The sequence below is a fragment of the Rhodopseudomonas sp. P1 genome (assembly GCF_039642825.1).
Lineage (GTDB): Bacteria > Pseudomonadota > Alphaproteobacteria > Rhizobiales > Xanthobacteraceae > Rhodopseudomonas > Rhodopseudomonas palustris_H.
In genome coordinates this window covers 1,933,946-1,991,616 of the sequence record NZ_CP088006.1, presented here as the reverse complement: position 1 = coordinate 1,991,616, position 57,671 = coordinate 1,933,946, and the positions used below count along the sequence as shown (strand labels likewise).

At 65.8% G+C, this 57,671-nt stretch carries 46 protein-coding genes (2 of these 46 running past the window's edge); 20 read left to right on the top strand and 26 right to left on the bottom strand.

Annotation, left to right across the window (positions count from 1 at the left end; translation table 11 throughout):
• The 3 genes from LRC39_RS09200 to LRC39_RS09190 all read left to right on the top strand — a co-directional run.
• Nucleotides 1-15, top strand: the 3' portion of a protein-coding gene (locus tag LRC39_RS09200; protein ID WP_346297034.1) for a hypothetical protein. The gene continues 264 nt to the left of window position 1, outside the view; the window shows 15 of its 279 coding nt (coding positions 265-279); the start codon falls outside the window, past its left edge; the stop codon is at nucleotides 13-15.
• Nucleotides 16-118: 103 nt separating this feature from the next.
• Nucleotides 119-1,477: a TIGR03808 family TAT-translocated repetitive protein gene (locus LRC39_RS09195; RefSeq protein WP_346297033.1), complete on the top strand. Its 1,359-nt coding sequence runs from the start codon at nucleotides 119-121 to the stop codon at nucleotides 1,475-1,477.
• 131 nt (nucleotides 1,478-1,608) lie between these two features.
• Complete coding sequence (locus LRC39_RS09190; RefSeq protein ID WP_107343797.1) at nucleotides 1,609-1,848, top strand: PilZ domain-containing protein; 240 nt, start codon at nucleotides 1,609-1,611, stop codon at nucleotides 1,846-1,848.
• Nucleotides 1,849-1,948: 100 nt separating this feature from the next.
• On the opposite strand, the gene LRC39_RS09185 is transcribed toward LRC39_RS09190, so the two are convergent.
• The 7 genes from LRC39_RS09185 to LRC39_RS09155 form a co-directional block, all read right to left on the bottom strand.
• Nucleotides 1,949-2,392, bottom strand: a complete 444-nt coding sequence (locus LRC39_RS09185) for a four-helix bundle copper-binding protein (protein WP_346297032.1) — start codon at nucleotides 2,390-2,392, stop codon at nucleotides 1,949-1,951.
• 167 nt (nucleotides 2,393-2,559) lie between these two features.
• A complete protein-coding gene (locus LRC39_RS09180) occupies nucleotides 2,560-4,869 on the bottom strand; it encodes a TonB-dependent receptor (RefSeq protein ID WP_346297031.1) in 2,310 nt (769 codons plus the stop codon).
• A 152-nt stretch (nucleotides 4,870-5,021) separates the two neighbouring features.
• On the bottom strand, nucleotides 5,022-5,363 hold the full coding sequence (locus tag LRC39_RS09175) for a hypothetical protein (protein WP_346297030.1): 342 nt from the start codon (nucleotides 5,361-5,363) through the stop codon (nucleotides 5,022-5,024).
• A 315-nt stretch (nucleotides 5,364-5,678) separates the two neighbouring features.
• Nucleotides 5,679-7,745 carry a HAMP domain-containing methyl-accepting chemotaxis protein gene (locus LRC39_RS09170; protein WP_346297029.1) on the bottom strand — a complete coding sequence of 689 codons (2,067 nt, stop codon included), beginning with the start codon at nucleotides 7,743-7,745 and terminating at the stop codon, nucleotides 5,679-5,681.
• Between the two features lie 442 nt (nucleotides 7,746-8,187).
• Complete coding sequence (locus tag LRC39_RS09165) at nucleotides 8,188-8,706, bottom strand: TIGR03809 family protein (RefSeq protein WP_346297028.1); 519 nt, start codon at nucleotides 8,704-8,706, stop codon at nucleotides 8,188-8,190.
• A 476-nt stretch (nucleotides 8,707-9,182) separates the two neighbouring features.
• Complete coding sequence (locus LRC39_RS09160; protein ID WP_346297027.1) at nucleotides 9,183-10,016, bottom strand: hypothetical protein; 834 nt, start codon at nucleotides 10,014-10,016, stop codon at nucleotides 9,183-9,185.
• Nucleotides 10,013-10,582 carry a sigma-70 family RNA polymerase sigma factor gene (locus LRC39_RS09155; protein ID WP_263991243.1) on the bottom strand — a complete coding sequence of 190 codons (570 nt, stop codon included), beginning with the start codon at nucleotides 10,580-10,582 and terminating at the stop codon, nucleotides 10,013-10,015. Before LRC39_RS09155 ends, LRC39_RS09160 begins: the two co-directional genes overlap by 4 nt.
• Before the next feature lie 386 nt (nucleotides 10,583-10,968).
• On the opposite strand from LRC39_RS09155, the gene LRC39_RS09150 reads away from it, so the two are divergent.
• Together LRC39_RS09150 and LRC39_RS09145 are read left to right on the top strand one after the other, a co-directional pair.
• Nucleotides 10,969-12,129: a GGDEF domain-containing protein gene (locus LRC39_RS09150; protein WP_107343790.1), complete on the top strand. Its 1,161-nt coding sequence runs from the start codon at nucleotides 10,969-10,971 to the stop codon at nucleotides 12,127-12,129.
• Between the two features lie 37 nt (nucleotides 12,130-12,166).
• A complete protein-coding gene (locus LRC39_RS09145; protein ID WP_346297026.1) occupies nucleotides 12,167-13,276 on the top strand; it encodes a DUF2336 domain-containing protein in 1,110 nt (369 codons plus the stop codon).
• Nucleotides 13,277-13,295: 19 nt separating this feature from the next.
• On the opposite strand, the gene LRC39_RS09140 is transcribed toward LRC39_RS09145, so the two are convergent.
• From LRC39_RS09140 to LRC39_RS09120, 5 genes are all read right to left on the bottom strand, one after another.
• Nucleotides 13,296-15,515 carry a TonB-dependent receptor family protein gene (locus LRC39_RS09140; RefSeq protein WP_430624939.1) on the bottom strand — a complete coding sequence of 740 codons (2,220 nt, stop codon included), beginning with the start codon at nucleotides 15,513-15,515 and terminating at the stop codon, nucleotides 13,296-13,298.
• 32 nt (nucleotides 15,516-15,547) lie between these two features.
• Nucleotides 15,548-17,773, bottom strand: a complete 2,226-nt coding sequence (locus LRC39_RS09135; protein WP_346297024.1) for a TonB-dependent receptor family protein — start codon at nucleotides 17,771-17,773, stop codon at nucleotides 15,548-15,550.
• 60 nt (nucleotides 17,774-17,833) lie between these two features.
• Entirely contained in the window at nucleotides 17,834-18,178 is a 345-nt protein-coding gene (locus LRC39_RS09130; protein WP_346297023.1) for a DUF2946 family protein, read from the bottom strand.
• Nucleotides 18,179-18,294: 116 nt separating this feature from the next.
• Complete coding sequence (locus tag LRC39_RS09125) at nucleotides 18,295-18,933, bottom strand: DUF1109 domain-containing protein (protein WP_346297488.1); 639 nt, start codon at nucleotides 18,931-18,933, stop codon at nucleotides 18,295-18,297.
• A gap of 2 nt (nucleotides 18,934-18,935) precedes the next feature.
• Nucleotides 18,936-19,481 (bottom strand): sigma-70 family RNA polymerase sigma factor, encoded by a 546-nt coding sequence (locus tag LRC39_RS09120; RefSeq protein ID WP_346297022.1) that lies wholly within the window; start codon nucleotides 19,479-19,481, stop codon nucleotides 18,936-18,938.
• Nucleotides 19,482-19,735: 254 nt separating this feature from the next.
• Here LRC39_RS09120 and LRC39_RS09115 point away from each other — a divergent pair, with 254 nt between their 5' ends.
• The 3 genes from LRC39_RS09115 to LRC39_RS09105 all read left to right on the top strand — a co-directional run bounded on the left by LRC39_RS09115 (nucleotide 19,736) and on the right by LRC39_RS09105 (nucleotide 22,943).
• Nucleotides 19,736-20,461, top strand: coding sequence for a hypothetical protein (locus LRC39_RS09115; RefSeq protein ID WP_346297021.1), 726 nt, complete (start codon nucleotides 19,736-19,738; stop codon nucleotides 20,459-20,461).
• A gap of 85 nt (nucleotides 20,462-20,546) precedes the next feature.
• Nucleotides 20,547-21,326 carry an enoyl-CoA hydratase gene (locus LRC39_RS09110; RefSeq protein WP_107343783.1) on the top strand — a complete coding sequence of 260 codons (780 nt, stop codon included), beginning with the start codon at nucleotides 20,547-20,549 and terminating at the stop codon, nucleotides 21,324-21,326.
• Nucleotides 21,327-21,524: 198 nt separating this feature from the next.
• Entirely contained in the window at nucleotides 21,525-22,943 is a 1,419-nt protein-coding gene (locus LRC39_RS09105) for a TolC family outer membrane protein (protein WP_107354970.1), read from the top strand.
• A 204-nt stretch (nucleotides 22,944-23,147) separates the two neighbouring features.
• Here the strand turns inward: LRC39_RS09105 and LRC39_RS09100 are convergent, their stop codons facing one another.
• The 5 genes from LRC39_RS09100 to LRC39_RS09080 all read right to left on the bottom strand — a co-directional run bounded on the left by LRC39_RS09100 (nucleotide 23,148) and on the right by LRC39_RS09080 (nucleotide 30,811).
• Nucleotides 23,148-23,432, bottom strand: coding sequence for a hypothetical protein (locus LRC39_RS09100; protein WP_346297020.1), 285 nt, complete (start codon nucleotides 23,430-23,432; stop codon nucleotides 23,148-23,150).
• Between the two features lie 241 nt (nucleotides 23,433-23,673).
• On the bottom strand, nucleotides 23,674-26,796 hold the full coding sequence (locus tag LRC39_RS09095; protein WP_346297019.1) for an efflux RND transporter permease subunit: 3,123 nt from the start codon (nucleotides 26,794-26,796) through the stop codon (nucleotides 23,674-23,676).
• Nucleotides 26,797-26,955: 159 nt separating this feature from the next.
• Nucleotides 26,956-28,194: an efflux RND transporter periplasmic adaptor subunit gene (locus LRC39_RS09090; protein ID WP_346297018.1), complete on the bottom strand. Its 1,239-nt coding sequence runs from the start codon at nucleotides 28,192-28,194 to the stop codon at nucleotides 26,956-26,958.
• 218 nt (nucleotides 28,195-28,412) lie between these two features.
• Nucleotides 28,413-29,810, bottom strand: coding sequence for a CoA transferase (locus LRC39_RS09085; RefSeq protein ID WP_346297017.1), 1,398 nt, complete (start codon nucleotides 29,808-29,810; stop codon nucleotides 28,413-28,415).
• 50 nt (nucleotides 29,811-29,860) lie between these two features.
• Nucleotides 29,861-30,811, bottom strand: coding sequence for a LysR family transcriptional regulator (locus LRC39_RS09080; protein WP_346297016.1), 951 nt, complete (start codon nucleotides 30,809-30,811; stop codon nucleotides 29,861-29,863).
• A gap of 80 nt (nucleotides 30,812-30,891) precedes the next feature.
• On the opposite strand from LRC39_RS09080, the gene LRC39_RS09075 reads away from it, so the two are divergent.
• Together LRC39_RS09075 and LRC39_RS09070 are read left to right on the top strand one after the other, a co-directional pair.
• Complete coding sequence (locus tag LRC39_RS09075; protein ID WP_346297015.1) at nucleotides 30,892-31,869, top strand: NAD-dependent epimerase/dehydratase family protein; 978 nt, start codon at nucleotides 30,892-30,894, stop codon at nucleotides 31,867-31,869.
• A gap of 574 nt (nucleotides 31,870-32,443) precedes the next feature.
• Nucleotides 32,444-33,064 (top strand): hypothetical protein, encoded by a 621-nt coding sequence (locus LRC39_RS09070; RefSeq protein ID WP_346297014.1) that lies wholly within the window; start codon nucleotides 32,444-32,446, stop codon nucleotides 33,062-33,064.
• A gap of 84 nt (nucleotides 33,065-33,148) precedes the next feature.
• On the opposite strand, the gene LRC39_RS09065 is transcribed toward LRC39_RS09070, so the two are convergent.
• From LRC39_RS09065 to LRC39_RS09050, 4 genes are all read right to left on the bottom strand, one after another.
• Complete coding sequence (locus LRC39_RS09065) at nucleotides 33,149-34,273, bottom strand: DUF4238 domain-containing protein (RefSeq protein WP_346297013.1); 1,125 nt, start codon at nucleotides 34,271-34,273, stop codon at nucleotides 33,149-33,151.
• 108 nt (nucleotides 34,274-34,381) lie between these two features.
• Nucleotides 34,382-37,966, bottom strand: coding sequence for an error-prone DNA polymerase (locus tag LRC39_RS09060; RefSeq protein ID WP_346297012.1), 3,585 nt, complete (start codon nucleotides 37,964-37,966; stop codon nucleotides 34,382-34,384).
• Nucleotides 37,967-38,106: 140 nt separating this feature from the next.
• Entirely contained in the window at nucleotides 38,107-39,705 is a 1,599-nt protein-coding gene (locus tag LRC39_RS09055) for a Y-family DNA polymerase (RefSeq protein WP_346297011.1), read from the bottom strand.
• Entirely contained in the window at nucleotides 39,593-40,378 is a 786-nt protein-coding gene (locus LRC39_RS09050; protein WP_346297010.1) for an ImuA family protein, read from the bottom strand. Before LRC39_RS09050 ends, LRC39_RS09055 begins: the two co-directional genes overlap by 113 nt.
• 166 nt (nucleotides 40,379-40,544) lie before the next feature.
• Between LRC39_RS09050 and LRC39_RS09045 the strand changes: the two genes are divergently transcribed.
• The 4 genes from LRC39_RS09045 to LRC39_RS09030 all read left to right on the top strand — a co-directional run bounded on the left by LRC39_RS09045 (nucleotide 40,545) and on the right by LRC39_RS09030 (nucleotide 46,448).
• Nucleotides 40,545-41,795 carry a putative DNA modification/repair radical SAM protein gene (locus LRC39_RS09045; protein ID WP_346297009.1) on the top strand — a complete coding sequence of 417 codons (1,251 nt, stop codon included), beginning with the start codon at nucleotides 40,545-40,547 and terminating at the stop codon, nucleotides 41,793-41,795.
• A 290-nt stretch (nucleotides 41,796-42,085) separates the two neighbouring features.
• A complete protein-coding gene (locus LRC39_RS09040) occupies nucleotides 42,086-43,573 on the top strand; it encodes a UdgX family uracil-DNA binding protein (protein ID WP_346297008.1) in 1,488 nt (495 codons plus the stop codon).
• 242 nt (nucleotides 43,574-43,815) lie between these two features.
• Nucleotides 43,816-45,051: an ABC transporter substrate-binding protein gene (locus tag LRC39_RS09035; RefSeq protein WP_346297007.1), complete on the top strand. Its 1,236-nt coding sequence runs from the start codon at nucleotides 43,816-43,818 to the stop codon at nucleotides 45,049-45,051.
• Nucleotides 45,052-45,167: 116 nt separating this feature from the next.
• A complete protein-coding gene (locus tag LRC39_RS09030) occupies nucleotides 45,168-46,448 on the top strand; it encodes a glycerate kinase type-2 family protein (RefSeq protein ID WP_346297006.1) in 1,281 nt (426 codons plus the stop codon).
• 121 nt (nucleotides 46,449-46,569) lie between these two features.
• On the opposite strand, the gene LRC39_RS09025 is transcribed toward LRC39_RS09030, so the two are convergent.
• Nucleotides 46,570-48,144, bottom strand: a complete 1,575-nt coding sequence (locus tag LRC39_RS09025; RefSeq protein ID WP_346297005.1) for an adenylate/guanylate cyclase domain-containing protein — start codon at nucleotides 48,142-48,144, stop codon at nucleotides 46,570-46,572.
• Between the two features lie 123 nt (nucleotides 48,145-48,267).
• Nucleotides 48,268-48,852, bottom strand: a complete 585-nt coding sequence (locus tag LRC39_RS09020; protein ID WP_346297004.1) for a DUF3124 domain-containing protein — start codon at nucleotides 48,850-48,852, stop codon at nucleotides 48,268-48,270.
• Between the two features lie 48 nt (nucleotides 48,853-48,900).
• Between LRC39_RS09020 and LRC39_RS09015 the strand changes: the two genes are divergently transcribed.
• The 3 genes from LRC39_RS09015 to LRC39_RS09005 all read left to right on the top strand — a co-directional run bounded on the left by LRC39_RS09015 (nucleotide 48,901) and on the right by LRC39_RS09005 (nucleotide 52,167).
• Nucleotides 48,901-50,631: a cation:proton antiporter gene (locus LRC39_RS09015; RefSeq protein ID WP_346297003.1), complete on the top strand. Its 1,731-nt coding sequence runs from the start codon at nucleotides 48,901-48,903 to the stop codon at nucleotides 50,629-50,631.
• Nucleotides 50,632-50,760: 129 nt separating this feature from the next.
• Nucleotides 50,761-51,810, top strand: a complete 1,050-nt coding sequence (locus LRC39_RS09010) for a hypothetical protein (protein ID WP_263991223.1) — start codon at nucleotides 50,761-50,763, stop codon at nucleotides 51,808-51,810.
• A gap of 15 nt (nucleotides 51,811-51,825) precedes the next feature.
• Nucleotides 51,826-52,167 carry a hypothetical protein gene (locus tag LRC39_RS09005; RefSeq protein WP_346297002.1) on the top strand — a complete coding sequence of 114 codons (342 nt, stop codon included), beginning with the start codon at nucleotides 51,826-51,828 and terminating at the stop codon, nucleotides 52,165-52,167.
• Nucleotides 52,168-52,179: 12 nt separating this feature from the next.
• On the opposite strand, the gene LRC39_RS09000 is transcribed toward LRC39_RS09005, so the two are convergent.
• Nucleotides 52,180-52,698, bottom strand: coding sequence for a MarR family winged helix-turn-helix transcriptional regulator (locus LRC39_RS09000; RefSeq protein WP_107354951.1), 519 nt, complete (start codon nucleotides 52,696-52,698; stop codon nucleotides 52,180-52,182).
• 165 nt (nucleotides 52,699-52,863) lie between these two features.
• Between LRC39_RS09000 and LRC39_RS08995 the strand changes: the two genes are divergently transcribed.
• Genes LRC39_RS08995 through LRC39_RS08985 form a run of 3 tightly spaced genes read left to right on the top strand, consistent with a single transcriptional unit; the run spans nucleotide 52,864 to nucleotide 56,398 of the window.
• The gene (locus LRC39_RS08995; protein WP_346297001.1) at nucleotides 52,864-53,904 is read left to right on the top strand and encodes a branched-chain amino acid ABC transporter permease; all 1,041 of its coding nucleotides are present in this window, start codon (nucleotides 52,864-52,866) and stop codon (nucleotides 53,902-53,904) included.
• 5 nt (nucleotides 53,905-53,909) lie between these two features.
• Nucleotides 53,910-55,682 carry a branched-chain amino acid ABC transporter ATP-binding protein/permease gene (locus LRC39_RS08990; protein ID WP_346297000.1) on the top strand — a complete coding sequence of 591 codons (1,773 nt, stop codon included), beginning with the start codon at nucleotides 53,910-53,912 and terminating at the stop codon, nucleotides 55,680-55,682.
• Nucleotides 55,679-56,398 (top strand): ABC transporter ATP-binding protein, encoded by a 720-nt coding sequence (locus LRC39_RS08985; RefSeq protein ID WP_263991218.1) that lies wholly within the window; start codon nucleotides 55,679-55,681, stop codon nucleotides 56,396-56,398. The genes LRC39_RS08990 and LRC39_RS08985 overlap by 4 nt, the downstream gene beginning before the upstream one ends.
• On the opposite strand, the gene LRC39_RS08980 is transcribed toward LRC39_RS08985, so the two are convergent.
• Nucleotides 56,336-57,190: a GGDEF domain-containing protein gene (locus LRC39_RS08980; protein WP_346296999.1), complete on the bottom strand. Its 855-nt coding sequence runs from the start codon at nucleotides 57,188-57,190 to the stop codon at nucleotides 56,336-56,338. The genes LRC39_RS08985 and LRC39_RS08980 overlap by 63 nt on opposite strands.
• Before the next feature lie 313 nt (nucleotides 57,191-57,503).
• Nucleotides 57,504-57,671, bottom strand: the 3' portion of a protein-coding gene (locus tag LRC39_RS08975; protein ID WP_107343758.1) for an ABC transporter substrate-binding protein. Its footprint extends 990 nt past the window's final position; 168 of the gene's 1,158 nt are visible here — the last part of the coding sequence; its start codon lies beyond the right edge, outside the window; its stop codon occupies nucleotides 57,504-57,506.

The following is a 57,671-nucleotide window of genomic DNA, read 5'->3' as shown; positions in this document are numbered from 1 at the left end:
CACGCGCAGGGTTAACCCTACCGCGAAACATCATGCCGCCGATCCAAGCCTTGGCCCGCGCCTCGGCGGAATTTGCGTTAGCTGTGAGGATTAGGTTTTCGCCCACAGAGCACGCGCCATGGCCCTGCACCGCCGCGACTTCCTCACGACCCTTGCGACGACCAGCGCACTGGCGCTGACCACGTCTCCGCTCGCTGCGGCCCCGACCTCGCGCCGTGGCCGCGACGCCGCGCTGTCCGGCGTCCGGCCCGATAGCAGTGATGACCAGACCTCGGCCTTGCAGCGGGCGATCGACGATGCCGCCGAACGGCGCGTGCCGCTGGCACTGCCACCCGGCAACTATCGGACCGGCACGCTGCGGCTGCCGTCCGGCGCTCAGCTGTCCGGTGTGCGCGGCGCCACGCGGCTGATCTTCACCGGCGGCCCCTCATTGTTCGACAGCCAGGGCGCCGAAACCGCGACGCTGTCCGGCCTGGTGCTCGACGGGGCCGGAATTCCGCTGCCGAGCCGGCGCGGGCTGGTGCACTGTATCGCTGCGCAAGACCTGCGGATCGAAGACTGCACGATCACCGCCAGCGGTGGCTCGGGCATCTGGCTGGAGGCCAGCTCCGGCGCGATCAGCAACAACACCCTGACCAAGATCGCGGTGACCGGCGTCGTGTCGTTCGACGCCAAGGGGCTGCGGGTCGACGGCAACACCATCATTGATACCAACGACAACGGCATCGAGATTCTGCGCACTTCGCTTGGCGATGACGGCACACTCGTCACCGGCAACCGGATCGAAAACATCAAGGCCGGCCCGGGCGGCTCGGGCCAGTACGGCAACGCCATCAACGCGTTTCGCGCCGGCAACGTGGTGATCAGCGGCAACCGCATCAAGGATTGCGATTACTCCGCGGTGCGCGGCAACTCGGCTTCGAATATTCAGATCACCGGCAACAGCGTGCTGAACGTGCGCGAGGTCGCGCTGTATTCGGAGTTCGCGTTCGAAGGCGCGGTGATCGCCAACAACACCGTGGACGGCGCAGCACTCGGCGTCTCGGTCTGCAACTTCAACGAGGGCGGCCGGCTCAGCACGGTGCACGGCAACATCATCCGCAACCTCAAGCCGAAACGACCGATCGGCACGGCGCCCGACGACGATGCCGGGATCGGCATCTATGTCGAAGCCGACACCGCGGTTTCGGGCAACGTGATCGAGAACGCGCCGTCGTTCGGCATCGTTGCCGGCTGGGGCCGCTATTTGCGCGACGTTGCGATCACCGGAAACGTCGTGCGCAAGAGCTTCATCGGCATCGGCGTTTCGGTGATGGACGGCGCCGGCACCGCGACGATCACCGGCAACGTGATCGCCGAAACTCCGCGCGGCGCGGTGGTTGGCCTCGACCACGCAAGACCAGTGACGCCGGACCTGACGACGCCGGGCGCGACGCGGTTCACCCAGGTCTCGCTCGGCCACAACACCACCCGGTGACGACGCGGCCCGACGGCGTCCTGCGCGCGAACGGCGGCTTTGTACTTTGCTGTACGTAGCTGGCCGCACTGTGGGCGTTTTTTGAGGGACGCGTTCACAGAAATATAAAATTCTCATGCTCAAACGGCCGAATGGATGAGCAGAGAAAAACGCCTCGGCGGCGCGTCCTGAAGGCTGCAACCATCGAGTTCGGCGGCGGCGCGATCGACTGCAGCGTCAGGAATATCTCGGAGGCCGGCGCGGCGCTGGATGTCGTCACGCCCCTATTCATCCCCGACCGCTTCACGCTCTACGTCCCGAGCGATCAGATCAAACGAGCCAGCCGCGTGATCTGGCGAAAAGAGAAACGGATCGGGGTTGCGTTCGATTGATCGAGCGCGGGGACCGGACCTGGCAAGCCAGGCCCGTCAACTCTCCAGCTCGCTTATCGACACCGCCACAAGCACGGCTCGGTGGCGGCGGCAAGCGATCTCACACCGCGCGGCAGGCGTCGGCGCAGGCTTTGCACGCGTCCGCGCAAGCCTTGCAGGTGGCGTGATGATCGGCGTGCTTGCGGCATTCCTTTTCGCAATCCTCGCACACCGCCAGCGCCACCTTGGCCATCTCCGGCAGGTTCGGAGAGCCGAGGGATGCGAGCTTCTGCAGCGTGGCGCACACCGACAGCATCTGGTCGACCGACTTGGCGCAGGCCGCGAGCGAGGTGTCGCCGGCCGCGAACGACTGCAGGCAATGCGCGATGCAGGCCTGCCCGGTCTTGACGCAATCGGACGCGGTTTCGATCAGCTTGGCGTTGGCCGGCGCAGCGCCGGCGGCCGCAGCATGCATGTGGGCGCTATGGTCCTCGGCGGCGAGCGCGGGCGAAGCCACAAAGATCGCGGCCCCCAGAACGGTCAGAAGATTGCGACGGTCGAGCATGATGAAATTCCCCTGCGTGGAGTTCGAATCTCTACTCCACCCGGATGAAAATACAATCACGTCGGCACCAGCCTGACTGTAGTCGATTATTCTCCTTCGTCGTCATACCAGGCTTCCAGGCCGGCGAATGGGGCCGTTCTCTGTATCGGAGGCGGCCCCACGCACCATCAGAACGACACGGTCAGGCGGGTGTTGAACGACCGCCCCATGCCCGGCACGCCATAGCCCCAGATCGGCGACGATCCGCCCATCATCGAGGCCGCGCGGTAGTCGACGAGGTCCGCCCCGCCGAGCGGCAGCGTGTAGAACTTGTCGAAAACATTATCGACGCCGACATCGAGCCGCACGTTCTCCCAGCGATAACCGGTGCGGAGGTTCAGCAGCGCGTAGGCCGACGTCGTGGTCTCGTTGTGCACCTCGCTGACCTGGGTCTTGGCGCCGACCAGTTGCAGCTCGATGCCGTTGACCCAGCCGCCGAGCTCGTGATCGAGCCCGAGCTTCGCGTTGACCGGCATCACGTGATACAAGTTGATGCCATCTGTGCGCTGGCCGTGGACGTAAGCGAACTGCCCGCGCAGCACGCCTCGGCCGTAAGCCGAATTGTCCCACGCCGTCAGCCGACCGTCGAGATTGACGCCGTAGAGTTCGGCGTCGTGGTTGGCGAACTGCAGGAACACGAAGGCGTTGGTCTTGGTCAGGTTCGCCGCATTGCAGGTCGAGCTGCCCGCGATGAAGCAGCGGTTCACGTCGATGTAGTCCTGCACGTAGCTGTAATACGGCGTGACTCGAACCTCCCATAGCTTCTGCGCCGGATCGTGCCACGCCGCGGTGAAGCTCACAGTGTGGGCCTTCTCCGGGTTGAGGTCAACGTTGCCGACGTAGCCGTTGCCATCGCCGAACCAGCCGATCATCTTCATCGCCATCGCGGTGTTCGACCAGGTGTAGCGCTCGTACAAATTCGGCGAGCGGGTCTTGCGGGCGAAGCCGAGTTCGAACTGACTGATCGCGTTGGGCTCGTAGCGGATCAGTGCCGAGCCGTCGAAATTGACGTCGGTGCGATCGCGGTCACGGCCATTGAAGCGTGCCGCGTCGGCAGCGTACATCGCGCTGTAGCCCTGGACGTTGCCGGTGCCCATCCACACCACGTCGTTGCGCAGACCGAACAGCGTGGTCCATTCCCGGTTCCAGTGCCGCTCCCACTCGACGAAGGTGCCGAGCCGGGTGCGGCGACCGTCGTTGATGTTGATGAAGGTGTTTGGCGACATCATCATCCCGGAGCCCGGCACCGGATCCCACCAGTCGTCGAGCCGATACGCGTGGGTCTCGTTGCCGATGCGGATCAGATCGTGGTCGGAGGCGATCACCGACGCCTTGATATTATAGCCGAGGTCGGTGCCGCGGGTGTCCATCGGCATGTTGCTGATCTTGTCGGGCGCGATGAAGCCCATGGTGTGCCGGATGCGGTGATAGAACGCCGAGGTCTCCAGCTTTCCCCAGTCGAACACGCCGTCGTAGCGGCCGTTGACGAACATCGACCGGTTGGAGACCATGTCCATGTACTGGTTGACGTAGCCCTGATACGGGATGAACTGGCCGCCGACCTGCAGGGTGAACAGATTGCCGACGCTCTGCCGCGAAATGCTGACGGCGTGGTTCTGCACCTCCCACAGCGTCGACTTCACCGTCATGCCGTTGCCGGCCTTGTAGTTGCCGGAGCGGGCCCAGCCGCCGGTGTAGGTGACGCTGGTGTCCTGATTGGCGATCGTCGCGCGCGCATCGACGCCGTAGGCGTTGCCGTTGCTGCGATAGAAGCCGGAGACCGTCGCTGTGGTCAGCAGGCTCGGCCCGGTCGCAAACTGCGGCGGGGCGGTGGTGACGTCGATCTTGCCGCCGATGTAGTCGCCGCCGACGCTGACCGGCGCGACGCCCAGATAGGCGCGCATGCTGGCGATCATCTGCGGATTGACGAAGGACAGCGGCGGATTCATCTCGTTCGGGCACGCCGGGCTGATCAGCATCGAGTTGATCGCCACCTGCACGCGGTCGGCGCCGACGCCGTTCAGCGCCGGCAGGCTGGAAACGCCGCCGGCGCCCCACACTGCGCCGCCGGGAATGTCGGTGATCAGCGAGGCGCTGTCGCTGGTGCCGAGGCTGCGCGTCACCGCAGCCGAGCCCGGCAGCGTCGTGGCCGAGGCGGACACCGGCTCAGACGATGGCGCGGCGGGCGGCGGGGACGCGGCAGCATCGCGGATCACCGGCCCGCGCTGCGGCGACGGCGTGGTGGTGCGCACGCGCGGTTTGGCGCGCGGCTTGGCGGGCTCGACCACGATGGTCGACAGATTGCTCGCAGCTTGGGCGGAAGCCGGCGCCGACGAGAGCGAGACGGCCGAGAACGCGATCGCCGCGCACGGCAACGACAGCAGCGAGGTGGACAGCAACAAGGACCGGCGCAAGCCGGCGGACAGAACGGATGACATGACGAAACTCACGGAAGATCGAGCGCGCGCAGCCTCTGGCTGGCGCAGGAGATCTGGCGCCGTGCGCTGCGACGAGCAGACGCGACGGTGACAGCAGCGAAACGGCTAAGCATCGCCGCCGCGCAGGAACGCGCGATCGGCGATGGGTGCGGTTACGCGACGTCCGGAGGTCCGCGGGCGGAGTGTGAGGAAACCGGGGCGCTACGCGGAGCAGCCTCGGTGAGCGGCCAGCGTTGGGCGAGCCACGCCCAAGCCAAGCTCGGCGCCGCGGTGACGACCAGCGACGGCGGCGGCAGGCTGCAGACCAGGACGCAGGCGATGCACTTGAAGTGCACCACCACCCGATCCTGCGACTCGGGCGGCGCGGAGGTGTCGATCGAATGGCAGATGCCGGCGCTGGCAAGAACGTCGAGCGATGCGGCGCTGGCGGCCGGCATCGCCGACAGCGCGATCTGCAGCAGCAGCGCGAGGGTGACGATCCAACTGGTCGACATCCGCAAGGCGGCGCCGAACCAAGCGGACTCGTTGCGAATCGCGAGCGGCCGGCTTGGACGGCGCGCATGCGCGGCCGACGCTCTTGCCTTCACTCCGCTCCACAACGCCCTCAGCACATTCGTCCCCAGTCTGTGCGAGGAGCAAGTAATCACAGCGACAAAGGTGCAACAATACGGCGAAGTAATGAGGTACCGCAGTTCATGACATTTGGAATAGATGTCACATTTGGACCACAGGTCACCCAAACGCGCGCGCCCGGGACCAGGCCCGGGCGCGACACATCAGTTGCAAGTTGCTAGCGATAACGTGACGGCTTACGCCGCGCGCACCGTCTCCATGAAGCGATCGACCTCGTCCTTCAGGCGCGTGCTATCGCGCGACAGCGACTGTGCGGCGGACAGCACCTGCGACGAGGCCGAACCGGTCTCGGTCGCGCCGCGCTGCACGTCGGCGATGTTGGACGAGACCTCGTGGGTGCCGCGTGCAGCCTGCTGCACGTTGCGCGAGATCTCCTGCGTCGCCGCGCCCTGCTCTTCCACCGCAGACGCGATGGTCGAGGCGATCTCCGACATCCGCTCGATGGTGCCGCCGATCTCGCGGATCGCACCGACCGACTCCTGCGTTGCCGACTGCATACTGCTGATCTGCGAGCTGATCTCCCCGGTCGCCTTGCCGGTCTGCTCGGCAAGCGCCTTCACTTCCTGCGCCACCACCGCGAAGCCGCGGCCGGCATCGCCCGCGCGCGCCGCCTCGATCGTGGCGTTGAGTGCGAGCAGGTTGGTCTGGCCGGCGATGGTGTTGATGAGATCGACCACGTCGCCGATCCGGTTCGCCGCCTGGGCGAGCGTACCGATCCGGTCGTTGGTCTTGCGCGCCTGCTCGACGGCTTCGTTGGCGATGCGCGCCGCTTCCTGCACCTGACGGCTGATCTCGGTGATCGACGAAGCCATCTCTTCGGTGGCCGAGGCCACCGACTGCACGTTGGCTGAGGCCTGTTCGGACGCCGCCGCGACCGAGCCGGCAAGTATCTGCGAACGTTCGGCGGTGGTGGTCAGCGTACCGGCCGAAGCTTCGAGTTCGGTCGAAGCCGAGGTCACAGTGTCGATGATCTCGCCGACCGCGCCTTCGAAATGATCGGCGAGGCGCTGCATCTCGGCCTTGTGCTCGGCGGCGACGCGGCGTTCGGCTTCCTCCTGCTCGGCCTTCAACCGGTCGAATTCGCGCGAGTTGTTGCGGAACACTTCGACCGTGCAGGCCATCAGCCCGATTTCATCCAGGCGCCCGGAGCCGACGATCTCGACATTGGTGTTGCCGGCAGCAAGCTCCTTCATCACGCCGGACATCGCCACGATCGGGCCCGACACTGCACGGCCGATCAGCCAGGCGAGCAGAATGCCGACTGCGAGCGCGCCGAGGGTGATGACCAGGATCTGGGTTTGGGTTTCACTGATCAGCGCCTCGGTCTGGTGGCCGATCTGCTTGGATTCGGTCAGACCGGACTGCTTGATCGCCGCGGCATCACCTGCCAACGCCTCCGCGACCTTGGTCATCGACGCGATCGCCGCGTCGATGTCGTTGACGTCGCGAACCGACTGCTGGAAGCCGTCCGCATAGATTGCGAGGTCGGCTTCGATCGCGGCGAGCTGCTTGCGCTCGGCGTCTGCCGTCAGCGCGGTCTTCATGGTCGACAACGAGGTGCGAAAATCCGCCAGAGCCTTTTCGGCGCTCGCCTGCGCGGACTTCTCCAGCCGGACTCCAAGCACCTTCGCGGCGCCGAGCCGCAGGAGCAGGAACTGCTTGAGCGATTGCGCGACCAGAAGCGCCTGATCGCTGTTGCCGTCGCCGCTCATCGTGGAGGACTGCAGCTGCTCGAGCTTGCCGACGATCCGCTGCCCGACCGGCCCCAGCACGGTCAGCGACAAACGGTTCTGATCCTGACGCAGCCTGGTTAGCCCCTCGAACTGGCCGACATACGCATCAACCTTGTTGCTGAGGTCGACCATCGCGGCGTGGCGGCTGGCGACGCGAATTTGCTGCAGCGACTGCTTGATATGATCCTGCAGCTCGGTGCGGCGCTTGGTGGCTTCGGCGATCATAAAGTCTTCGCCGGTGAGGCTGTATTCGCGCACGGTACGGCGAAGCGAATTGAAGTCCTGTTCGACGTCACGCACGGCGTCGACGACGCCGACGCGCTGATCGAACTTGGCGAACGCATCACCGACCTTGCCGAAGCTGGAATAGTTGAGGACGGCCAGGACGGCCATCAGCACCTGCACGGCGGCGAAACCGATGGCGATTTTCACCCCGATCTTGCGGTTGGTGAAGAACGAAAACAGGCCCGCAGAACTGTGCGGGACAGGCGACGATTGAGCACTAGGCATGATCTCTTTCCCGACGAGGCCGCGCGAAAGCGTGGCTGCACTCAGCGCATGAAAGAGAGATCCGCAGCACGTCAGGGACGCGCACGTCGCCGCGAATCCCCCTGCTGTGATTTCATCTTATGAGCGAATCGAGAACCGGTTCGCACGCAATAAGTGCGCGGAAATTCGTTCCAATCCGTTAAATATCAGCGGCGCAATTCGGTGCGCATTGGCGCCAGTTTGCGCTCATCGCGGCGTCGGCTGCTGTGTTCAAGTTTGATCAATGTCAAACGGCGCCGCAAAACCGAACTAACAGTTGAAGTTAGTAAGCCGAGCGCGGACTGAAGCAGATTGCGCCGCGCCATCGGCGCCGACGGTTCAATACGACGAAGGTCGCATCGGCCACGCTGTGGATGAATGACGCGAATGCGCACCTTTGCGCGAATCAGCGCGGGTGTGCGCGTCAGCCCGCTTTGCGGAGCAGCGAGTAGCGTTGCTCGAGCCGCGCCGGATCGAGCGCGTGCATCCACACCGGGACATCGTCGGGGACAATCGCCGGGGCCGGCTCCGGTGCAATCGGGGCGTGCACCGGCTCGGCGGCTTTGACCGGCTTTGCGGGAGCGGTGACGCGCGGCGCCTGGGCAGGCTTGGGTGCCGATTGGGGCAGCGTGTACGAGGGCGAGCCGTTCACCACCTCGCCGTCGAAGGAGAACGCCAGCCGCGGCTGGACTTTCTTATTGTGGCCGAGCCAGGACAGATCGACCGGACGATTGTCGAGAGTCGCTTCGCGATTCAACAAGCCGCGCCAGGATTCGACGGCGGCCTTGGCTTCCTGGACGTTTTCGAGAAATTCGAGCTCGCTGAAGAAGCGCCGCCACCGGCCGGTTTCGAACAGCTCGGTGAGGTAGTCGAGCCGCTGTTCTGCGAGCAAGCACCAGCGCTGGACGAGCGCACGCCCACGCTCTGCGTCGGTCTGTTCCATGGTCGGTCCGCCAGGAGAGGAAAAAGGAACGCGACGCAACTTACGAATCGACGCAAAGCTTACGAACAATGTTGTTAACAAAAATTTACCATGTCCAGCGCAGCGGTAACTTGGAGCTCCGTCGCGGCCCAACCTCGTAATACTGCGGGTATTTGGAGGGCGTCCCAGTGGCTCGGCCGCCGAATCCGGCCGGAAACGAAAGACCCGCCCGGGGGGACAACCGGGCGGGTCACAAGCCATATCAGCGCAGGGGTGGATGGGCGCTCGCGCCGACTGGCCTCGTTTGGGAGGTGGTGTCCGCTCCCACAACGATTGGTCAGCGGACAACGCGCACACGTTCAATCCGGTTGCAGATTTTTTCTCGCGCGCGAGGTGTGAGATGGAGTGAGCAGAACTCCGCGCCAGCCGTCAGCGACGCGGGCAGAGATGTGCCCGCGCCACAGCACCAGACAGTTGCTTTGTGCAGTGCGAAGTAATCAGGGAGCCGACAGCACCACGCTGACGACCGGCTCCTTTTGCAGCCGGCCGATCAGATTCTCCTGATCCTGCTTCGACAGCGGCTGCGTGCCGAACTGCAGCCGGAACAGCCCGCCTCGCGAGCTGTCGACCACCACGGCGTTATAATGGTCGAGCAAGGCTGCGATCTCCGAAGCGCGCGCTTCGGGCGCGAACTTGACCAGCACACGCGGGCCGGATTGCGGCGCCAGGCTCCGCACCACCGGTCCGCCCGACCGCTCCCCCATCACCATCGGCGGCGCCGGTTTGCTGGCTTCTGCCGGGCGATCGGCCATCGCCGCCGCGGGCGGCGAAACCGACGCGGGAGCCGGAGCCGATGCCGGCGCGCGCGCCACCTCGCGCTGCGGCTGATAGGCGGCGGTCTGCACCGGAGCCGCATGCGGCCACGTCAGCAGCGCACCGATCAGTCCGGCCTGCAACAGAAGCGCAAGGCCGGCGACCGACGCCGACCACGCCAGCGCCTTCGGCGACAACCCGGAAAAGAAACCGGCAAAGCGCGCGCCGAGCCCCTGCCCGGCACCCGGCGCCCGGGCCGGCTCGGCATCGATCGCAGCGAACAGCTTCTGCATCGCGCGCGATGACGGCGCGCCGAGGCTCTCATTGAGCTCGATGGTCGAGGCGTATTCTTCGAGGATGACGGCATATTGCCGCGCCAGCGCCGGATCGCGATCGAGCGCATCGGCGACACGGCGGGCATCGCGGGCATTCAGCGTGCCGGCCGCGTACCACGGCAGCAGCGCCTCGACGTCGCCCGGCTCCCGGGGATCCGGCATCGTGTTGCTCATCGCCATCATGGCCAGCCTCGCTGCACGCCGGCCGCCTGCAGCAGATCGGCGAGTTTCTTGCGCGCGTAGAACAGACGGGTTTTCACCGTGTTCTCCGGAATTCCGACGATCTCGGCGACTTCTTCGATGGATTTCTCATGGTAGTACACCAGATCGACGATCTCTCGATGCTCGGGCGTCAGTGAGGTCAGGCACTTCCGCAGAGCTTCGCCCGTGTCCTTCTTCTGCACCGCGATCTCCGGATCGTCGGAAGGATCCTCGATCGCGGCGGCGGCCTCGTCGTCCAGTTCGGCGTCCTTACGCCGTCGCAGCGCCGACAGCGCCTTGAACCGCGTAATCGCCAGCAGCCAGGTTGAAACCGAAGACCGTCCCTCGAACTTGCCGGCCTGCCGCCAGACGTCGAGGAAGACTTCGCTGATAAGATCCTCGGCGATCTGTTCGTTCCGAACGAGGCGCAGTCCGAACCGGAAGACTTTGACGTGATGCCGTCCATACAGGACCTGCATCGCGACCCGGTCCCCCTGGGCGATCCTGGCGATCAGGACGTCGTCGGTGGTTGCCTGCTTGGTACTCACTGGCCGTCTCTTGGATTTGGTCGGCCGGACATCGCAGAAGGTTCGATAAATAAAAGCAAATTTTCGATCCTCGGAATGGCCGCAGGTCCCGATTCCGGCGCGAAACGGCGCCTGACCCAGCAAGATGCTTCGCCAGCCCACCTCCGCGGGCAGCGTGAGTCGCCGCGCCATGTTGGCCGAAGGTTACCAAGCCGAGATGCGGTTTGCGCGACATATTCACAGCTCAATCCTGGCAGGTCGCCTTGGCTGTCCGGGAAATCCCGTGCAAAAGCCGCTGGGATCAACCAGCTGGCGGCTTCCATCAACCCTTGCGAGCAACTGGCAGATACCAAAACGAAAGGCTTTTCCCAGTAGGTTCCCGAAGAGCAAAATCGACCGGGCGGACGATGGGACCAACTGCCGCGCTGTCGGGCACCCTGCCCGACCCTCAAACCAGGGCTGAAGACGCCAGGGCTGAAGACGCGCGCACCCTTGCCGTCCGTGGCCGACGGATGCGTCAGCGCCGGCACATGCTGGACCTGATCGCCGCCAGCTTCATGATCGATGCGGCGATCCTGTTGATCTACGTCCAGGCCGGCACGATCCCGTCGATCGTGGTGGTGGCATTCGCCGTTTCCGGCGCCCTGGTCGGCGGCATTTTGTTCGCGCTGTCGGAATCCGGGTTCAACGATCGCTTCTCCGACCACTATCTGACGGTGCCGATCGCCGTCACGACGCTGGCGCTGATCATCGGCTTCACGGTGTGGGCGCCGCAGATCGGCGCCTTCTTTCTGTTCGAACTGTTCGTGGTGTTCGGCTTCGCTTCGCTGCGCGCCGATCGCCGGCAGGCGCTGATCCTGTGGTCCGCGCTGCTGTGCGCGCTGGTGCCGCTGTTCCTGCTCACCGATCTGCCGATCGGGATGCCGCACGACAATTCGCTCGAACGGCTCGCCACCCTGCTGGCGCTGGTGCTGACGGTCGGACGCTGCACCTTCATCGGGGTGTTTTCCAAGGCGCTGCGCGACTCGCTGTACAAGCGCGGCGCCCAGCTCCGCGAGGCCTATCAGCGGATCGAGGAGCTGGCCGAGCTCGACGAGCTCACCGGGGCCTATAACCGCCGCTGCATCATGCGGCACCTCGACAACGAGATCGAGCGCGCAGCGCGCCACTGCGAGTCGCTGTCGCTGGCGCTGATCGACCTCGACTGGTTCAAGCGCATCAACGACACGTTTGGTCATCCGATCGGCGACGAGGTGCTGCGCACTTTCGCCATCACGATCTTCGCCAACATCCGCAGCTTCGACCGGTTCGGCCGCTACGGCGGTGAAGAATTCCTGCTGCTGCTGCCGAACACCTCCGACGACGAAGCCCGCCTGATCCTGGATCGGCTTCGCATGATCGTCGCCGATCTCGACTGGAGCGCGTTCTCGCCCAGCATGATGGTGACTCTCTCCGCCGGCGTCACCACCATGACGCTCCAAGAATCCACCGAAGCCGTGCTGGCACGCGCCGATCGCGCACTCTACGAGGCCAAGCACGGCGGACGAAACCGAGTTGCCTGCGCCTGAAGAAACAGGCGCCCTGTCTTCGCTCTAGGAAAGAGTAATGACTTCAAGATCAACGAGGCCGGCCCTCCACCTGCTCGATGAATTGCAGGCGATGCTGGCGCACGGCACCGTGGCGCGCCGCGTCGAGACGCTCCGCCGCGTGACCGACCTGTTTCTCGACGGCGTGGACTACAACGACGAACAGATCGAGGTGTTCGACGACGTCTTCACCTGCCTGGTCGAGGACATCGAATCCAACGCCAAGGAGCTGCTGGCGCAGCGGCTTGCCAATGTGCAGGCACCGCCGCGGATCATCCGGCAGCTCGCTTTCGAAGATCGGATCGAGATCGCCGCGCCGGTGCTGTCGCAGTCGGAGCAGCTCGACGACGCCACCCTGATCGCCAATGTGCGCGCCAAGAGCCAGCAGCACATGATGGCGATCTCGACCCGCCGCACCCTCAGCGGTGCCGTCACCGACGTGCTGGTCGAACTCGGCAATCCGGCGGTGGTGCAGAGCACCGTTAAAAACCCCGGCGCCGAATTCTCCGACAACGGCTATTGCGTGCTCGCCCGGCGCGCCGAACATGACGACGGCCTCGCCGACGCGCTGGGCCAGCGCACCATTCCTCGGGCGCAGTACCTGAAGATGATCGCGATCGCTTCGGCGACCGTGCGCAGCAAGCTCGAAGCCGCCAATCCGCATGCCGCCGCCGATGTCGGCAACGCGGTGCGCCAGGCCGGCCGGCTGGCACGCTCGGCGCCGCGCGGCATCAGCCGCCAGACCTCGATCGCGCACGGGCTGGTGCGCTCGCTGTTTGAAGAGGGCCGCATCGACGCCGTCGCGGTGCACAGCTTCGCCCAGCAGCGCAAATTCGACGAGACCAATCAGGCGATCGCCTGTCTGGCCAACATCACGGTCGAAACCGCCGAAGCCATGATGGTGGAATCGCGCGACGAGGGCGTGCTGATCCTCGCCAAGGTGTGCAACCTGACATGGCCGACGGTGCGCGAGATCATCGACATGCGCGACGAGATCAACGGCACGCACTCGCACGATCTCGAGGAATGCCGCGACACCTATGAGCGGCTGCGCACCTCCACCGCCCAGCAGGTGCTGCGCTTCCACCGCATGCAGCAATCCACCGCCGCCGCACCGCCGGCCGCCTGAGCGGCCGACGGAATAAACCTCACATTCGATAGCGCAAACCGCCAAACACGGCGCGCCCCATCCCCGGATTGAACAGCGCCGACGCCGCGGTGGCGGTTTCCACCGCGATCGTGGTCGAGATGTAACGCTTGTCGAGCAGGTTGCGTCCCTCGATGTAGCCGGACCAGCCGGTGCCGTGGTCGTAGCCGAGCTTGAAGTTCAGCAATGCGTAGGGATCAACCGTCAGCGTGTTGGCGTTGTCGGCATAGAACGCCTGCGGCATCCATTCGACGTTCGGGCCGGCGTAGAAGCCGCTGGCATGCTTGTAGAGCACCTCGGCCCGCACATAGTGCGCGGGCACTGCCGGTAAACGATTGTTTCCCCAGGTGGCATCACTATCGAACCGGAAGTCGCTATAGGTGTAGGCGACGTTGAACCAGAACCGGTCCTCCGGCGCGAAGGTCGACTTCAGGAACGCGACTCCGAGTCCTGCTTCGATGCCCTGATGCACCGTGCGATCCGCATTGCGGATCGTGCAGGCGCCGGGCGTCGCCGGGCTGGTAAGACACTGGAGCTCGTTGCGGATGTCGGCGCGATACAGCGAGACGTCCCAAGTCAGATCCGGCCGCCGGCCGCGCGTGCCCACCTCATAGGTCGTCGCGGTCTGGGCATTGATGTCCGTGCTCGCCGGTGACGCGAAGGTGGTGACGTCGTAGGTCGGAACCTCCGCGCTGCGCGAGATATTGCCGTACACCTGCCAAGTCGGATCGACATCCCACAGCAGGCCGATCTTCGGGCTGAAGGGATTGTAGGTCCGCCGGCCGGACTGATCGCCGTTGGACAGGAAGCGGTCCTGCTGGTCGCGGACCGCGTGCAGGAACTGCGCGCCGGTCACCACCGCGACGTTGGGCAGCACGTAGAACGAGTTGTCGGCGTAGGCCGACATGTTCTGCGACTTCCAAAGATACGACGCCGCGAGCGGCCCCTTCACCGCCGCACCGACGTTCCAATATTGGTTGATGTCGATGGTGCCGTTCTGGATGTTGACGCCGGTGATCAGGCGGTTGCGGAAGCCACCGATGAAACGGTCGTCGGTGGCGCGGGCGAAGCCGCCATAATCGTGGACGTGGAAGTCCAGCCACTGATAGATCGGATGCATCACGTGGCGTTCGAGGACGAAGGCACCGAAATCGACCGTGGTCTCGTCGAACCGCAAAGTCGTCTTGTTGGCGACGCGCATCGAGTCGATATTGCGCTGCTGGTCCTGCTGCACCCACACCGGATTCGCCGCACGCGGCGAGTTCAGCGCCTGGTCCTTGGTGACCTCACCGGGAATCTGCGCCCGCCAGCGGCTGACATTCAGATAGAACCGGGTCTCGACATCGGGCGAGAATTGATAGCCGACATTGGCATTCAGCCGCTCGGCGTCAGTCTTGCTGTGCTCACGATAGCCGTCCTCGCGCTGCGCCGACATCGTCATGTACCAATCCGCGGCGCCGGCGACCCCGCCGGTCGCAACCTGCGACTTCAAGTAACCGAAGCTGCCGCCGTCGACACGTGCCTCGAACTCGGGTGCGTCACGCCCCGTCGGCATGACGAAATTGATCGCGCCGCCGAGCGAGTTGGCGCCGTAACGCAAGCCGTTCGCGCCCTTGTACACCTCGATATAGCGATACGCAGTGGGATCGATCTCGTAGAGGTCGAACAGCCCGTCCGCAGTGTTGATCGGGATGCCGTCCATATACGGGTTAATCCCGCGATTGCCGTAGGCGCGGGACAAGCCCGAGCCGCGGATCGAAATCCGCGCGTCCGGCCCCCAGCGCTGCTGGATCAGTACGCCCGGCACCCAGCCGAGCGCGTCCTTGATGGTGTTGGCCGGCGAATTCTTGAACGCCGTGTCGGGCACCAGCGCAACCCCGCCGGGGACTCGCTGGATTTCCTGGCGTGCCTGCTCAGTGGTCGGCACCGTCAGGCTCGCCGTCGAGCCCGAACCTTGCTGGACTCCCGGACCTGCGGTCGGGCGCGCGGAAGGCGCGCCGCGATTAGCGGTGCGCACTGTGCGACTGCCACCCGACGTAGCACGCGGCTTCGAACGGGCGGCGGAACGCGGCGCCTGATCCGGCGCCTGCACCGTCACCGGCGGTAGCGGCTCTCTCGACGTGCTCTGCGCCAGCGCGGAAGCGCCGAACATTGAGGCTGACGCGACGGCCGCTGCGGAGGCCAGCAGCCCGCGGCGACACAGCGGCAGGATGCACGACATCCGGTGCTTCACGTATGAAATCGACATCCGCATCACCACCTCGCCTTGAAGCCGGCATAGACGGCGCGGCCGGTACCGGGTTCGAACAGCGGTGAGTTGGCGTTCGCCTTGTCGATGATGCTGGCCGAGGCGATGTAGGTCTTGTCGAGCAGGTTGCGGCCTTCGATGTAGATCGAATACGGCCCGCCATTGTCGATGCCCGCTTTGAGGCCGAGCAGTGCGTAGGGCTCGGTCTGAAGCGTATTGGCGCTGTCGACGTAGTAGGCCTGCGGCACCCATTCGACGTTCGGGCCCATGTAGAAGCCGTTCGGATTCTTGTAGAGCAGCTCGGCGCGCAGATAGTGCCGCGGGGCGCCGGGCAGCAGGTTGTTGCCGAACTTGGCGTCGCCGTCGAAGCGGAAGTCGTTCAGCGTGTAGGCCATGTTGAGCCACAGCCGGTCCGGCGCACCGGCGCGTTCGAACAGGTGCTTGAAGAGTGTCACGCCGAGGCCGGCTTCGACACCTTGATGCAGGGTGCGGTCGGCGTTGGTGACGTTGCAGTTGCCGAACGCGCTGTAGAGACACAGCAGTTCGTCCTTGATCTCGGCCCGGTACAGGCTGAGATCCCAGGTGACGTCGGGCCGGCGCCCGCGGGTGCCGATCTCGTAGGTCGTGGCGCGCTGCGGGCGGATGCTGGTGAACGGGATCGTCGGAATGCCGGGGCCCGACGCGCTTTCGCCGAAGCTCGGCACCTCGGCGCTACGCGAGACGTTGGCGAAGGCCTGCCAGTTCGGATCGATCTGCCAGAGCAGCCCGCCCTTCGGGCTCCACAGGTTGAACTCGGTGGAGCCGGACTGATCGCCATCCGACAGAAAACGATCGCGGCGGTCGCGGGTGGCGTGCAGGAATTGCGTGCCGCCGACCAGCGCAACGTTCTGCAGGAAGTAGAACGAGTCTTCGATATAGACGCTGGTGTTGGTCGACTTGTCGAGCGACGACGACGCCAGCGCGCCCTTGTTGCCGGCGACGTTGACGTACTGCTTGTTGTCGATCCGGCCGTTCAACAAATTGACGCCGGCGACCAGGCGATTGCGATAGCCGCCGATGATGCGATCGTCGGTGACTTTGGCGAAGCCGCCGTAGTCCTGATAGCGATAGTCCAGCCACTGGAAGATCGGATGCATCAGATGGCGGTCGACGCCGAAGGCGCCGAAATCGACCACCGTGTCCTCGAACCGGATCGTGGTCTTATTGGCGAGCCTCACGGTGTCGATGTTGCGCTGCTGATCCAGCGCCACGTTGCCGGCCGCCGCGGTCTGCGGCGAATTCAGCGCGATGTCCTTGGTGACGGTGCCGGGGATCTTCTGCCGGACGCTGTTGGCGTTGAGATAGAACCGCGTCTCGATATCGGGCGTGATCTGATAGCCAACATTGCCGCTCAGCCGGTAGGCCTGACCGTCGCTGTGATTGCGGAAGCCATCCGCGGCTTGGGCGGAAGCCGTGATGTAACCATCCCAGGCACCGTTGACGCCGCCGGCATTGGCCTGCAGCCGGCGATAGCCGAACGCGCCGGCATCGACGCTGACGCCGTTGGGGAACGGATCGCGGCCGGTCTTGGTGACGAAATTGATCGCGCCGCCGAGCGAATTGGCACCGAACTGCAGCGCGTTGGCGCCCTTGTAAACCGAGACGTAGTTGTAGGCGGTCGGATCGATCTCCTGGAAATCGCCATAGCCGTCGGCGGTGTTGACCGGAATGCCGTCCATGTAGAGCTGCACGCCGCGCAGATGGAAATTGCGCGACAGGCCCGAGCCGCGGATCGACAGCCGGGTGTCGTCGCCCCATTTCGGCTGCGCGAAGACGCCCGGCACGTAGTCGAGAATATCCTTGATGGTGCTCGCCACGGTGGAGTTGCGATAGGCGTTGGCCGGCACCAGCGCGACGCCGCCGGGCGTCTGCTCGATGTCGCGCAGCGCCTGCTGCACGGTGAGTACGGTCAGCGCCGGCCCGCGCGCGACCTCGCTTGCGGCAGGCGCAGCGGACGGCTGCGCGGCCGGAACAGCGCTGCGCACCGCGCGCGTGGATTGCGATGCGGCGCGTGGCTTCGGACGCGCCGGCGCCGGTCGCGCGGCTTGGTCGGGCGCCTGCACGGTGACGGGCGGCAGGGTGCTGTCGGAACGGCTTTGCGCCGCGGCGGGCAAGACGACGAGGCAGGTGGAGACGAGCGCGGTGGCGTGCACAAGCAAATGCCTGCGCGACCGCGGGAATGCGGATGACATGACGGAACTCCGGCAACTGATCGGACGATGAGGGGGACGCGCGGAACGCGCGCGCGATCGTCAGGTCAGAACCGGCGGGCCGCGGGGCTGATGGGCAGGAGACGGCCGCAGCGCGACGAACGGCGTCGCGGGCGGGACTTCGTAGCGGATGCTGAAGGCGATCCGGATCGCGAGCGCCGGAGACAGCGGCGGCGGGGTCGCGCTGACGTGCTGGCCGAGGCACAGCGGGCAGCGGATCGGAACGGCCTTGGCCGGCTGGCCGGCATCACCCGCGGCGCCATCATCCACGGCAGCGATACAGAACTCGTGGCCGGCGATGAGTTGGACCGGAGACTGTCCGGCGAGCAGCGTGCTGGCGAGTACGACATTGAGAACGAGCGCGTAGGCAGCGACCCAAGCCGCCACCAATGCCCTCGCCCGCCGTCGTGAAAAACCGCTCATCCAGCGCCCCTTGGTGTTTTGCTACCACAGGCGCAAAGCGAGTCAAATTCATTCGCGATCAGTAACGTCCCGGAGGTGTCTCAGTAACGCAGCACCCGGGGCCCCAGCACGGCGCCAAGACCGGCCACCATCACGGTCGCCAGCGTGTACCAGGTGGCGACGAACAGCGGGGAATCGTCGACACAATGCGCGGCATACAGCGTGCCGGCGAGCCCGGCCGACAGCAGACCGGCGAGCGCGCCCGCGAGCGCCGGACGTGACGGTGCGCCCCGGCGCAGCCCCACCAGCGCGGCGCCGAGGATCGGCAGCGACAGCACCGGGATCGAGCCGAGACACAGCAGCGAGTTGTGACCGAGCAGCCGCGTCATCGCCGAGGTGCGATGCGGCAGCATCGCTTCGGCGCCGATCGCGAGGCCGAGGATCGCCAGCGGCGCCAGCAGCAGCAGGCGCCAGCCTTTCGCCGTCGCCTCGGGGCGCGACAGATGCAGCGCGACGATGATCGCCGACAGCGACAGCGCCAGCGTCACCACGAATTTCAGGTCGAAGAACGGATTGCGCATCGCCTCGTGCAGATCCGGGCGCAGGCCGAGCGTCGTCAGCAGCAGCGCCGCCGACACCGGCAGCGCCACCAGCAGCGCGGCGGCCAGCATCTGTCCAACTGGGCGGTCGCGACTGGCGCCGTCGGCGGCGAGCGCTTGGATCAGGCGGTCGGTTTCCATGGTCACACCGTTCTCAATTTGGCGGCGAGCGCCGACAGGCCGCGATGCAGCGCCACCCGCACCGCGCCCTCGCTCATCGACAGTTTCACCGCGGTGTCCTTGATCGAGGCGCTGTCGACCGCGATCGATTGCAGCACGTCGCGCTGCCGCGGCGGCAAACCTTCGAGATGCCGCGTCACTTCGCTGGCGGGCAGCGTCTCCGGTGCCGGTTCGCTCGCCAGCGTGTCGGCGAAATCATCGATATCGACGAACACCCGGCGGCCGCGGCGGCGCAGCGTATCGATCAGCTTGTTGCGAGCGATCGCAAACAGCCACGGGGCGAACGGCGCTCCCGAATCCCAGGTGTGCCGCTTCAGATGCACCGCCAGCAAAATGTCCTGCACAATATCCTCAGCCTGATCGACGGGCTGGCCGGCGCGGGCAAGACCGCGCCGCGCCCCTGCGCGCAGCACCGGCGTGACACTCTGGAGTAGCCGCCGATATGCGACGCTGTCGCCGGCATTGGCTGACCGCATCAGGTCGGTCCATTCGTCGTCACGTCCGCGCACGCACGCTCCCGTCCAACAATTCGGCCCTAACTGCGGTTCGTTACGCCCCACCGGGGCGATCACGGAGTCGTGAGGCAAACCGCCAGACGACGGCGTTTGCCAGCCGTTGCCATAGCACCGAACGACGCTCCGCAGCCACTTCGCGCCACTGCCCAGATGTTGCCGCGGATCGGCAATGTTTCCTCATGGTTTGGCCCCGCTGACGCCACCGCCCCGCGCTTTCTGGTCGCGGGCTGGCAAATGGGGAGAATGTCATGGACATCAAAGCCAGCGGGCGCTCGGCTCTGATCATTGCAGCAGGATTGACGGTGGGCTTGTGGTGCGTGGCACCGGCGACACCGAGCTTCGCGGCCCCGCAGGCCGCCGCAAGCGATAGCGGAAGCGCACCCAAGCCGGCGCCGAAGAAAAAGGCTGTCAAGCACCACGCCAAGCCGGCCAAGGCCAAGCAAGCCCAAGCCAAGCCTTCCGATACCAAGCCCTCCGAAACAACTCCGTCCGAGGCCAAGCAGTCCGAAGCCAAGTCGGTGGTCAAATCCCCGGTCGAGCAAGGCCGCGCCGCCGACGCCCAGACCGAGCCGAAGCCGCTCGCCGATGCCAGCGGTGCCCTACCCGCCTCGATCGCCAACGCCAATGCCCAGGCGACGCCGGCCGAAGCCGCTCAGGCCCAGCCGACCCCATCGACGGAAGCCCCCCAGGCCGCAGCGACCGGCGCGACCAACCCCGCCGTGATTGCCGCCGACCAGGTCAACGACCTCGACCGCGCCGCAACCGATGCGCCGCAGCTCCAGGCCCAGATGCAGCCGCAACAGCAGCCCGCGGCCGAGACCGCCGCCACCCCGCAGCCACAAGCCGAGACCCAGGCCAAAGCCACCACCCACGACGACGATGCTTGGGACAAGGCGTCACTGATCGGCAAGATCTTCATCGCAGCCGGCGGCCTCCTCACTCTCGCCTCCGCGGCGCGGATGTTCATGGCCTGAGGGCGCGCGCGCCCACCCCTTGAAGCCGCTGGCGGCAGCGGGCAGATTGCCCGCGGCCGCGGTCGGCCTTCCGGGGACATGCATCATGAGCACATTCGAATTCATCATCGTCGAGCGTCAGAACGCGGTCGGCATCATCAAGCTCAACCGCCCGAAGATGCTGAATGCGCTGTCGTTCGGCGTGTTCCGCGAGATTGGCGCGGCGGTCGAGGATCTCGAGGCCGACGATGCGATCGGATGCATCCTGATCACAGGCAGCGAGAAGGCCTTCGCGGCCGGCGCCGACATCAAGGAGATGCAGCCGAAGGGCTTCATCGACATGTTCAACGAGGACTTCACTTCGATCGGCGGTGACCGGCTGGCGCGCTGCCGCAAGCCGACCGTTGCCGCGGTCGCCGGCTACGCGCTCGGCGGCGGCTGCGAATTGGCGATGATGTGCGACATCATTATCGCCGCCGACACCGCCAAGTTCGGTCAGCCGGAAATCACCCTGGGCACCATTCCGGGCATCGGCGGCACCCAGCGTCTCACCCGCGCCATCGGCAAGTACAAGGCGATGGATCTGTGCCTCACCGGACGGATGATGGACGCGCAGGAAGCCGAACGCTCGGGCCTGGTCAGCCGCATCGTGCCGGCCGATAAGCTGATGGAAGAAGCGCTCGGCGCCGCCGAGAAGATTGCCACGATGTCGCGCCCCACCGCCGCGATGGCCAAGAGCGCGGTGAACCGGGCGCTGGAAACCACGCTCGCTGAAGGTCTTGCCATCGAGCGCGACCTGTTCCGGTCGACCTTCGCGCTGGAAGACCGCGCCGAGGGCATGGCGGCGTTCATCGAAAAGCGCAAGCCGAACAACCAGAACCGCTGACAACACGCTGACAGATCGCGGCCGCTGCGCCGGAAAGCGTGCACAATACCGCGCGCCTCATCGTCGCAGCGTTGCCGCATCACAACACCCCCGCGCTGCAACGGCAGCTGTCGGGCCCGGTCGATTGCCTCGCGTTGCACTGCGTTCTACAAACGCGCAGGCATCGCGGGGCGGATGTCCAGGAGGGCGCGGGACCGCATGGTTTGGTGGACGAGACTCGTTGGCAGCGCGTATCGCGCTCATCGCTCGGCGTTGACCCTGGGGGTCGCGACGGCGATCGGCGTCGCAGCGGCCGGACCGGTATCGGCCGAAGGACTATCCGACGCGCTGGTCAAGGCTTACCAGTCCAACCCGCAACTCACTGCCGAACGCGCCCGTCAGCGCGCGACTGACGAGAACGTGCCGCAAGCGCTCGCCGGCTATCGGCCGCAGCTTCTGGCCACGCTCGGCGCCGGGCTGCAGCAGGTGCGCAACCTGCTCCCCACCAATACTTACCAGGGCGACACGCTGCGGCCGTGGACGATCGGCGTCACCGTCACACAGACGCTGTTCAACGGCTTCCGCACCGCCAACAGCGTGCGGGTCGCCGAGCTGCAGGTGAAGTCGGGCCGCGAGGCGCTGCGCAACGTCGGCCAGGGCGTGCTGCTGGACGCGGTGACGGCCTACACCAACGTACTCGCCAACCAAGCCTTGGTGGCAGCGCAGAAGGCCAACGTCGATTTCCTCAGCCAGACGCTCGACATCACCAAGAAGCGCTTGAACGCCGGTGACGTCACCCCGACCGACACCGCGCAGGCCGAAGCCCGCCTCAACCGCGGACGCGCCGACCTGAACGCCGCGGAAGTGAACCTCGCGATCAGCCAGGCCACCTACGCGGCGGTGATCGGCAGTCCGCCGGGCACGCTGAGCAATGCCACACCGGTCGACCGGCTGCTGCCGAAGAGCCGCGAGGATGCGATCGCGCAGGCGGCGAAGGGCAACCCCGCAGTGCTGGCGGCGGGCTACGATGTCGACGTCGCCACCACCACCATCAAGGTCGCCGAAGGCGCGCTGCTGCCGACCGTGACGTTGCAGGGCAGCGCCAGCCGCGCCAGCCAGACCGACTCCACGCTCGGCACCTACGGCACCGACCAAGCCTCGGTGATCGGCCAGATCAACGCGCCGATCTACGACGGCGGCACCGCTGCGTCGCAGACCCGGCAATCGAAAGAACTCGCGGCGCAGAGCCGCTCGGTGCTCGATCTGGTGCGCAACCAGACCCGCACTGCGGCGATCGGCGCCTGGGTGTCGAACGAAGGCGCCAAGATCGCGGTGAGCGCCGCGGAATCCGAAGTGCGCGCGGCCGAAATCGCACTGCAGGGTGTCAGCCGCGAAGCCCAGGGCGGCCAGCGCACCACTGTCGACGTGCTGAACTCGCAGCAGGACCTGATCCAGGCGAAAGCCCGGCTGATCGGCGCGCAGCGCGACCGCGTGGTCGCGTCCTATACGCTGCTCAGCGCCATCGGCCGCCTCGACGTCCAGAACCTCGGCCTGAACACCCCGGACTATCTGCCCGACGTGCACTACCAGCAGGTCCGCGACGCCTGGCACGGCCTGCGCACCCCGTCAGGACAGTAAGCGTCGATCCACTACCTTCGACGACGCTGCGGGAGACGCACACAGCGTTCCCACGCCCCCTCTCCCATCATGGCCGGTCTTGACCCGGCCATCCACGACTTTCGCGCAGACGCTCAGCAAACCATGGCTGCCCGGGACGAGCCCGGGCACAATGCCTGCAAGGCACTGCGTTTCTTAACGACGGTCCGAAGCGCCTGGCTGCGCTCAATACACCTTGAACTGATTGCCGCTAAAGCCGCTAAATGCGTCGACGTCGGGGGCGCTGAAGCTGGCGGCTTCCGGCTGAAGGACGGCGCGCGGCGGAAAGCGATCCTCGCGCGGCGGAAATGCCGGGCCATGCGTTGCGGTCACGGTGGCGGCGGTGTCGCCGAGCGCGCGGCCGGTATCCAGGCTGATGAAATGCTGCTGGGAACACGCCAGACAGAACACCGGCTCATAGCTCGGCCGATCACCGCCGACCACCTCGTCGGCAAGCCAGGTCTGAGTCATCAGACCATTCTGCGGGCATCGGTAAACCAGGAGCTTGGCCATGGTTGAATGTTGCCATGGCCTCGCGTGCCCTCCTTGACTCAGGTCAAGATGCCGCTGCGGTGTATCGCCGCGACGATCCTGTCATCAAGGCGTCACACGGTAACAGCGCAGTTGTTGCGTATTTTCAACGCGATCTCGCGCCACCCGGAGAACTCCTACCCGCGTTACTACGAGGGAGCGCGAATGGCCGGCGGGGCGATTAGTTGGCGCGCCGCCGGGAGAAATACGAGATCAAAACCGGCAGAGTGATGAGAATCACCCCCGGCGCCAGCATCATGCCGGTGACCACTACGATCGCCAACGGCTTCTGCACCTGCGAGCCGATTCCGGTCGACATCGCCGCCGGCAGCAGGCCGACGCCGGCGATCACGCAGGTCATCAGCACCGGCCGGAGCTGCAGCTCGCCGGTGCGGACCACCGCGCGCAGCCGATCGAGCCCCTGGTCGATCAACTGATTGTACTGCGACAGGATGATAATGCCGTCCATCACCGCAATACCGAACAGCGCGATGAAACCGATCGCCGCCGACACGCTGAACGGGATGCCGCTGACCAGCAGGCCCATCACGCCGCCGAAGATCGCCATCGGGATCACGCTCATCGCCAACAGCGTGTCGGTGAGCGAGCCGAAATTGAAGAACAGCAGCGCGCCGATCAGCGCCAGACTGATCGGGACCACGATCGACAGCCGCTTGATCGCGTCCTGCAGATTGCCGAATTCGCCGACCCATTCCATCCGCGAGCCCGGCGGCAACTGGACCTGAGCGTTGACCTTGTCCTGGGCCTCGCGGATCGCGCTGCCGAGATCGCGCTCGCGCACCGAGAACTTGATCGGCAGATAACGCTCCTGGTCCTCGCGATAGATGTAGGCGGCGCCGGACACCAGCTGGATGTCGGCGAGCTCGCTGAGCGGAATCTGGGTGATGCCGTTCGGCCCTTGCACGCCGATCCGCAGATTGTGGATCGCCTCGGCGCTCTTGCGATATTCCGGCGCCAGCCGAACGATGATCGGGAAATGCCGGTCGCTGCCCGGCTCGTACAAATCACCGGCAGTGTCGCCGCCGATCGCCACCTTGATGGTGGCGTTGATGTCGCCGGGCGCCAGCCCGTAGCGCGCGGCGCGAGCCCGGTTGACGTCGATCTGGATCGTCGGCTGGCCGAGCGAGGTGAACACCGCGAGGTCCTGGACGCCCTGCACCGTCGACAGCACCGCCTTGATCTTGTTGGCGGTGTCGGTCAGCGCCTGCAGGTCGTTGCCGTACAGCTTGATCGAGTTCTCGCCCTTCACGCCGGACACGGCTTCGGAGACGTTGTCCTGCAGATACTGCGAGAAGTTGAACTCGACGCCCGGGAATTTCGCCTGCAGCTGCTTCAGCATCCGCGCGGTCAGCTCGTCCTTGTCGTGGCTGCCGGGCCATTGCGAGGCGGGCTTCAGCGGCGCAAAGAACTCGGCGTTGAAGAAGCCGGCAGCGTCGGTGCCGTCGTCGGGCCGGCCATGCTGTGACACCACCGACTCGACCTCGGGGAAGCTGGCGATCAGCTTGCGCATGTCGTTGACGTAGCCGTTGCCCTCGGTGAGCGAAATCGTCGGCGGCAGCGTCGCGCGGATCCAGAGGTTGCCCTCCTCCAACTTCGGCAGGAATTCGAGCCCCAGGAAGCGGGTGGCGATCAGGGTGGTCAGCACCAGGCCCGCCGCGCCGGCCATCACCACCGGCCGGTTCTTCACCGCCCAGCCGAGCCACGGCGTGTAGACCTTGTGCAGCATCCGCATCAGCCAGGTCTCGGTCTCCTGGACGTGGTGCGGCAGGATGATGGCGCTGAGCGCCGGCGTCACCGTGAAGGTCGCCAGCAGGCCGCCGGCGAGCGCATAGGCGTAGGTCCGGGCCATCGGGCCGAAGATGTTGCCTTCGACGCCGGACAGCGTGAACAGCGGCAGGAAGGCCGCGATGATGATCGCCGCGGCGAAGAAGATCGAGCGCGAAACGTCCGCGGCGGCGGAGCGGATCGCGTGCTTCTTCATCCCCATGATGGTGTCGGCGGAGATCTGGCTGCGCTCTTCGGGCGACAGCACGGTGGTGTGTGAGAGTCGCCTGAAGATCGCCTCGACCATGATCACGGTGGCGTCGACAATCAACCCGAAGTCGATCGCGCCGACCGACAACAGGTTGGCGGACTCCCCGCGGAGCACCAGGATGATTACCGCAAAGAACAGCGCGAACGGAATCGTCGCGCCGACGATCAGCGCGCTGCGCAGGTCGCCGAGGAAGATCCACTGCAGCAGCACGATCAGCAGGATGCCGACCACCATGTTGTGCAGCACGGTGTGGGTGGTGGTGTCGATCAGATCCTTGCGGTCGTAGATCCGCTCGATCCGCACGCCGGGCGGCAGCAGGCCCGAGGCGTTGATCTTGGTGACCGCCTGCTCCACCCGCGCGATCGTCGGCGAGCTCTGCTCGCCGCGCCGCATCAGCACGATGCCCTGGACGATGTCGTCGTCGTTGTTGATGCCGGCGATGCCGAGCCGCGGCTTCTCAGCGACGTTGACCTTGGCGACGTCCTTGACCAGCACCGGATTGCCGTTGTTCGACGCCACCATCGTATTGGCAAGATCGTCGAGCGAACGGATCAGGCCGACGCCGCGCACCACCGCGGATTGCGCGCCGATATCGACAGTGTTGCCGCCGACATTGATGTTGGAGTTGGAGACCGCCTGCAGCACTTGCGGCAGGGTCAAGCCGTAGGCGATCAGCTTATTGAAATCGACCTGGACCTCGTAGGTCTTGGTCTTGCCGCCCCAGCCGGTGACGTCGATCACGCCCGGGATCGCCCGGAAGCGGCGCTGCAGCACCCAGTCCTGCAGCGTCTTCAAATCGAGCACGCTGTAGCCGGGCGGGCCGACCAGCCGATAGCGGAAGATTTCGCCGATCGGGCTGAGCGGCGAGATACCGGGCTGGACGTTGCCCGGCAGCGGCGGCAGCTGCGACAGCCGGTTGAGCACCTGCTGCAGCGCCTCCTGATATGTGTAGTCGAACGAGAACTGCAGTTTGACGTCGGACAGGCCGTACAGCGAGATCGTCCGGATCGTCTTCAGGTTCTTGATGCCGGCGACCTGGGTCTCGATCGGAATCGTAATGTAGCGCTCGATCTCCTCGGCCGAGAGCCCCGGGCTCTGGGTGACGATGTCGACCATCGGCGGCGTCGGATCGGGATAGGCTTCGATATTGAGGTGTTCGAACGCGGCGACACCGCCTGCCAGCACCAGCAAGAACAGCGCGAGCATCAGGAAACGGCGGTTGACCGCGAGTTCGACGAGGCGACCCATGCGGATCGGACCTTTCAGGGCAGGCGGAGGCTGTGAGGCGCTGGTCCGGCGGTTATGTCGATCAATGCCGCAGGCCGTTCAGAAGAACAAGCGACCGCAGGCTGAGGGCGGGAGCACCGGCGGCGGGACCGCGCGGCGACGGTCGTGTGCAGACCGGAATTACCCGGTGGCGGCCCGATCGATGAAAAGGCTGCCGCGGGTGATGACCTTTTCGCCCGGACGCAGATTGCCGGTGACTTCGACCATGTCGCCGGCCGACAGGCCCGGCTTCACCGTGCGCAGCTCGATCGAGCGGTCGTCATGCGCGACCCAGACCCGGACCTGGTCGCCTTCGTAGATTAGCGCCTGGCGCGGCACGCCGACGGCCGGATGATCCGACGGCGAGTAGATCGTGACGTTGGCGAACATCTCCGGCTTCAGCAGCCCGCCGGGATTGTCGATGGTGGCGCGCACCGTCAGCCGGCGGGTGGTCGGATCGATCGCCGCGGCGACGTAGTCGATCCGGCCGGTCAGCGTGCGGCCCGGCAGCGCCAGCACCTTGAAGCTGATGTCCTGGCCTTCGGCGACATCGGCAGCTTCGCTTTCGCGGACGAAGGCGGTCAGCCACACCGTCGACAGATCGCCGATCATATAGACGGGATCGCTGGAGCCGGAGTTGACGTACTGGCCCGGACCGACCTTGCGCTGCACAACGGTGCCGGCGATCGGCGCCACGATGGTGGTCTCGGGATTGATATTGCCCTTGTCCTGGAAGGCGGAGATCGCGGACTCGCTGAGGCCGAGAATGCGCAGCCGGTTACGCGCGGCTTCGAGCGCCGTGGTGGCCGACTGGAAATCGTTCTGCGCGGTGACCAGCGTCGCCTGAGCCTGCTGATAGTCCTTCAGCGGCACCGCCTTGCCTTCGAACAGATCGCGGGCGCGCTTGTCCTGAAGCTGCGCCAGGTCGAGCTGCGACTTAGCCTTGTTGAGCGCGGTCGAGGCGGTGATGAAATCGTTCTGGGCCTGGACGGTGTCGGGCGCTTCGATCGAGAACAGCGGCTGGCCCTTGGTGACGTGGTCGCCGGGGCGCGCCAGCAGCTTGGTCACCCGGCCCGCATAGGGCGAGAACACCGGGGTGGCGCGGTCTTCGTCGATGGCGATCTTGCCTTCGGTGACGTGCTCGGCGCGGAAGCTGCGGTCGCTCACCGGCTCGATCGTCAGGCTGGCCCATTCGGCCGGGGTCGGGGTGTAGCGGTCGGCACTGCGGCGCGACTGGCTGGAAATATCGGTGTGGCCGCGACCGGGCTGCTTGAACTGAGCCAGCTCGTAACCGCCCACGGCAACGCCGGCCGCAACGCACGCAGCCGCGATCCACCGGGTGCGCCGAAGACGCAGATTTCGAAGAAAATGTTCGCGCATGCCCTGCCTGAGCTCCGGCTTGATCGCCGCGTTGCCTCCCTGACGGCTGATAATGCCCGAATCGTGGCCAGCGCAAAGTGAAAACGGCAAAAATGCGCTTAGCAGCGAATGATGACACCAGCGCGTCAGCCGCCGACCGAGACGCGCGCCTCAATGGGCAGGTTTACGAATTCCATCCTGAACGGCACATTAACCGGCGGAACCGGCTGCCGGAGGCCTTAACCGCGGGCCGGCCAGGCCGCCGGATTGGTCCCCAGCGGCACCGCCGGGCGGGCCCAGGCCGCCGGCGTGGCGCTGAGAACCGCAGAATGCCGGACCGCCTGCAGCGTCCCGAAGCCGGATTGGGCGCGTTCGAGATACGGCCCCGCCGCTTCCTGGCCGATTTCGGGGGTGGCGAGACCGTGCGGCAGCCGCCCCATCTGCCACAGCCATTTGCCGGTGCGGGCCAGCGACACCTGGACGTGCCAACTTCCGCCCTCGCGCGCCTGGCGGGCCTTGGCGATCATCGCCCCGAACGCCATCAGGTAGCCGGTCGCATGGTCGAGGATCTGCATCGGCAATTCCTTCGGTCCGGCGACACCGGCCGCCTGCCCTTCGGCACGGTTGAAACCGGTGGCGCATTGCACCAGGGAGTCGAAACCGCGCCGCTCCGCCCACGGACCCGAGCGTCCATAAGCGGACAGTGACACGTAAACGATGCCGGGATTGATCGCGGCCGCTTCCTCGGGCGAGAAGCCGAGCGCAGCGAGCGAGCGCGGACGATAGCCCTGGCTGAAGATGTCCGCTTCGGTGAGCAATTCGCGCAGCGCGGCGTGGCCCTCCTGCGTGGTCAGATCGGCGAAGCTCGACAGCTTGCCGCGGCCGGTGTCGATCACCAGCCAGGGGATCGACGGCAGCCGAGGGCTCGACACCAGCATCACGTCGGCGCCATGCGCCGCCAGCGTCCGTCCTGCGACCGGGCCGGCGATCACCCGCGATAGGTCGAGTACACGCAAACCGGCGAGCGGCCGGCTGCCTTCCGGCCACGGCTTCGGCGCCGCCTCGCCGATCTTGCTGATTTCCACCAGCGGCAGCGCATCGAGCGCGGCGGCCTGCGGCATCGCCTGCCATTCTTCGCGCGATCGCATCAGCGCCACCACGCCGCCGGCCGCATAAGCAGCGGTCTCGAACGCTCCGCCCTCCCACTGCAGCAGCGCGGCCTGTACCGCGTCGCGAACCGGCTCGCAGGCCAGCACCCGGCAGACCGCGTCGCGATGGTGCGGAAAGTTGGTGTGCAGCCGGACGTAACGGCCGCCCTTCACCTGATACACGCCGGCGAGCGGATCCCAAGCGGGCGGCGGCGGTTCGTCGTTCTTGCGCAAGTAGCGCTCGGAGCGGCACTCGATCGCGGCGTGGCGGATGTCGACGCTGACGCGCTGCGCCTGCCCGCTCCGCATCGTCCAGATCTCCGCCGCCGCCAGCCCGCTCGCCGCAATCGCCACCTGCGCGGCGGCGTCGACGCGAAACGACGACGGCAGTTGCGGCTCGTCGCCGGTGAGCGTCACGCGCTCCAGCGCGACGGCATCAGCGCCGACGGAGGTCCAGAGATCAGCAAGCAGATCACGGGGAGATTGCATACGCCTTGCCTCCCGGCTCTCATCGGAGCCGCCTGGGTGACGGCGCACAGCTAAGTCGGTCGGCGCGCCGCGCGTTGACCACAATCCGCATAGGCCGGCCCGGCGGCCTCGCGCAAGAGGCCGCGAAACCAGACCAGCAGCGGATCGGCATGACGCAGATGCGACCACACCAGCGTCATCGGCAACTCGATCTTGGTGAACGGCGGCGGTTTGACGATCAGATCGAACGCGCCGGCAAAGCGGCGTGCCAACGCGCGGGAGATCGTCGTCACCATGTCGGTCGCGGCGACGGTCGCCAGCGCCGCGGTGAAATGCGGCGTGACCAGCGCGACCCGGCGGCTCACCCCCGCGGCCGCCAGGATTCCGTCGAGCTCCGAGCGACCGTCGTCGAGCAGCGCGATGCCGACGTGGTCGACGTCGGCGTAGTCGCCGATCCGCCAGGTGCGTTTGGCTTTCGGATGGCCGCGCCGCATCACCAGTGCGAGGCGGTCGTCGGCGATCGGCATACTCACGGCACCGGGCGGCAAATCGGTGGTGGCCAGCGCGAAAGCGAAATCCAGCGCGCCGCTCTCCATGCGCTCGCGCAGATCCGCGCGGTAGGGCTCGAAGCGCAGATCGATGCCGGGCGCCTCGCGAGCCAGCCGCGCCATCAACGGCGGCGCCAGCAGCACGGTCTGATTGTCGGACGCCGCGATGCGGATGGTGCGCTGTTCGGTGGCCGGGTCGAACCGGCGTTCGCGAAACAGGTCCTTGAGGTCGGCAACGGCGACGCTCAGGAGCGGCACCAAGGCTTGCGCCTTCGGCGTCAGCACCAAGCCATGATGACCGCGGACCAGCAGCGGATCAGCGAGCAAAATGCGCAAGCGCGACAGTGCGCGGCTCATCGCCGGCTGGCTCAGGCCGACGTCCTGCGCCGCGTGGGTGACGTTGCGCCGGCGCAGCAGCGCCTCGAGCGGCGGCAGCAGATTGAGGTCGAGCCCGGCCAAATTCACTTCGCGCATGATGATGATATAAACAATGCATTTTTGATATGCAACGAAAGCGCTTAGTCTGCGGTCATCGACTTTGAAAGGAGTTGCCCATGACGCCGGAGATCGTCGTTCTCGGCTACGGCCCGGTCGGCCGCGCCACCACCGAATTGCTGACAGCGAAAGGCGTTGCGGTGCGGGTAGCGCAACGATCCCGGCCCGCCGATCTTCCGCGCGGCGCTGTGTTTCAAGCCTGCGACGTGCTCGAACCCGCCTCGGTCGCAGGCGCCGTCGCGGGCGCGAGGCAGATCGTCGTCGCGATCGGCTTTCCCTATGTCGGCGAGGTGTGGCGCACCGCGTGGCCAGCGGCGATGCAAAACCTGCTCGCGGCAGCCGCTGCAGCGAATGCGCGGATGGTGTTCGTCGACAACCTGTATATGTACGGCCCGCAGAACGCGCCGCTGCGCGAGGACATGCCGCTGACTAATGCGGGCGTGAAACCCGCGGTGCGCGCCGCCATCACCCGGCTGTGGACGGCGGCGAGCGTCGCCGGCCAGGTGCGCGTCGCGGCGCTGCGGGCGCCGGACTTCTACGGGCCGGGCGTCGGGCTGTCGCATCTCGGCGATCTCGCATTCGGCGCACTCGCCAAGGGCAAGCGCGCGATGCTGATCGCAACGCCGGATACGCCGCACGACTTCGCCTACGTGCCGGATATCGCGCGCGCGGTCGCGACCCTGCTCGACGCCCCGGACGACGCCTTCGGTCAGGCTTGGCACATGCCGAGCGCGCCGATCCGCACCCCGCGGCAGATTCTCGAACTCGGCGCCCGGGCGCTCGGCATGCCCGCGCGGATCGCGTCGCTGCCGCAATGGCTGCTGCCGGCGATCGGCACGGTGTCGCCGATGCTGCGGGAGATGAGCGAGATGCGGTTCCTGTGGGATCGTCCGTACCGGGTCGATGCGCGGAAATTTACCAGCCGGTTCTGGTCGGACGTCACGCCGTTCGAGATCGGCGCCGCGGCGACCGCGTTGTCGTTCCGCAAACGGGCCGCTGCACTGGCGGCGTGTGATCGCTTAGTGAAAATCCCGTGACGGCGGCAGGATGCGGACGTCGCGGGGGCGGCGATGGCGTTGGGCGGGGGCGTCGGGCGTATCGCGAACGTGACGCTCGCCGCAGCGAACGACGGACCGCGCGTCGCCTTGCGGCGCGCCACCGGCGGCGGTTTTGGGCGATCAGGTCCGTGCTTTCGGGGACGGGCGCGATGCACTCCGCACCGCTTCATCCGGCAGGCTTTCCCCGCCTTCACCGTCCCGCGTCCAGCGAACTAACAAGTCGCAGAGGCCCGGACGGAGACCCGATGCCTCCCGGACGCGGGCTTGCGAGACCCATCGCGTCACTCCGGCTTCGCCAGCCACGCCGGCTCCGCCAAAGTCGCCCGGCTGGTCACCCAGCCGACAGATCTGCCCCACCAAGACGCCTCATGATACGCCCCTCGTTGGACAGGACGGGTAGTCGAACCAGGATTTTGTCAGGACGCAGGGCTAGGGAATCTTGGTGCGCGAGAGCGGATCTGAAATCCGACCATGTCGAGAGAGCCAGAAGGCCAATTCTCCTATTGCGTCCGCTGTTGTACGATTTCGATGCGGCAATCGTGGAGTCGCCTGGATGAGCACGACATCTTGGATCAAGCCAGTATTGAGCGCAGCCTTGTTGCTAACACTCGCTTCGGCTGCCGTTTGCGAAGAGACGAGAGCACAGCAGGGTGATCTTCGCTGGCGGACTTCGACGTCCGAGGGGCGATCATCTCTCGTCCAGGCATCTTCCGACGCGACGGACGCCGTCGGCCGCTTTGAGTTCACATGTGTCGTGAAATCTGGAGACGTCATCGTCTCGGTGGTGATGACGGATGAGCAACGCGCCGCATTTGCGGGGCTACTGACCAGCGGTGAATACCCCACAGTCACGTTGTCGGACGGACGGACCAAGTCTGCACTTGCAAAGCTTGAATTTGGAGATGCTGACGGCTGGTCATATGCGTTCACCGTTCCGGTTGACAGCAAGTGGTTCGACGATTTCGAGAAGACCGGCTCATTACGCCTCACTATCGGCAAGACCATAACAGACGGCGACAGCCTCAATGTCGGACTCGGCGCGATCACCGACTTTAGAACCCAGTGCAGAAAGCCGCATCAAACACCGCCGCCCGCTGTCCACCCGCTTCCGCGAACACCTCCAAACCCCGATGTGTTTCCGCCGGCGAAACCGACCTCTCCTGAGGCGCACTAGCGATGGTTCGATGAATGAGAACAGTCAGCTGATCGCCTCGGCGAAGACCGCTTTGGGCCAAGACCTGACTTCGCCGCTGCTAGCTTATCGCCTTGTCCAAGCGTTTGGACGCAGCCCTGTGCGAATGATCTGCATCTTCTCACCCTGATCGGGTGGCGGTTCTTCACGCCCACGATACAGCCACTCGCGCTTGCGGACGTGGCCCATACCTGTTCCATTAAAAAAGGTTGTTGGTTTTGGGCGATAGCGAAGCCCGGGAATCCACCGATCAGGCTCCGGGTAGTTGAATCGGGTTGCCACCAACGAGCGTTTTGCAGCACGGCCTTCCTCGACAGTGCCAAGCCGATAATGCTCCGCGTTCTCTGTTTCGCCGTCGGGAACGAACGTGTAGGCTGTCGCCGCGGGCCGGCGCTTGTGCTTCACCGCTGCAAACCGCTGCCGCACGTAGTCGCCATCTTTCCATCGCTGGAAGTAGATGTTCTCTTCCGCAGCAATGCACTGAATTTCATTATATGCATCGATCGCCACTTCGCTTTTGAGGATCGCGCGGCCGTTGGTAGCATCGAGCGAATATACAAGGCCGTCATAGCAGATCACGGATAGGCGTGGCGACATAGGCATGACGAAGATCAGCCCTGACGAAGCAACGCCGAACGCCGAGCCGCCCAGCTTCTCGGTTGCGAAGCGGTTAAGCAACACAGCCGGATCGTCCGCGATGATGAAGTCGCGGCTTGTGTGATTCTCCACGAAGCGAATCTTCAGATCCTTCAGCAATTCGCGCGACTTTATCGCGAGGCGCATTGCACTTATGACCAGCTTCTTGTCATCCGGCACCGGCTCCTCGGGTCCCCAGCTGTTCGCGTTCGTCTGCTCGATCCAATGCCGGAGTCGCGCGGCGGCGTTCGCCGTGCGCCAGAGCTGCATACACATGAAAAGGCTGGTTTCTTCCCGATCCTTATCCGAATTGCCTCCGCCCACGACGCGCTGGCGCGCGAGGCCGAACATGCCTTCTAGTTTACCGAGAAGTAGTTCAAGCTGGCCATCCTCGCCGTACCAATAATGGCGCGCGCACTGACCCTTCACCGGCGCATCGGGGATCAGTCGATCCGATCGGATATTGTAGAGATTGATGCTCTTGTCCTCAGCATCCTTCGTGAACGGCCGCAGCAATACGCGCGGCACGAAGTGCTGATTCTTGTGGTCCGCCATATCGTTATCGCCAATCCAAGGAGCTCAACTTAATGAAGCTTACGACCAGGGTGCCCGCAACGCTAGGTCATCGAGGTCCGCTTCGGGTCATAGGCGGCACCGCGCCCCTCAGTGAAAATCCCGTGACGGCGGCAGGATGCGGACGTCGCGGGGGTGGCGATGGCGTTGGGCGGGGGCGTCGGGCGTGTCGCGGCGGTCGCCGTTGAGGGCTTCATAGCCATGCTTCTCGGAGGTGAGTTGTTCGTAGAGGTCTGTGCCATCGGGCAATTCCGGGCGAGCCAGGCCTTCGGCGAGGCGGCCCATCTCATGGCTGCGATCGATCAGGCGTTCGGCGACGAGATGCACCACGCCTTCGGGGCTCGCCTGGACCTTGCCCTCGACCAGCACCAGCCGTGCGCCCATCACCTCTTTGCGAAACTTTTCCATGATGGCCGGCCACACCACGATGTTGGCGATGCCGGTCTCGTCCTCGATGGTCATGAAGATCACGCCATTGGCGCTGCCCGGCCGCTGCCGCACCAGCACAACGCCGGCGCAGCGCAGCCAGCGGCCGCTCGCGCGCTGCTTGGACTGCGACACCTCTTGGCAGGTCACGACCCGCTCGGCCTGAAACAGCGCGCGCAGGAATTCCATCGGATGCCCCTTCAGCGACAACCGCACCGTCTGATAATCGGCCACCACATGCTCGGCCATCGGCATCGCCGGCAGCGGCGCGGCGCGCTCGTCGTCCTGCTCGCGCGCGTGCGCGGCTTCGAACAGCGGCAGCGGCACGTCGTCGGGCAGCCGCCGCACCGCCCACAGCGCGGCGCGGCGATCGAGCCCGAGCGAGCGGAACGCGTCGGCGTCGGCCAATAGGATCAGCGCACGCTTCGGCAGCGCGGTGATGCGGGCGAACTGTTCGAGCGAGGTGAACGCCCCTCTCGCCCGCGCCGCGACGACGCATGCTGCCCAGTCGTCGCTCGGTGCCTCGCCGGCTTCGCGCCGCACCCGCTCCTCATCCGGATCGGCCCAACGGAAGCCATCGATCATGCGGAAGCCGAGCCGCACAGCGTGATACGCGCCACAGCGCTCCTCCAGCGTGCACTGGCCCTCACTGAATGACACATCGACCGGTCGCACCTCGACCTTGTTGGCGCGCGCATCGCCGACGATCTGCGCCGGCGCGTAGAACCCCATCGGCTGCGAATTCAAGAGCGCGCAACAGAACGCGTCGGGGTGGACGTGCTTGAGCCATGACGACGCATAGACCAGCTGGGCGAAGCTGGCGGCGTGACTCTCGGGAAAACCGTAGGAGCCGAAGCCTTTGATCTGCTCGAAGCAGTTCTGCGCGAAGGCGCGCTCGTAGCCGCGCGCCACCATGTTCTCGACCATCATCGATTCGAACTTGCCGATGGTGCCGACATTGCGAAACGTCGCCATCGCGCGGCGCAGGCCGTTGGCCTGCTCGGGCGTGAACTTCGCCGCCTCGATGGCGATGCGCATCGCCTGCTCCTGGAACAGCGGCACGCCGAGCGTCTTGTGCAGCACCTTGCGGAGTTCGTCCTTGTCGCCGTGCTGCGGCGATGGCGATGGATAGGAAACATCTTCCTGCTTATTTCGCCGCCGCAGATAGGGATGCACCATGTCGCCCTGAATCGGGCCGGGCCGCACGATCGCGACTTCGATCACGAGATCGTAGAATATACGCGGCTTCAGCCGCGGCAGCATGTTCATCTGCGCGCGGCTTTCGACCTGGAACACGCCGAGCGACTCGCCGCGGCACAGCATGTCGTAAACCTCCGGCACCTTTCGCGGAATGCTGGCGAGCGTCCAGCGCTCGCGCTTGTGCGCGTCGATCAGGTCGAAACATTTGCGGATGCAGGTCAGCATGCCGAGCGCCAGCACGTCGACCTTCATCATCTTCAGGGTGTCGATATCGTCCTTGTCCCACTCGATGAAGGTGCGATCCGCCATCGCGGCGTTGCCGACCGGCACGTAACTGTCGAGCCGATCCTGGGTCAGCACGTAACCGCCGACGTGCTGCGACAGATGCCGCGGAAATTCGATCAGCTCGGTGGCGAGTTCCACCGCGAGCGCGATCATCGGATTGGCCGGATCGAGCCCGGCCTGCTTGACCTGCATGTCGTTGAGGCCCTTGCCCCAGCTGCCCCACACCGTATCGGCCAGCGCGGCGGTGACGTCCTCGGTCAGCCCCAGCGCCTTGCCGACGTCGCGGATCGCCGAGCGCGGCCGATAGTGAATAACGGTGGCAACGATCGCAGCGCGGTGGCGGCCGTAGCGGCGATACACATATTGCATCACCTCCTCGCGCCGGACGTGTTCGAAATCAACGTCGATATCCGGCGGCTCCAGCCGCTCCTTGGAAATGAAGCGCTCGAACAGCAGGTCGACCTCGGCCGGGTTCACGGCGGTGACGCCGAGCACGTAGCACACCGCCGAATTCGCCGCCGAGCCGCGGCCCTGGCACAGGATGTTCTGCGAGCGGGCGAACTGCACGATGTCGTGCACGGTGAGGAAGTAGTGCGCGTAGCGCAGCTTGCGGATCAGCCGCAGCTCCTTGTGCAGCACCTTCTTGGTACGCGGCGAAATCCCCTTGGGGAAGGCTTTATGCGCGCCGGCCCAGGTCAGATCCTCGAGATGACGCTGCGCGGTCTTGCCCGGTGGCACCGGCTCGTCGGGATATTGATATTTGAGCTGATCGAGCGAGAAATCGATCCGCTCGGCGAAGCGCAGCGTCTCGGCGATGGCATCGGGATCATGACGAAACAGCCGCGCCATCTCGGCGGCGGGCTTGAGATGCCGCTCGGCATTGGCTTCCAGCCGGCGGCCGGCTTTATCGATCGTGGTCTTCTCGCGCACGCAGGTCAGCACATCCTGCAGCGCCCGCCGCCGCGGGTGGTGATACAGCACGTCGTTGGTGGCGATGCATGGAATTTTCGTTGCGGCCGCGATCCGCCGCAGCCGATCAAGCCGCCGCTTATCGTCGCCGCGATAATACGGTGCGAGGGCGAGCCAGACGGCACCGGCATTGAGCGCGGCGAGACGCGCGAGTGCGGTGGCGATGGTCTTCGTCTGGAAGCGATAGGATGGCATCAGAACTAACAGGATTTGCGAATTACCGACGCTACGTTTCCCACCGTCATGCCCGGGCTTGACCCGCCTGCGGGGCCGAAGCCCCTTCGGCGCGGCGGAGGCCCGGGCATCCACGGGCACCAGCACGGCCTTGCTTAAAGACGTGGATGGCCGGGACGAGCCCGGCCATGACGGCGTTGGAAACTGATGGATAGAGGCGGAAGGCTGAGGGGTGGACCTCGCAGGCTCGTGGATGAATTCCTCCAAATCCCCAAACGTCAGATGGCACTCGCCCTTCTCCGCGCGGAGCTTGCCGGTGCTGAGCAGGCGGCAGAGGCGGCCGTAGGCGGCGCGGTCGGTCGGATAGGCGAGAATGTCCGGCGTGCCGTCGATGAAGCACAGCCGGGTGCCGATCAACAGCTTGGTCTTGTGGATGAGGTCCTTATTGTCGAGCTCGCTATAGGCGCGGACCACGCCGGCCAGCGTGTTGCGGTCGGCGATCCCGATCGCGTCGAGCCTGAGCCAGCTCGCTTCATGGACATAGTCCTGCGGATGCGAGCCGCCTTCGAGGAACGAAAAATTGGTGGTGACGCCGATCTCGGCGTAGCGCGGCACGCTCATGGGCGTCTCGATTCAAAATTCAGTCGTTAGATTCGTCATTGCGAGCGAAGCGAAGCAATCCAGCTCAGTGCACGGCGCTGGATTGCTTCGTCGCATGACGGGAGAGGCTGGACGCATACGCACTCGCCCTCGCCTATCCCTCACGCAAATAACCCATGCATATACCAGCGCGGCTGGCCGGTGCCGTCGGGCTGGGGCGTCGCTTCGACATTGTAGAGGCCGTCGCGATACACCCAGAACCGCGCGCCGGCTTCGTCTTCGATGCGGAAGTAATCGCGGGTCAGGCCGGGCTCGGCGGCGCGCCACCATTCCATGGCGATGCGCTCCGGGCCCTCGGCACGGACGACGCGATGAAGGACGCGGCGCCAGGTGAATTTCGCCGGCGGATCGTCCGGCGTGCCGGCCATCACGTCGATCGGCTCGGGCGGCTGGAGCAGCCGCAACGGGCGCAGCGGCGGCTCGTCGGCGCGCTCCGGCCACGGCGCATCGCCGGCGTCCGGCGGACAATACTGCACCGGCACGGCCAGCGCGGCGCGTTCCGGGATATGCGTATCCTGCGGCAGATAGCGCACTACCCGCCGCGCGCCGAGCCGCGCCGCCAGCGTATCGGCCAGCAAGGCGACATCCTCGGCCTGATGCGCGGTGGTGTCGAAACCGCGCTGCGCCTCGGCGACAGACACGCTGACGCTGGCGGCGAGCCGGATCAGATCATAGCCGAAGCCGGGATCGAGCGGATCGGCAAGCGCGTCGAGCTTCTCGGCGAACAGCCGCTGCACCACCTCGACCCGCGTCACCGGCTGTCCGGTTTCGACGCTGATGCTGCGCACCGCGCCATCGCTGCGGAAGAAGCTCGCGGTGAGCTGGCGCGCGCCTTTGCCGCTCCGCTCCATCGCGGCGATCAGCAGCCGCGCCAGCGCCAGCAGCGTCGGCAGAATGACCTCGGTGGTGGCAACCGGTTCGGGAAAATTCTTGTCGACCACGTAGTCCGGTGCCGGCCGCCGCGGCGAGATCGGCGCGTCGTCTTCGCCGGTCGCCTGGCGCAGCACCGCGACGAAGCCTTCACCGAACCTTGCGGCGAGTTCGGTCGGCTGCCGCGCCAGCACCTCACCGACGGTCTTGAACCCGGCGCGGCGCAGGCCGCGGACGATCGCGTCATCGACACCGAGGGCCGCTACCGGCAGCGGCGCCACCGCGCGCAGCTCTTCGCCCGGCGCGACGATCAGGCCGGAGCCGCCACGGGTCAGCGCCCTCGCCGCCACCGCGGTGCCGGCGATCGCGGCGCTGACCGCAAAGCCTTGCCGCGTCAGCGCCGCGGTCAGCGTGTTCAGCAGCTTGGCCTCGTCGCCGAACAGATGCCCGCAACCGGTGATGTCGAGCAGCAGCCCGTCGGCACCGTCGAGCGCCACCAGCGGCGTGAAACGATCGCACCAATCGGCAATCGCATTCAGCAGCGCCGCATCGGCATGCGGGTCGTGGTCGATGACATCGACCGCCGGATGCATCGCCCGCACGGTGGCGAGCGGCATTCCGGGCATCACGCCGCCGCGGCTGGCGCGCGCATCGCACCCGACAACCACCAGCGCGTTGTCGCGCTTGGCGGCGACGACACGCGGTGGAGGCGCAGCATCAGCCGGCGAGCCGGTGCTCGCCTGCGGCAAGGCCCGTTCGACCCGATCGGTCGAAAGCCTCGGCAGCCAAAGGCCGAGGATACGCCTGCGGTTCACGGAAGCGGCACGCATCACAATTCCATTCCATGATCCAGCGGCCGGTCTGGCCGCGACGATTGCGAACAAGGGAGGTGTCGAGCACCGGTGCGCCCCAGCCTTCGATCGGCGGCGAAGGCGCCGCGCGGATCACCCAGCGGGTCTCCGCGGTCGAAGCCTGCGGCGCAGCGGCGATCCGCAGCATCAGCGCGGTGACGCCGGACTGCTGCGCCGCCAGCGTCAGTTTTCGCGAGGCGACGGAATCGAACGCGCGGGTCTCGCCCCACAATTCGGTGATCACCGCGCCGAGCCCGTTGCAGGCCAGCGCATCGGCGGCGGCGCGGAGCGCGCTGTCGGCATCATGGGCGCGCACCATCACCAAGCGGCGCGGGTCGAAGCCGAGTTCGGCCAGCCCCTCCATCGCCAGGTCACCGTTCTCGCGCGCGGAAAAATCCTGGCGGATCCACAATAGAAACCGCGCCTCGGCGAGACGCTGCGCCACGCCGGCGACGAAGCCGGTTGCAGCAGAGGCGTGACGGCCATCGCAGAACACTTCGTGCAGCGCGCCCTGCATCAGGCCGCCGTGCAGCACCGCATCCACGCCGTCATGGCCGAGTGGCACGCGGCGCAGCGTCTCCGCCGTCCCGCTTTCGAGCCGGTCGATTTCGCCCTGCAGGCGCGCAAGCATACCGAGGCGGGCGCTATCCATGCGCCGCTCCTTTTTCCGTTGCCGTTTCGGATTCGATGAACCCGTTGCCGGCTCATTTGTTCATGATATGTTCTAATAAATCCCTGCTCCCCGGCGGAGTCAATCGGGATCGCACCGAGGTCTTGGGGCAAATTTTTTCGCGAGATGAATCAAGGAGATTCCAAGCATGGACGTGCAGCGCAAGCTGGCCATCCTGGCGGACGCGGCGAAATACGACGCCTCCTGCGCCTCCAGCGGGACGGAGAAACGCGACAGCCAGGGCGGCAAGGGGCTGGGCTCGACCGCGCCCGGCATGGGCATCTGTCATTCTTATGCGCCGGACGGCCGCTGCATCTCCCTGCTCAAGGTTCTGCTCACCAACGCCTGCGCCTACGATTGCCTGTATTGCGTCAACCGTGCGTCGTCGAACGTGCCGCGCGCCCGCTTCACCGTGGGTGAGGTGGTGCAGCTCACGCTCGACTTCTATCGCCGCAACTACATCGAGGGGCTGTTTCTATCCTCGGGCATCATCCGCAGCGCCGACTACACCATGGAGCAGATCGTCGAAGTGGCGCGGCGCCTCCGGGAGGAGCATCACTTCCGCGGCTACATTCATCTGAAGACGATCCCGGAAGCCGACGACGCGCTGATCGCCAAGGCCGGCCGCTATGCGGACCGGCTCAGCATCAATATCGAGATGCCGGAGGAGAACAGCCTCGCTCAATTGGCGCCGGAGAAGAACGTCCGCGCCATCCGCCGCACCATGGGGCGGCTGCGGCTGAAGCTGGATGAAGCGACCGAGGCCAAGGCCGAGGCACGGAAGACCCCCACCCGCGCCAAGCCGCCGCGCTTCGCGCCGGCCGGCCAGAGCACGCAGATGATCGTCGGCGCCGACAGCGCTACCGACCAGACCATCCTCAACACCAGCGCCAACCTCTACGGCTCGTACAATCTGAAGCGGGTGTACTACTCGGCATTCAGCCCGATCCCGGATTCCAGCCGGGCGCTGCCGCTGCAGGCGCCACCCCTGGTGCGCGAACATCGGCTGTACCAAGCCGACTGGCTGATGCGGTTCTACGGCTTCGACGCCGGCGAAATCATCGATCCCGCCGCCGGGATGCTGTCGCTGGAGATGGATCCGAAACTGGCCTGGGCGCTGCGCCATCGCGAGCGCTTCCCGCTCGACGTCAACCGCGCCAGCCGCGAGGAACTGCTGCGCATTCCCGGCTTCGGCCGCAAGGCGGTCGACCGCATCATCGACACCCGCCGCCACAGCGCGATCCGCAGCTCGGACCTCGCCAAACTCCACATCCCAAGGAACAAGGCGCTGCCGTTCATCGTTCTCCCCGACCACCGCCCGCCGAGCACCCAGCTCGACGCCGCACGACTGGCGGAGCGGTTTCGGCCGAAGGCGCAGCAACTGGGATTTGGGTTTTGAGGGTGTCGTCATTGCGAGGAGCGAAGCGACGAAGCAATCCAGCACTTTGCACTGAGCTGGATTGCTTCGCTTCGCTCGCAATGACGGGGATGGGTGATTAGCTACAAGCGCGACCTCATCCTGAGGAGGCTGCGCAGCAGCCGTCTCGAAGGATGAAGTCACACCCTTGGGCCATCCTTCGAGACGCCACGACGAAACCCTTCGGGCTTCGCCGCGGCTCCTCAGGATGAGGATAGTGCCAAGTAGCACGCGCACAGGAATTGACTAACAGTCTGGGCAACCAAAGGCACATGCACCGCATCCGGCTCGACAGCGACACCGATTTTGGCGGCTGGCGCAAGGCGGCGCGGGAGCTGGTGCTGGCGGACGTGGCACCGGCAGATATCACATGGACCGTAGCCGGCGACGAGCCGGAGCTGTTCGATGCGCAGGAGCTGTCGCCGGATGCGGGGCGTCTTGCTGAAACGGCCGCGCCGTTCACACAGTCTCCCCAATCGCCTACCCCCGCGCAGACGTTCAACGTCCCCGCCCGCTTCATCGAGCTGTCGCAAGTCGCGATCCTGCACCGCGATCCGCAGCGCTTCGCATATCTTTATCAATTATTGTGGCGGCTGCGGACTAATCCCGAGCTGCTGCAGGTAGCGACCGATCCGGACGTGGCGCGGCTGCAGGCGATGGCCAAGGCGGTGCGGCGCGACGAGCACAAGATGCACGCCTTCGTCCGCTTCCGCGAGATCGGCCGCGAACCCAAGTCGCGCTATGTCGCCTGGTTCGAGCCCGAGCACCATATCGTCGAGCTCGCTGCGCCATTCTTCGCGCGGCGCTTCGCCGACATGGAATGGTCGATCCTGACGCCTGACGTCTGCGCGCATTGGGACGGTCATGCGATTGCGATCACGCCCGGCGTCATCAAGGCGATGGCGCCGTCCGAGGATCGCCTCGAAGAAACCTGGCTCACCTACTACGCCAGCATCTTCAATCCGGCGCGGCTGAAGACCAAGGCGATGCAGGCCGAGATGCCGAAGAAGTATTGGCGCAATCTGCCCGAAGCGGAGCTGATCAAACCGCTGATCGAACACGCCGAGCGCAAGGCGCACGCGATGGTCGCGGCCGAGGCCACCGCGCCGAAGAAGCCGCAGCGACAGGAGCAACCGATGACGAGAGCCAAGCCGAACGCCGACACGCTGGCGCATCTGCGCGAGGAAGCGAAAGATTGCCGCGCCTGCGACCTGTGGAAGAACGCCACCCAGACCGTGTTCGGCGAAGGCCCGCAGCATGCCACCGTGATGCTGGTCGGCGAGCAGCCCGGCGACAAGGAAGACCTCGCCGGCAAGCCGTTCGTCGGCCCGGCCGGGCAGATGCTCGATCGGGCGCTGGCGGAAGCCGGCGTCGACCGCAGCAAGACCTATGTGACCAACGCGGTGAAGCACTTCAAATTCGTGCCGCGCGGCAAGATCCGCCTTCACCAGAAGCCGAACACGCCGGAGATCAAGGCGTGCCGGCAATGGTACGAGCGCGAACTCGCAACGGTGCAGCCGCTGCTGGTGGTGGCGATGGGCGCCACCGCGGCGCAGAGCGTGCTCGGCAAGATCACCCCGATCAACGCCAATCGCGGACACCTGATCGAACGCGACGACGGCCCGCAGGTGCTGGTGACGGTGCATCCGTCCTATCTGCTGCGCCTGCCCGACGCCGAAGCCAAGGAGCGCGAGTACGCACGCTTCGTCGACGATTTGAAACTCGTCGCAGCGCATCTGAAGAAGGCACACGCTGCGTAGCGGGAAGGTTCCCGCGCTGCCGGTCCGCTCCAGCGCGAGCCTTCCTTGTGCCTACCTCTCCTCGCGACATTTCCGCGCAGCAGCACAATCTATTTCCATTCGACGGAATGGGCGGGAAATTTGGTAACCGTCGCAATTTCCGCGGGTTGAGCGCGGCGGCCGAACCGGCTAACGCTCCGCTGCACTGTTGCACTGCAATGCAGCGCATGCGGCAAGACCAACAACAACACGCGAGGAATCCGATGTCTGCCCTGTCCCGTTCCATCGCCGCCGTCGCGGCCGTCGCGCTGCTGTCCGCCACCGGCGGTCAAGCACTGGCGCAAAAGAAATACGGCCCCGGCGCGAGCGACACCGAAGTCAAGATCGGCAACATCGTGCCGTATTCCGGCCCCGCCTCGGCCTATGGCAGCGTCGGCCGGGCGCAGGAAGCCTACTTCAAGATGATCAACGACAAGGGCGGCATCAACGGCCGCAAGATCGTCTACGTATCCTATGACGACGCCTATTCGCCGCCGAAGGCCGTCGAGCAGACCCGCAAGCTGGTCGAGAGCGACGAAGTGCTGTTCATGTTCTCGCCGCTCGGCACGCCGTCGAACACCGCGATCCAGAAGTATCTGAACGCCAAGAAGGTGCCGCATCTGTTCCTGGCGTCGGGCGCCACCAAGTGGAACGATCCGAAGCACTTCCCGTGGACGATGGGCTGGCTGCCGAGCTACCAGAGCGAAGGCCGGATCTACGCCAAGTACATCATGAAAGAGAAGCCGGACGCCAAGATCGCCGTGCTGTATCAGGGCGACGACTTCGGCAAGGACTACCTGAAGGGCCTCAAGGACGGTCTCGGCGCCAAGGCGTCGCAGGTCGTGATCGAGGACAGCTACGAGCTGACCGAGCCGACCGTCGACTCCCACATCGTCAAGATCAAGGCCGCCAATCCGGACGTGCTGGTGATCTTCGCGACGCCGAAGTTCGCCGCGCAGACCATCAAGAAGGTCGCCGAGCTGGCCTGGAAGCCGATGATGATCGTGCCGAACGTCTCGGCCTCGACCGGCAGCGTGATGAAGCCGGCCGGCTTCGAAAACGCGCAGGGCATCGTCTCGGCCGCCTACGCCAAGGACGCCACCGACAAGCAGTGGGAAAACGACCCGGGCATGAAGGCGTATTACGAGTTCATGGCCAAGTATGCGCCGGACGCCAGCCGCGCCGACTCCTCGTTCACCACCGGCTACAACATCGCCGAGACCGTTGCGGTGCTGATCAAGCAGTGCGGCGACGACCTCAGCCGTGAGAACGTGATGAAGCAGGCGGCGGACCTGAAGGGCGTGCAGCTCGGCGGCCTGCTGCCGGGCGTGACGCTGAACACCTCGCCGACCGACTTCGCGCCGATCGAGCAGCTGCAGATGATGCGGTTCGAAGGCGAGAACTGGAAGCTGTTCGGCGACGTGATCGAAGGCGAAGTCGCTGCGCCCAGCGGCGGCTAGTTCGCCCTCCTGTTCGCCTCGACGAACCAGCCCTCCGCGATTCACCGCGGAGGGCTTTTTCATTCATCACGCGCGCCGTCTTGCCGCTCCGCAGTGCGCCTGCCACAACTAGCGGCATGACCGATCGTCGCCCCCTGCTCCGTGCCATCTTCGATGCGGCCGTTGCCGCCGCGCATCCCGACCGCATTCTCGCCGCACAGCTACCGCCGGCACCACGCGGACGGATCATCTGCCTCGCGGCCGGCAAAGGCGCCGCCGCGATGGCCGCCGCCGCCGAGCGGCACTATCTTGACACGTTGGGTCTGGAACCGTCGCGGCTGGTCGGCATCGCCACCACGCGCCATGGCCACCGTGTTCCGGCGCGTGTCATCGAGGTGATCGAAGCCGGCCATCCGATGCCCGATGCCGCTGGCGTGCGTGGCGCCGAAGCCAGCCTCGCCCTCGCCGCCACTGCGACGCCGGACGATCTGTTGCTCGTGCTGCTATCCGGCGGCGGCTCGGCCAATTGGATCGCGCCGACCGAGGGCGTGACGCTGGCGCAGAAGCAGCAGGCGACCCGGGCGCTGCTGCGCTCCGGCGCACCGATCGGCGAGGTCAACACGGTGCGCAAACATCTGTCGCGGATCAAAGGCGGCCGCCTCGCCCGCGCCGGGCAGCACGCGGGGCAGATCGTGACGCTGGCGATCTCGGACGTGCCGCGCGACGAGCCGTCCGCGATCGCGTCGGGCCCGACCGTGCCGGATCCGACGACGCTGGCCGACGCCCGCGCGCTGGTGGCCCGCTATGATCTGCAGCTCGATCCGGCGGTCGCCGCCGCGCTGAACGATCAGCGGAACGAGAGCGTCAAGGCCGGCGATGCCGCGTTCGCACGCGCCCGGTTCGAGATCATCGCGCGGCCACGGCAGTCGCTCGATGCGGCGATCCAAGTTGCGCGCAACGCCGGCTACGAGGTCGCCGATCTCGGCGCCGATCTCGAAGGCGAAGCCCGCGAGGTTGCCGCCGCGCACGCCCAGCTCGCGCGCGAAGCTCGGACTGCGGGGCGCAAACTGGCGATCCTGTCCGGCGGCGAATTGACGGTGACGGTGCGCGGCCAGGGCCGCGGCGGCCCCAACCAGGAATACGCGCTGGCGCTGGCGCAGCAGCTGTCCGACCTGCCCAACATCGCCGCACTCGCGGCCGACACCGACGGCGCCGACGGCGGCGCCGGCAACGCCGACGATCCCGCCGGCGCCCTGATCGACGCGGCGACCTTCGCGCAGATCGCCGCGCGGCGGCTCGACCCCGCCGCCTATCTGACTGACAACGACGCCACCGGCTTCTTCGCGCAGACCGGCGACCTGCTGATCACCGGCCCGACACTCACCAACGTCAACGATATCCGGGTGATCCTGGTGTGAGCCTGATGCGACCGTCGTCATTGCGAGGAGCGCAGCGACGAAGCAATCCAGGGCGCAGGGCACTGAGCCTCTGGATTGCTTCGCTTCGCTCGCAATGACGATATCGCTCGATTGGAGCCTGCTACTCCGCCGCCTTCGGCTGACGGCGGTCGAGCGAGGACAGCGCCTGGAGCAGTACCGAGCGGACGCGCTCACTGTCGTTTGCGGCGACGGCTGCAGTGTCGAGGTGGAAGTCGAAGCCCGGCATCTTCTCGATCACCACCGCCGCGGCCTCGCTGCCGTCGCGCAGGTGGTCGATGGCGTATGGCACCACCTCGCGGCTGATGCCCTTCATGGTGATCGACGGCAGCGCACGGGCGTCGATGATGTCGCTGACCAGCGCATAGGTTTCGTACGACACCACGATGCCGCCGGGTTCGGCGATCGATTGCAGCCGCGCGGCGAGGTTCGCCTCGGCGCCGATGATGGTGTAGTCCATCCGGTCGGCGCTGCCGAAATTGCCGACGTTGCAATAGCCGGAATTGATCCCGATCCGCGACCGGAACGGCTGCTCGATCCCGGCCGCGCGCCATTTGGCGTTGAGCTCCGACAGCCGACGCTGCATCGCCCAGGCCATCCGCACGCAGGCCTGCGCGTCGGCGCGGTCGCCCTTGGTCTCCGGATCACCAAAGAAGATCAGCATCGCATCGCCGATAAACTTGTCGATCGTGCCGCCGTAGCGATGCGCGATCTCGGACATCTCGGTGAAATACTCGTTGAGCAGCTGGGTGATCAATTCCGGCTGCAGCCGCTCGGTGGTGGCGGTGAAATTCTGGATGTCGGAGAAGAAGATCGTCAGCTTCTTGCGCTCGGTGTGGATAACGACGTCCTTCTGGCCGGAGAAGATGCTCTTGTAGATCTGCGGCGGGATGTAGCGCGAGATCTTCATCGACAGCGAGGCGAGAAAGTCGTTGTTGGTCTCCAGCTCGTGGTTCATCGCCAGGATCTTCTGCGACTGCCGGCGCTGCATCGTCAGGAACGACACGCCGCACACCGCAGCCAGCACGAAGTACGCCAGCAAGAACTTGAACGAGAACAGATTGGCGGCGATCGGCTGGGTAATCATCACCTCCTGGATGCCGCGGACATCGCCGACCTTCCAATCCCGCTTCGGGCTTTCAGGATGGCTGTTGTGGCAGGCGACGCAGGCCGGCGCCATCGTCACGGGCGACACCAGCCGGACGCTGTCGCTGAACAATCCAGCAGAGGCCGACACGATGTTCTCGCTCGAGTCCTTGCGCAGCGCTGCCAGCGCATCCCGCTCGAAGGCGTCGAGCTGATGCGGGGCGCGATTGGCGAACGGATAATCCGAGACGAACCGATAGCTGATGTTGCTCTGCTGCTCGCCGATCACCTTGCCGAGCTCGAGCGACAGCGTGGCCGGGATCGGAATCGCGCCGGGCACATTTTCGTAGTCGTGGATCACCTGCACCTGCCCGGGATGGGACAGGATGCGCCCGACCACGTTGGCGGCGTAGTAGTGACGGACGCTCTTGATCACGGAATTCAGGTCGGACGCCTGCCGGCGCAGCGCTGCATCGGCAAGGTTGGTGAGATCGAGCCACACCGCCAGCGGCAGGCCGAGCAGCAGCACCGCGATCGCCAGGCCGGTCCACCATCCACGGGCGCGCAGATCGTCCGTCTCAGATTTGTCCATGCCGCCCTGCCCTGGTTGCCGCGATAGCCGGGAACCTAGCGCGTAGGCGGTATAAAGAGAAGCATCCGGGTGCAGGGCTACCGGTCAGCGATAGCGCGTGGCCTAGCCCATAGCAGTCCCGGTTCAGCGGCCGGAGGTGGTGCGGATCGGCCGGCCCTGCGAGATGAAGGCGTAATGGCCGTTGGCGAAGGTGCCGATCATCAGCGCTTCGGTAACCGGCTCAGCGATCTCGCCGGCCGCGGCCCAGTCGATCACAAAATTGGCGCCGGTTCCGCCTCGGGTGTCCAGCGTCGCGACGAACGCCTCGATGGTGGCGAACGGCTTCAGCGCCACCGGCTCCTTGAGATGACTCTCCACCATTTTACCGGCGCCGTCGTAATAGGCGATCCGCTTGATCACCAGCGGCTTGGTCTCGGAGGCGTTGTGAATGCTCAGCGTCACCGAAAAATCCGCCCGCGCCCCGCCCTGGTTGATCCAGACGCTGGAATAGGCCGGCACATAGATCGAGCCGCCGACGGTCAAGGGCTCGGTCGGCAGCGCGGTGAGCGAGCCGGCGAACGCCTTGGCGATGTCGCGCGGGGCCGGTGATTGAGCCAAAGCCGGTGCGCCAGCCGACAGAATCAGGCATGTCAGGCAGAGAATCACGAGCGCGCCGGAGCGATGGCGTCTCGTTCCGCGAGCCCGGCTCCCGATGCGTTGTCTCAGCATGGCTGTCCCTTTAGTGTTCGCGCCAAGGCATTCCACGGCGGAAGGTGCATGCACGAACTGATTGGCGATATCACGCTGAGCATCCTGTTCGCCTGGCTGCTCGGCTTGGCGGCGCATTTTTTCCGTCAGCCGCTGATCCTCGCCTACCTTATCGGCGGTTTCGTCATCGGTCCATTCGGCCTTGGCTGGGTGAAATCCGAGAACTCGATCTCGGTGATCTCCGAGCTCGGGCTGATCTTCATGCTGTTCATGATCGGTCTCGAGATCGATCTGAAGAAGATCATCCGAGCTGGCCCGGTGATCCTGGTCGCGGCCGGCGGACAGATCGCCGGCGGCGTACTGCTCGGCCTCGCCTTCTTCGTCGGCATCGGGCTCAGCCTCGGCGGCGGCCATTTCGACGCGCTGTACCTGACGGTGGCGTGCGCGCTGTCGTCGACCGTGATCATCGTCAAGGTGCTGTACGAGAAGCGCGAGCTCGACACCCTGCCCGGCCGCATCACGCTCGGCATCCTGGTGCTGCAGGACATCTTCGCGATCCTGTTCCTGGCGGTGCAGCCGAGTCTCGCCGACCTGCAGATCTCGGTGCTGCTGCTGTCGATCGCGCGGGTCGTCGCGCTGGTCGCCACTGCGCTGGCGCTGTCGCGCTACGTGCTGCCCTGGCTGTTTCACCGCATCGCACGCACGCCCGAACTGGTGCTGCTCGGCGCATTGGCGTGGTGCTTCCTGATCGGCGAAATCGCCGAGCGACTGCATCTGTCGCGCGAGATGGGCGCGCTGGTCGCCGGCGTGTCGCTGTCGACCTTCCCCTACGCGCTCGACGTCACCGCCAAGGTGACGACGCTGCGGGACTTCTTCATCACCCTGTTCTTCGTCGCGCTCGGCATGACGATCCCGATCCCGAACGGCTCGGTGATCGGGCTGGCGCTGGCAATTGCGGTGTTCACGCTGGCAAGCCGGCTGCTCACCACCTTCCTGCCGCTGTATCTGATGAAGCAGGGCCTGCGTGCCAGCCTGCTGCCGGCGCTGAACCTGGCGCAGATCAGCGAATTCTCACTCGTGGTGATCCAGACCGGCGTCGCCGCCGGCCACATCGGCACTCAGACCGCGAGCGCGGCGTCGTTCGCCTTCGTGCTCCTGGCGGTGCTGTCGACCTTCGTGATCATGCGCAGCGATCCGATCACCCGCCGCGCGATCGGGACGCTGACCAAATTCGGCTTCCGCGATCTCGGCCAGCAGCAGAGCGGCGCCGAAGCCGCCGCAGAGGCCGGCCACGGCGCGGTGCATCGCATCGTCATCCTCGGCTTCTTCCGCGCCGCCAGTGCGCTGGTCAGCGAGATCGAGCAGCATACGCCAGAGCTGCTGAAGCAGATCAGCGTGATCGACTTCAACCCGATGGTGTACCGCACCCTCACCGAGCGCGGCATGCACGTGATCTACGGCGACATCAGCAATGTCGACACGCTGCTGCACGCCGGCGTCGCCAAGGCCGAGATCATCATTCTCAGCGTGCCGGACTCGCTGCTGAAGGGCGCCACCAACGAACGGCTGGTGCGCCACGTCCGCGCGCTCAATCCCAGCGCGCAGATCGTCGCCACCGCCGATCTGCTGGCCGATGTCGACGCGATGTATCAGGCGGGCGCGGACTACGTCACCGTTACCCGGCTCGCCGACGCCCGTGAGCTGTACGAGGTGATCGAAGCCGCCGATAACGGCCTGCTGTCCGACAAGCGCGCCGCCCTCGACGCCCGTCTCGCCGAGCGCCGGGAAGTACTCCCGTAACGCTACTCCACGGCCGAATTCGCCCCATAGTTGCACCGAAACAACAGACACGGCACAGCGCCGGCGTATAGTCGGCGTGTATTTCGGTTTGCCGATTGTCGTTGTTCGAGTGATTGCCCGAGGCACGCGATGTGGAAGAGCATCGTTTCGGCTGCCATCGCATTACTGGTGCTGACCGGGTGCGCGATCCACCCGCTGCCGGAGGATTTCTCCGGCGTCGACACGCCCGATATCGTCAAGCGCATCCGCTGCGAAACCCGCGACGCGGTCCAGACCGTGGTGATCGCATGGGTCGACAAGCTCGCCCAGAGCGGCGACCCGATCGCCCAGCAGCTCAGCGCCACCTACGCCCAGAACCGCGAAGCGACCAGCCAATTTGGCCCCGAGCTGTTTCCCGGCCGCGCCTATGACAAGGTCCGGACGCTGATCCGGACGTTCTACCGGACCGGCGTCGCGTATAATTTCGATCTCAACATCACCGAAGACAACGACCTGACCTCGCAGGCGAACCTATTGCGGGTGCTGCCCGAGCACGTGTTCAGGCTGAATGTCGGCGCCGGCGCGCTGCGCAAGCGCAGCAACCAGCGTACCTTCACGGTGACCGACACTTTCGAATATCTGCTCAAGACATTGAACGATCCCTCGCGCGGCAGCTACTGCAACGGCCAGATCGTCGCGGCGAACTACATCTATCCGATCACCGGCCGGATCGGCGTCGAGAAGCTGGTCAAGGATTTTATCGAGCTGACGCTGTTCGGCAACCTCGCCGGCAGCAACAACGGCGCGGTGCCGGCGATGACCGACAAGCTGGTGTTCACCACCACCCTGAATGCCAGCGCCACACCGAGCGTGGTATTCACGCGCGTTACTACCGCGTTCGATCTCGCCGACGCGCAATTGACCGCCAGCGCCAAGCGCAGCGACGTGCATCAGGTCGCGATTGCGCTAGCACTTGCGGGTAACGAGGCCGCCGATCTTGCCACGATGCGGACCTATCTGTTCACCGCGCCGCGCGCCAGCGGCGCTCCGACCGCTGCGGTGCGCAAGACTGGCGGCGGATCACAAACCCTGTATGTCGGCGACCGCGTGACCGGCGGCGGCACGCCGTCCGAAGTCCTCGCCGTGATCGCAATCGATCAGATGAAGCGTCGTGAGCTGCAACTGTACCCTGCCCAATGACCAAAGGGGACGATGATGGCGACCACACCGGCGAAGTCGAAGGCCAAGAAAACCTCTGCGGCGAAACCGGCCGCCAAGAAGCAAGCGGCCGGACCATTCACGCGCTACGTGTCACCGGCCGCGGCGGTCGTGCGGTTCTGCCGCTCGCTGACCCCTGAGGAAGCCGACGACTTCATCGCGCGCGCGGAACGCGCCGATGCCACCGTGATCCTAAAGGCGACCTCGGTCGCCTTCGTCGACCGATTCCTGGTGGCAAAGCGAAAGCGCGCGGCGATCGAGCTCAACTCGATCACCGCCTCGGTGCAGGAGGTCGATCCCTGCCCGGGGAACGACAAACGTTGCTTCAAAAAGAGCTGACCGCCGGAACGTTCAGAACTCGCGCGCGATAGTGGCGAGCATCGACAGCAAGGCGTCGCGATTGTCGCGGCCGAGCAGTTCGGTCAGGCGATCTTCGTGACGGGTTGCCACCAGCTTCTTGGCGCGCGCCAGCGTGGCGCGGCCTTTGTCGGTGAGCATCAGGATGTGCGAGCGGCGATCGCTCGGCGATCGGGTGCGGACGCACAGGCCGCGACTTTCCAGCGCATCGAGCATCGCCACGAAATTCGGCCGCAGGATGCCGAGCGTGGTGGCGATCTCGGTCTGATTGCGGCCGGGATTGGCGTCGAGCAGCAGCAGCACCGAGAACTGCGCCGGAGTGAGCTGCACCGGGGCGACGCAATGCAGGAAGTCTTCGAACACGCGGAGCTGGGCGCGCTTCAGCGCGTAGCCGAGCAGCTCCGACAGTTCGCCCATCATCAGCTCGGAGGCCTCGGCGGCACTCTCGACCGGCGGCTCCTTGCGCGCGCCTCGTGCCGGCTTGGCGACGGCGGCGGTTTTCGATGCGGGCATCGCCGGGCTCGTGATCCTGTTCGCTAAGGTCCCCGCGAACGCCTCGCGGGGCCTTGAGCTTATAATCGATAATTGTTATGCACCATATCAAATAGCCTGAGCAGAATTCAACTGCCGGCGGATGGAGGCGCGCAACGACGTGCCTTCGCGGGAGGGGACGTTCGCGTGAACACCACGATTCTGCTGTTCCTGGTTCAGGACGGTATCACCAACGGCGCGATCTACGCACTGCTCGGGCTGGCGCTGGTGCTGGTCTTTGCCGTCACCCGGGTGATCCTGATTCCCCAGGGCGAATTCATCACATTCGGAGCTCTCACCTACGCGACGCTGTCGGCCGGCGGCGTCCCCGGCACCGCGCAACTTGCGCTGGTGATGGGGCTGGTCGCGTTCGCTTTCGAACTGTTCAGCGTCCGCAAATCGCTGCATCTCGCCAAGGTGGCGCGCGCGGCGCTGATCTACATCGCCTTCCCGGCAGTCGTGCTGACGCTGGCGACGTGGCTGCCGGCGCATAAGCCCGGCGTCGCCGTCAACATCGCGCTGTCGCTGCTGATCGTCGCCGCGATCGGGCTGTTTCTGTATCGCATCGCCTTCCAGCCGCTGGCCCACACGTCGGTGCTGGTGCTGCTGATCGCCTCGGTCGGCTGCCATCTGGCACTGCAAGGCTTCGGCCTCGTCTTCTTCGGCGCCGAAGGTCTGCGCGGCCCACCGCTGTCGGACGTGACGCTGAGCGCAGGCCCGCTGATCTTCACCGGCCAGAGCCTCGCGGTGTACGGCATCACCCTGGCGCTGATGGCGGCGCTGTGGCTGTTCTTCGGCTACACCCGCTACGGCAAGGCGCTGCGCGCCACCGCGGTCAACCGGCTCGGCGCCCGACTGGTCGGCATCCGCACTTCGCTCTCCGGCCAGATCGCGTTTCTGCTCGCCTCGGTGATCGGCGCGATCTCCGGCATCCTGATCGTGCCGATCACCACGCTCTATTACGACACCGGCTTCCTGATCGGCCTCAAGGGCTTCGTTGCGGCGATCATCGGCGGACTGGTCAGCTATCCGCTCACCGCCGTCGCCGCGATCGTAGTCGGCATCGTCGAGTCGTTCTCCTCGTTCTACGCCTCGAACTACAAGGAGGTCATCGTCTTCACGCTGATCCTGCCGGTGCTGGTGTTGCGCTCGCTCGCCGCCCCCGCGGTCGAAGAAGAGAAGGACTGAGCGTGATGCTGCGTTGGTTGCCGATTCTCCTGTTCGCCGCCGTGATGACGGCGCTGCCGCTGATCCCGGGCATCCCGCCGTTCTGGATCGTGCTGCTCGACAATATCGGCCTCGCCGCGCTGGTGGCGATGGGCCTGGTGCTGCTCACCGGCGTCGGCGGGCTCACCTCGTTCGGCCAGGCCGCGTTCTGCGGCTTCGGCGCCTACACCACCGCCTACATCACCACGGTGTATGGCCTGTCACCGTGGCTGGCGCTGCCCGCTTCGCTGGTGGTTGCCGGCATTGCGGCGGTGCTGCTCGGGCTGATGACGGTCCGGCTGTCGGGCCACTATCTGCCGCTCGGCACCATCGCCTGGGGCATCGCACTGTACTATTTGTTCAGCAAGCTCGATTTCCTCGGCCGCAACGACGGCATCTCGCGAGTGCCGCCGCTGTCGATCGGTCCGATCGACATGTACGATCCGCACACGATCTACTTCGTGATCTGGGCGATGGTGCTGATCAGCGCGGTGCTGACCATGAACCTGCTCGACAGCCGCACCGGCCGCGCCATCCGCGCGCTGCGCCGCGGCCATGTCGCTGCCGAAGCCTTCGGCGTGCAGACCGCGCGCGCCAAGCTCCTGGTGTTCATCTATGCGGCGGTGCTGGCGGGCCTGTCGGGCTGGCTGTACGCCCACTTCCAGCGCAACGTGAACCCGACGCCATTCGGGCCGCAAGCCGGCATCGAATATCTGTTCATCGCCGTGGTCGGCGGGGCCGGCTATGTCTGGGGCGGCGTGCTCGGCGCCGCGATCGTCATCATCCTGAAGGAAGTGCTGCAGGGCTATCTGCCGCTGCTGTTCGGCGGCCAGGGCCAGCTTGAGATCATCGTGTTCGGCATTCTCCTGGTGGTGCTGCTGCAGCTTGCGCCCGGCGGTGTGTGGCCGTGGCTCGCCAATCTGGTGCCGGTCAAATTCCGGCGCGCCGTCACCGGCAAGGCCGGCGGCCTGCCCGCGCGTGAACGGGTCGGCGGCTCCTCGACCGCGCCGCTGCTGAAGGTCGAGCGCGCGCGAAAGCAGTTCGGCGGCGTGGTTGCGGTCAACGACGTGTCATTCGACGTCAACGCCGCGGAGATCGTGGCGCTGATCGGCCCCAACGGCGCCGGCAAGTCGACCACCTTCAACCTGATCACCGGCATCCTCACCACCACCGGCGGCCGGATCGAAGTACACGGCAAGCCGGTCGACAACACCCCGCCGCAGGAAGTTGTGAAGCTCGGCATCGCCCGCACCTTCCAGCACGTCAAGCTGGTGCCGGACATGACCGTGCTGGAGAACGTCGCGATCGGCGCGCACCTGCGGGGCCGCTCCGGCGCGATCACCAGCATGCTGCGGTTCGATCGCGGCGACGAGGCCAAGCTGCTCGCTGAAGCTGCGCGTCAAATCGAGCGCGTCGGACTCGGCGCGGAGATCGATCAGCTGGCTGGTTCGCTCTCGCTCGGCCAGCAGCGCATCGTCGAGATCGCGCGTGCGCTGTGCGCCGATCCGGAATTGCTGCTGCTCGACGAGCCGGCGGCTGGCCTCCGCCACATGGAAAAGCAGCGGCTCGCCGCGCTGCTGCGTCAGCTCAAGGACAGCGGCATGTCGGTGCTGCTGGTCGAGCACGACATGGGCTTCGTGATGGACCTCGCCGACCGCATCGTCGTGCTCGACTTCGGTACAAGGATCGCCGAAGGCACGCCCGACGCGATCAAGACCAATCCGGACGTGATCAAAGCCTATCTCGGAGCGCTGGCATGACCGCCCTGCTTTCGGTGTCCGGCGTCTCGGTGTCCTACGGCAAGGTCGAGGCGGTGCGGAACGTGTCGCTCGAGGTGCGGACACGCGAGATCGTTACAGTGGTCGGCGCCAACGGCGCCGGCAAGACCACCCTGCTCAGCGCCGCGATGGGCGTGCTGCCGCTGAAGGGCCGCGTTACTTTCGACGGCATCGACGTCGCGCGGCTCGACATCGAGGACCGCGTCGCCGCCGGGCTGTCGCTGGTGCCCGAGCATCGCGAGCTGTTCGCGACCATGACGGTGGAGGACAATCTCGAACTCGGAGCCTTCCGCATTGCCAAGACCATCGCTGCGCAATCGCAGGAGCGGGTTTATGGCCTGTTCCCGCGGCTGAAGGAACGGCGCAAGCAGCTCGCCGGCACGCTGTCCGGCGGCGAGCAGCAGATGCTGGCGATGGGCCGCGCGCTGATGGGCGCGCCGAAGCTGTTGATGCTCGACGAGCCGAGCCTCGGCCTTGCGCCGATCATCGTGGCGGACATCTTCCGCATCGTCGGCGAACTGCGCGAAGCCGGGGTTTCGGTGCTGCTGGTGGAGCAGAACGCCAAGGCCGCGCTGGCGATCGCCGACCGCGCCTATGTGATGGAGCTCGGCGAGTTCGTGCTCGACGGGCCGGCCTCAGAGGTTGCCCGCAACGAGGCGGTGGTCGCGAGCTATCTCGGCTTCTCGCACCCCGCCTGACGGTTCGGCGGACGCCATCGGCAAGGCGTCGCCGTCGTCGAGCAGCACCACGCAGTTGCGGCCGAGATCCTTGGCGCGATACAGCGCGAGGTCGGCGCGCCGCATCAGTGCCGACAGTTCACCGCCGCGATAGGCCGCAAGGCCAAAGCTCATCGTCACCGCCACCAGCCGGCCGTCGCATGCCACAGCGGTGGCGCACAGCCGGCACAGCTCGAGCGCGTAATCGTTGGCCTGCTCGTCGCTAACGCCGACCATCAGGCCGGCAAATTCCTCGCCGCCATGGCGAGCGATCAGCATGCCGCGGGGCGCGGCGAAGTCGCGCAGAATGTCCCCAACCTCCGCGAGCACGCGGTCGCCGATGTTGTGGCCATAATGGTCGTTGATCGCCTTGAAGCGGTCGAGGTCGCACATCATCGCCACCACCGGCTGCCCGGCGAAGTTCGCCTGCGCGAGCTGCGTCGCCGCCGCCTCGTCGAAACCGCGCCGGTTAAGGAGACCGGTCAAAGGATCAGTGCGCGACATCCGCATCAGTTCGGCGCGGGTCGAGGTCAATTGCCGCATCAGACGGGCCGACCGATACGCCATCGCGCCCGACAGCGTGGTCGACACGCTGAGCGCCACCACCAGCGACGCCTTCACCACAGCGCCGACCTCAACGGTCGCGTGCCAATCGGTTCCGAGATCGGAAATCAGAAAGATGATGGTGACGATCGCCGTGATCCCGGCTGCGGCCACCACGCGGCCCGCGGTGTAGCGGATCACATCACGCTGCGTGACGATCTGGCTCGGCATCAATCACCGTTGCTGGGGCCGGACCGGTCCTGAAGCGTAACCGCCTCGGCTGCCGTCGGGCCCGATGCACGGCGTTCCGCCGCGCGAAGTTCGTTGAACCCCGGTACTCCTACCAGAGGACGCGCGCCGGTCACGTTAACTCCGCGCAATTCGAAGCATCAGCCTTAACGCGACGCTAAGGCGGTGCCCCATTTTTCTGCGGTGCAGACGGAACGTGTTGAGGCCGCAAGGGCTGCCCCGCGCAGCAAAAAGCCGGCCTCGCACGGAGGCCGGCTTCGCAATGCGCAGGCGGGATGCCGCCAGCGCGATGAGGCTACTTCACCATCACGTATTTGCCATCCTTCACCGTCAGCAGGATGCGCGAACGGTCGTCGAGGCCATAGCGATCGGTTTCGGTGAAGCTGTACACGCCCTGGCTCGCCGCGATGTCCTTCTCACTGATCAGCGCCTTGCGGATCGCTTCGCGGAATTCCTGCGTGCC

Bases quoted from the DNA above. Each gene is read 5' to 3' on its own strand.
- LRC39_RS09195 (WP_346297033.1), top strand. From the start codon at position 119: ATGGCCCTGCACCGCCGCGACTTCCTCACGACCCTTGCGACGACCAGC.
- LRC39_RS09190 (WP_107343797.1), top strand. From the start codon at position 1,609: ATGGATGAGCAGAGAAAAACGCCTCGGCGGCGCGTCCTGAAGGCTGCA.
- LRC39_RS09185 (WP_346297032.1), bottom strand. From the start codon at position 2,392: ATGCTCGACCGTCGCAATCTTCTGACCGTTCTGGGGGCCGCGATCTTT.
- LRC39_RS09180 (WP_346297031.1), bottom strand. From the start codon at position 4,869: ATGTCATCCGTTCTGTCCGCCGGCTTGCGCCGGTCCTTGTTGCTGTCC.
- LRC39_RS09175 (WP_346297030.1), bottom strand. From the start codon at position 5,363: ATGTCGACCAGTTGGATCGTCACCCTCGCGCTGCTGCTGCAGATCGCG.
- LRC39_RS09170 (WP_346297029.1), bottom strand. From the start codon at position 7,745: ATGCCTAGTGCTCAATCGTCGCCTGTCCCGCACAGTTCTGCGGGCCTG.
- LRC39_RS09165 (WP_346297028.1), bottom strand. From the start codon at position 8,706: ATGGAACAGACCGACGCAGAGCGTGGGCGTGCGCTCGTCCAGCGCTGG.
- LRC39_RS09160 (WP_346297027.1), bottom strand. From the start codon at position 10,016: ATGATGGCGATGAGCAACACGATGCCGGATCCCCGGGAGCCGGGCGAC.
- LRC39_RS09150 (WP_107343790.1), top strand. From the start codon at position 10,969: ATGGGACCAACTGCCGCGCTGTCGGGCACCCTGCCCGACCCTCAAACC.
- LRC39_RS09145 (WP_346297026.1), top strand. From the start codon at position 12,167: ATGACTTCAAGATCAACGAGGCCGGCCCTCCACCTGCTCGATGAATTG.
- LRC39_RS09140 (WP_430624939.1), bottom strand. From the start codon at position 15,515: ATGTCGTGCATCCTGCCGCTGTGTCGCCGCGGGCTGCTGGCCTCCGCA.
- LRC39_RS09135 (WP_346297024.1), bottom strand. From the start codon at position 17,773: ATGTCATCCGCATTCCCGCGGTCGCGCAGGCATTTGCTTGTGCACGCC.
- LRC39_RS09125 (WP_346297488.1), bottom strand. From the start codon at position 18,933: ATGGAAACCGACCGCCTGATCCAAGCGCTCGCCGCCGACGGCGCCAGT.
- LRC39_RS09115 (WP_346297021.1), top strand. From the start codon at position 19,736: ATGGACATCAAAGCCAGCGGGCGCTCGGCTCTGATCATTGCAGCAGGA.
- LRC39_RS09110 (WP_107343783.1), top strand. From the start codon at position 20,547: ATGAGCACATTCGAATTCATCATCGTCGAGCGTCAGAACGCGGTCGGC.
- LRC39_RS09105 (WP_107354970.1), top strand. From the start codon at position 21,525: ATGGTTTGGTGGACGAGACTCGTTGGCAGCGCGTATCGCGCTCATCGC.
- LRC39_RS09100 (WP_346297020.1), bottom strand. From the start codon at position 23,432: ATGACTCAGACCTGGCTTGCCGACGAGGTGGTCGGCGGTGATCGGCCG.
- LRC39_RS09095 (WP_346297019.1), bottom strand. From the start codon at position 26,796: ATGGGTCGCCTCGTCGAACTCGCGGTCAACCGCCGTTTCCTGATGCTC.
- LRC39_RS09090 (WP_346297018.1), bottom strand. From the start codon at position 28,194: ATGCGCGAACATTTTCTTCGAAATCTGCGTCTTCGGCGCACCCGGTGG.
- LRC39_RS09085 (WP_346297017.1), bottom strand. From the start codon at position 29,810: ATGCAATCTCCCCGTGATCTGCTTGCTGATCTCTGGACCTCCGTCGGC.
- LRC39_RS09080 (WP_346297016.1), bottom strand. From the start codon at position 30,811: ATGCGCGAAGTGAATTTGGCCGGGCTCGACCTCAATCTGCTGCCGCCG.
- LRC39_RS09075 (WP_346297015.1), top strand. From the start codon at position 30,892: ATGACGCCGGAGATCGTCGTTCTCGGCTACGGCCCGGTCGGCCGCGCC.
- LRC39_RS09070 (WP_346297014.1), top strand. From the start codon at position 32,444: ATGAGCACGACATCTTGGATCAAGCCAGTATTGAGCGCAGCCTTGTTG.
- LRC39_RS09065 (WP_346297013.1), bottom strand. From the start codon at position 34,273: ATGGCGGACCACAAGAATCAGCACTTCGTGCCGCGCGTATTGCTGCGG.
- LRC39_RS09060 (WP_346297012.1), bottom strand. From the start codon at position 37,966: ATGAGCGTGCCGCGCTACGCCGAGATCGGCGTCACCACCAATTTTTCG.
- LRC39_RS09055 (WP_346297011.1), bottom strand. From the start codon at position 39,705: ATGCGTGCCGCTTCCGTGAACCGCAGGCGTATCCTCGGCCTTTGGCTG.
- LRC39_RS09050 (WP_346297010.1), bottom strand. From the start codon at position 40,378: ATGGATAGCGCCCGCCTCGGTATGCTTGCGCGCCTGCAGGGCGAAATC.
- LRC39_RS09045 (WP_346297009.1), top strand. From the start codon at position 40,545: ATGGACGTGCAGCGCAAGCTGGCCATCCTGGCGGACGCGGCGAAATAC.
- LRC39_RS09040 (WP_346297008.1), top strand. From the start codon at position 42,086: ATGCACCGCATCCGGCTCGACAGCGACACCGATTTTGGCGGCTGGCGC.
- LRC39_RS09035 (WP_346297007.1), top strand. From the start codon at position 43,816: ATGTCTGCCCTGTCCCGTTCCATCGCCGCCGTCGCGGCCGTCGCGCTG.
- LRC39_RS09030 (WP_346297006.1), top strand. From the start codon at position 45,168: ATGACCGATCGTCGCCCCCTGCTCCGTGCCATCTTCGATGCGGCCGTT.
- LRC39_RS09025 (WP_346297005.1), bottom strand. From the start codon at position 48,144: ATGGACAAATCTGAGACGGACGATCTGCGCGCCCGTGGATGGTGGACC.
- LRC39_RS09020 (WP_346297004.1), bottom strand. From the start codon at position 48,852: ATGCTGAGACAACGCATCGGGAGCCGGGCTCGCGGAACGAGACGCCAT.
- LRC39_RS09015 (WP_346297003.1), top strand. From the start codon at position 48,901: ATGCACGAACTGATTGGCGATATCACGCTGAGCATCCTGTTCGCCTGG.
- LRC39_RS09010 (WP_263991223.1), top strand. From the start codon at position 50,761: ATGTGGAAGAGCATCGTTTCGGCTGCCATCGCATTACTGGTGCTGACC.
- LRC39_RS09005 (WP_346297002.1), top strand. From the start codon at position 51,826: ATGGCGACCACACCGGCGAAGTCGAAGGCCAAGAAAACCTCTGCGGCG.
- LRC39_RS09000 (WP_107354951.1), bottom strand. From the start codon at position 52,698: ATGCCCGCATCGAAAACCGCCGCCGTCGCCAAGCCGGCACGAGGCGCG.
- LRC39_RS08990 (WP_346297000.1), top strand. From the start codon at position 53,910: ATGCTGCGTTGGTTGCCGATTCTCCTGTTCGCCGCCGTGATGACGGCG.
- LRC39_RS08985 (WP_263991218.1), top strand. From the start codon at position 55,679: ATGACCGCCCTGCTTTCGGTGTCCGGCGTCTCGGTGTCCTACGGCAAG.
- LRC39_RS08980 (WP_346296999.1), bottom strand. From the start codon at position 57,190: ATGCCGAGCCAGATCGTCACGCAGCGTGATGTGATCCGCTACACCGCG.